General features: G+C 62.9%; 50 protein-coding genes and 1 other RNA gene (2 of these 51 running past the window's edge). 17 read left to right on the forward strand and 34 right to left on the reverse strand.

All coding sequences use genetic code 11. The features are described 5' to 3' along the window. The 17 genes from RVAN_RS10610 to rnpB all read right to left on the reverse strand — a co-directional run. Nucleotides 1-978 carry the 5' portion of a cell division protein FtsA gene (locus RVAN_RS10610; protein ID WP_013419719.1) on the reverse strand. Its footprint begins 297 nt before the window's first position, so 978 of the gene's 1,275 nt are visible here — the first part of the coding sequence; its start codon is at nt 976-978; the stop codon falls past the left edge of the window. Next, entirely contained in the window at nt 975-1,817 is an 843-nt protein-coding gene (locus RVAN_RS10615) for a cell division protein FtsQ/DivIB (RefSeq protein WP_041787480.1), read from the reverse strand. The genes RVAN_RS10610 and RVAN_RS10615 overlap by 4 nt, the downstream gene beginning before the upstream one ends. A gap of 92 nt (nt 1,818-1,909) precedes the next feature. Beyond that, nucleotides 1,910-2,839 (reverse strand): D-alanine--D-alanine ligase, encoded by a 930-nt coding sequence (locus tag RVAN_RS10620; protein ID WP_013419721.1) that lies wholly within the window; start codon nt 2,837-2,839, stop codon nt 1,910-1,912. After that, on the reverse strand, nt 2,836-3,783 hold the full coding sequence (gene murB / locus RVAN_RS10625) for a UDP-N-acetylmuramate dehydrogenase (RefSeq protein WP_013419722.1): 948 nt from the start codon (nt 3,781-3,783) through the stop codon (nt 2,836-2,838). The genes RVAN_RS10620 and murB overlap by 4 nt, the downstream gene beginning before the upstream one ends. A 4-nt stretch (nt 3,784-3,787) precedes the next feature. Further along, nucleotides 3,788-5,221 carry a UDP-N-acetylmuramate--L-alanine ligase gene (murC, locus tag RVAN_RS10630; RefSeq protein ID WP_013419723.1) on the reverse strand — a complete coding sequence of 478 codons (1,434 nt, stop codon included), beginning with the start codon at nt 5,219-5,221 and terminating at the stop codon, nt 3,788-3,790. A 160-nt stretch (nt 5,222-5,381) separates the two neighbouring features. Further along, complete coding sequence (gene murG, locus RVAN_RS10635) at nt 5,382-6,512, reverse strand: undecaprenyldiphospho-muramoylpentapeptide beta-N-acetylglucosaminyltransferase (protein WP_013419724.1); 1,131 nt, start codon at nt 6,510-6,512, stop codon at nt 5,382-5,384. After that, nucleotides 6,509-7,678, reverse strand: a complete 1,170-nt coding sequence (locus RVAN_RS10640; RefSeq protein WP_013419725.1) for an FtsW/RodA/SpoVE family cell cycle protein — start codon at nt 7,676-7,678, stop codon at nt 6,509-6,511. The genes murG and RVAN_RS10640 overlap by 4 nt, the downstream gene beginning before the upstream one ends. Continuing rightward, complete coding sequence (gene murD, locus RVAN_RS10645; RefSeq protein ID WP_013419726.1) at nt 7,675-9,087, reverse strand: UDP-N-acetylmuramoyl-L-alanine--D-glutamate ligase; 1,413 nt, start codon at nt 9,085-9,087, stop codon at nt 7,675-7,677. Before murD ends, RVAN_RS10640 begins: the two co-directional genes overlap by 4 nt. 5 nt (nt 9,088-9,092) lie before the next feature. Continuing rightward, a complete protein-coding gene (mraY, locus tag RVAN_RS10650; RefSeq protein ID WP_013419727.1) occupies nt 9,093-10,178 on the reverse strand; it encodes a phospho-N-acetylmuramoyl-pentapeptide-transferase in 1,086 nt (361 codons plus the stop codon). Between the two features lie 201 nt (nt 10,179-10,379). After that, nucleotides 10,380-11,813 (reverse strand): UDP-N-acetylmuramoylalanyl-D-glutamyl-2,6-diaminopimelate--D-alanyl-D-alanine ligase, encoded by a 1,434-nt coding sequence (locus RVAN_RS10655; protein ID WP_013419728.1) that lies wholly within the window; start codon nt 11,811-11,813, stop codon nt 10,380-10,382. After that, nucleotides 11,806-13,266 (reverse strand): UDP-N-acetylmuramoyl-L-alanyl-D-glutamate--2,6-diaminopimelate ligase, encoded by a 1,461-nt coding sequence (locus RVAN_RS10660; RefSeq protein WP_041787482.1) that lies wholly within the window; start codon nt 13,264-13,266, stop codon nt 11,806-11,808. Before RVAN_RS10660 ends, RVAN_RS10655 begins: the two co-directional genes overlap by 8 nt. Continuing rightward, nucleotides 13,193-15,076, reverse strand: coding sequence for a peptidoglycan D,D-transpeptidase FtsI family protein (locus RVAN_RS10665; protein ID WP_013419730.1), 1,884 nt, complete (start codon nt 15,074-15,076; stop codon nt 13,193-13,195). Before RVAN_RS10665 ends, RVAN_RS10660 begins: the two co-directional genes overlap by 74 nt. 4 nt (nt 15,077-15,080) lie before the next feature. Then, nucleotides 15,081-15,470: a cell division protein FtsL gene (ftsL, locus tag RVAN_RS10670; RefSeq protein WP_013419731.1), complete on the reverse strand. Its 390-nt coding sequence runs from the start codon at nt 15,468-15,470 to the stop codon at nt 15,081-15,083. Between the two features lie 125 nt (nt 15,471-15,595). Beyond that, entirely contained in the window at nt 15,596-16,273 is a 678-nt protein-coding gene (locus RVAN_RS10675) for a cobalamin B12-binding domain-containing protein (protein WP_169309538.1), read from the reverse strand. Nucleotides 16,274-16,601: 328 nt separating this feature from the next. After that, nucleotides 16,602-17,855: a Coenzyme F420 hydrogenase/dehydrogenase, beta subunit C-terminal domain gene (locus RVAN_RS10680; protein WP_013419733.1), complete on the reverse strand. Its 1,254-nt coding sequence runs from the start codon at nt 17,853-17,855 to the stop codon at nt 16,602-16,604. A 144-nt stretch (nt 17,856-17,999) separates the two neighbouring features. Continuing rightward, nucleotides 18,000-18,749 carry a DUF4339 domain-containing protein gene (locus RVAN_RS20225; RefSeq protein ID WP_155942422.1) on the reverse strand — a complete coding sequence of 250 codons (750 nt, stop codon included), beginning with the start codon at nt 18,747-18,749 and terminating at the stop codon, nt 18,000-18,002. A gap of 194 nt (nt 18,750-18,943) precedes the next feature. Continuing rightward, nucleotides 18,944-19,416, reverse strand: an RNA gene (gene rnpB / locus RVAN_RS19395) — RNase P RNA component class A. Between the two features lie 214 nt (nt 19,417-19,630). Here rnpB and RVAN_RS10690 point away from each other — a divergent pair. Then, nucleotides 19,631-21,415, forward strand: a complete 1,785-nt coding sequence (locus tag RVAN_RS10690; protein ID WP_013419735.1) for a B12-binding domain-containing radical SAM protein — start codon at nt 19,631-19,633, stop codon at nt 21,413-21,415. 192 nt (nt 21,416-21,607) lie between these two features. After that, a complete protein-coding gene (locus tag RVAN_RS10695; protein ID WP_013419736.1) occupies nt 21,608-22,252 on the forward strand; it encodes a MarC family protein in 645 nt (214 codons plus the stop codon). A gap of 57 nt (nt 22,253-22,309) precedes the next feature. Here RVAN_RS10695 and RVAN_RS10700 read toward each other — a convergent pair whose 3' ends face one another. The 10 genes from RVAN_RS10700 to RVAN_RS10745 all read right to left on the reverse strand — a co-directional run bounded on the left by RVAN_RS10700 (nt 22,310) and on the right by RVAN_RS10745 (nt 31,535). Further along, nucleotides 22,310-23,194: a hypothetical protein gene (locus RVAN_RS10700; protein WP_013419737.1), complete on the reverse strand. Its 885-nt coding sequence runs from the start codon at nt 23,192-23,194 to the stop codon at nt 22,310-22,312. A 148-nt stretch (nt 23,195-23,342) separates the two neighbouring features. Beyond that, nucleotides 23,343-23,774, reverse strand: a complete 432-nt coding sequence (locus RVAN_RS19025) for a hypothetical protein (protein ID WP_155942423.1) — start codon at nt 23,772-23,774, stop codon at nt 23,343-23,345. A gap of 84 nt (nt 23,775-23,858) precedes the next feature. Then, the gene (rlmN, locus tag RVAN_RS10710) at nt 23,859-25,064 is read right to left on the reverse strand and encodes a 23S rRNA (adenine(2503)-C(2))-methyltransferase RlmN (protein WP_041788978.1); all 1,206 of its coding nucleotides are present in this window, start codon (nt 25,062-25,064) and stop codon (nt 23,859-23,861) included. Nucleotides 25,065-25,145: 81 nt separating this feature from the next. Further along, the gene (locus RVAN_RS10715; protein WP_013419740.1) at nt 25,146-25,649 is read right to left on the reverse strand and encodes a hypothetical protein; all 504 of its coding nucleotides are present in this window, start codon (nt 25,647-25,649) and stop codon (nt 25,146-25,148) included. Nucleotides 25,650-25,801: 152 nt separating this feature from the next. Then, nucleotides 25,802-26,653 carry a bifunctional hydroxymethylpyrimidine kinase/phosphomethylpyrimidine kinase gene (gene thiD, locus RVAN_RS10720; RefSeq protein WP_013419741.1) on the reverse strand — a complete coding sequence of 284 codons (852 nt, stop codon included), beginning with the start codon at nt 26,651-26,653 and terminating at the stop codon, nt 25,802-25,804. Then, nucleotides 26,650-27,477, reverse strand: coding sequence for a sulfur oxidation c-type cytochrome SoxA (gene soxA, locus RVAN_RS10725; RefSeq protein ID WP_013419742.1), 828 nt, complete (start codon nt 27,475-27,477; stop codon nt 26,650-26,652). Before soxA ends, thiD begins: the two co-directional genes overlap by 4 nt. Before the next feature lie 39 nt (nt 27,478-27,516). Further along, the gene (gene soxX / locus RVAN_RS10730) at nt 27,517-28,017 is read right to left on the reverse strand and encodes a sulfur oxidation c-type cytochrome SoxX (RefSeq protein WP_049779362.1); all 501 of its coding nucleotides are present in this window, start codon (nt 28,015-28,017) and stop codon (nt 27,517-27,519) included. Between the two features lie 227 nt (nt 28,018-28,244). Further along, nucleotides 28,245-28,928 carry a phosphoglycolate phosphatase gene (gene gph, locus RVAN_RS10735; protein WP_013419744.1) on the reverse strand — a complete coding sequence of 228 codons (684 nt, stop codon included), beginning with the start codon at nt 28,926-28,928 and terminating at the stop codon, nt 28,245-28,247. A gap of 195 nt (nt 28,929-29,123) precedes the next feature. Further along, nucleotides 29,124-30,188 carry a class II fructose-bisphosphate aldolase gene (gene fba / locus RVAN_RS10740; RefSeq protein ID WP_013419745.1) on the reverse strand — a complete coding sequence of 355 codons (1,065 nt, stop codon included), beginning with the start codon at nt 30,186-30,188 and terminating at the stop codon, nt 29,124-29,126. Between the two features lie 138 nt (nt 30,189-30,326). Further along, the gene (locus RVAN_RS10745; protein ID WP_013419746.1) at nt 30,327-31,535 is read right to left on the reverse strand and encodes a phosphoglycerate kinase; all 1,209 of its coding nucleotides are present in this window, start codon (nt 31,533-31,535) and stop codon (nt 30,327-30,329) included. A gap of 388 nt (nt 31,536-31,923) precedes the next feature. Here RVAN_RS10745 and RVAN_RS10750 point away from each other — a divergent pair, with 388 nt between their 5' ends. From RVAN_RS10750 to RVAN_RS10790, 9 genes are all read left to right on the forward strand, one after another. Beyond that, complete coding sequence (locus tag RVAN_RS10750) at nt 31,924-32,547, forward strand: class I SAM-dependent methyltransferase (RefSeq protein ID WP_013419747.1); 624 nt, start codon at nt 31,924-31,926, stop codon at nt 32,545-32,547. 237 nt (nt 32,548-32,784) lie between these two features. Next, on the forward strand, nt 32,785-34,071 hold the full coding sequence (locus RVAN_RS10755; protein ID WP_049779363.1) for an OmpP1/FadL family transporter: 1,287 nt from the start codon (nt 32,785-32,787) through the stop codon (nt 34,069-34,071). A 353-nt stretch (nt 34,072-34,424) separates the two neighbouring features. Beyond that, entirely contained in the window at nt 34,425-35,807 is a 1,383-nt protein-coding gene (locus tag RVAN_RS10760; RefSeq protein WP_013419749.1) for an OmpP1/FadL family transporter, read from the forward strand. Nucleotides 35,808-36,382: 575 nt separating this feature from the next. After that, nucleotides 36,383-37,165, forward strand: coding sequence for a UDP-2,3-diacylglucosamine diphosphatase (locus RVAN_RS10765; RefSeq protein WP_276324639.1), 783 nt, complete (start codon nt 36,383-36,385; stop codon nt 37,163-37,165). Further along, nucleotides 37,165-38,214, forward strand: coding sequence for a glycosyltransferase family 4 protein (locus RVAN_RS10770; protein WP_013419751.1), 1,050 nt, complete (start codon nt 37,165-37,167; stop codon nt 38,212-38,214). The genes RVAN_RS10765 and RVAN_RS10770 overlap by 1 nt, the downstream gene beginning before the upstream one ends. Nucleotides 38,215-38,251: 37 nt before the next feature. Further along, nucleotides 38,252-39,256: a threonine ammonia-lyase gene (locus RVAN_RS10775; RefSeq protein ID WP_013419752.1), complete on the forward strand. Its 1,005-nt coding sequence runs from the start codon at nt 38,252-38,254 to the stop codon at nt 39,254-39,256. Nucleotides 39,257-39,284: 28 nt separating this feature from the next. Next, entirely contained in the window at nt 39,285-40,202 is a 918-nt protein-coding gene (locus tag RVAN_RS10780) for a metallophosphoesterase (RefSeq protein WP_013419753.1), read from the forward strand. A gap of 145 nt (nt 40,203-40,347) precedes the next feature. Then, on the forward strand, nt 40,348-40,767 hold the full coding sequence (locus tag RVAN_RS10785; protein WP_013419754.1) for a L,D-transpeptidase: 420 nt from the start codon (nt 40,348-40,350) through the stop codon (nt 40,765-40,767). 380 nt (nt 40,768-41,147) lie between these two features. Continuing rightward, entirely contained in the window at nt 41,148-41,591 is a 444-nt protein-coding gene (locus RVAN_RS10790; RefSeq protein ID WP_013419755.1) for a hypothetical protein, read from the forward strand. Nucleotides 41,592-41,676: 85 nt separating this feature from the next. Here RVAN_RS10790 and RVAN_RS10795 read toward each other — a convergent pair whose 3' ends face one another. After that, nucleotides 41,677-45,189 carry a glycosyltransferase gene (locus tag RVAN_RS10795; RefSeq protein WP_013419756.1) on the reverse strand — a complete coding sequence of 1,171 codons (3,513 nt, stop codon included), beginning with the start codon at nt 45,187-45,189 and terminating at the stop codon, nt 41,677-41,679. Nucleotides 45,190-45,536: 347 nt separating this feature from the next. Here RVAN_RS10795 and RVAN_RS10800 point away from each other — a divergent pair, with 347 nt between their 5' ends. The 3 genes from RVAN_RS10800 to RVAN_RS10810 all read left to right on the forward strand — a co-directional run bounded on the left by RVAN_RS10800 (nt 45,537) and on the right by RVAN_RS10810 (nt 47,990). Further along, nucleotides 45,537-46,367, forward strand: a complete 831-nt coding sequence (locus RVAN_RS10800; RefSeq protein WP_013419757.1) for a YdcF family protein — start codon at nt 45,537-45,539, stop codon at nt 46,365-46,367. Continuing rightward, entirely contained in the window at nt 46,364-47,137 is a 774-nt protein-coding gene (locus tag RVAN_RS10805) for a DUF72 domain-containing protein (protein WP_013419758.1), read from the forward strand. Before RVAN_RS10800 ends, RVAN_RS10805 begins: the two co-directional genes overlap by 4 nt. Nucleotides 47,138-47,498: 361 nt before the next feature. Then, entirely contained in the window at nt 47,499-47,990 is a 492-nt protein-coding gene (locus RVAN_RS10810; RefSeq protein ID WP_013419759.1) for a MucR family transcriptional regulator, read from the forward strand. A 187-nt stretch (nt 47,991-48,177) separates the two neighbouring features. Here RVAN_RS10810 and RVAN_RS10815 read toward each other — a convergent pair whose 3' ends face one another. From RVAN_RS10815 to trxB, 4 genes are all read right to left on the reverse strand, one after another. Further along, a complete protein-coding gene (locus RVAN_RS10815) occupies nt 48,178-49,395 on the reverse strand; it encodes a DEAD/DEAH box helicase (protein ID WP_013419760.1) in 1,218 nt (405 codons plus the stop codon). Nucleotides 49,396-49,741: 346 nt separating this feature from the next. Beyond that, on the reverse strand, nt 49,742-50,380 hold the full coding sequence (locus tag RVAN_RS10820; protein ID WP_013419761.1) for a DUF937 domain-containing protein: 639 nt from the start codon (nt 50,378-50,380) through the stop codon (nt 49,742-49,744). A 304-nt stretch (nt 50,381-50,684) separates the two neighbouring features. Further along, nucleotides 50,685-51,575 carry a LysR family transcriptional regulator gene (locus tag RVAN_RS10825; protein WP_013419762.1) on the reverse strand — a complete coding sequence of 297 codons (891 nt, stop codon included), beginning with the start codon at nt 51,573-51,575 and terminating at the stop codon, nt 50,685-50,687. 36 nt (nt 51,576-51,611) lie between these two features. Then, nucleotides 51,612-52,574, reverse strand: coding sequence for a thioredoxin-disulfide reductase (trxB, locus tag RVAN_RS10830; protein ID WP_013419763.1), 963 nt, complete (start codon nt 52,572-52,574; stop codon nt 51,612-51,614). Between the two features lie 229 nt (nt 52,575-52,803). On the opposite strand from trxB, the gene RVAN_RS10835 reads away from it, so the two are divergent. The 3 genes from RVAN_RS10835 (at nt 52,804) to RVAN_RS10845 (ending at nt 55,541) form a co-directional block, all read left to right on the forward strand. Beyond that, the gene (locus RVAN_RS10835; RefSeq protein WP_013419764.1) at nt 52,804-53,304 is read left to right on the forward strand and encodes an Lrp/AsnC family transcriptional regulator; all 501 of its coding nucleotides are present in this window, start codon (nt 52,804-52,806) and stop codon (nt 53,302-53,304) included. Between the two features lie 109 nt (nt 53,305-53,413). Then, the gene (locus RVAN_RS10840) at nt 53,414-54,715 is read left to right on the forward strand and encodes a glutamine synthetase family protein (protein WP_013419765.1); all 1,302 of its coding nucleotides are present in this window, start codon (nt 53,414-53,416) and stop codon (nt 54,713-54,715) included. A 571-nt stretch (nt 54,716-55,286) separates the two neighbouring features. Next, nucleotides 55,287-55,541 carry a YjhX family toxin gene (locus RVAN_RS10845; RefSeq protein WP_013419766.1) on the forward strand — a complete coding sequence of 85 codons (255 nt, stop codon included), beginning with the start codon at nt 55,287-55,289 and terminating at the stop codon, nt 55,539-55,541. Nucleotides 55,542-55,677: 136 nt separating this feature from the next. On the opposite strand, the gene RVAN_RS10850 is transcribed toward RVAN_RS10845, so the two are convergent. Together RVAN_RS10850 and cysD are read right to left on the reverse strand one after the other, a co-directional pair. Further along, a complete protein-coding gene (locus tag RVAN_RS10850; protein WP_169309539.1) occupies nt 55,678-57,117 on the reverse strand; it encodes a sulfate adenylyltransferase subunit 1 in 1,440 nt (479 codons plus the stop codon). A 74-nt stretch (nt 57,118-57,191) separates the two neighbouring features. Beyond that, nucleotides 57,192-57,671, reverse strand: partial view of a sulfate adenylyltransferase subunit CysD gene (gene cysD / locus RVAN_RS10855; RefSeq protein ID WP_013419768.1) — the 3' portion only. It continues 426 nt past the right edge of the window; 480 of the gene's 906 nt are visible here — the last part of the coding sequence; the start codon falls outside the window, past its right edge; it ends in the stop codon at nt 57,192-57,194.

The following is a 57,671-nucleotide window of genomic DNA, read 5'->3' on the forward strand; positions in this document are numbered from 1 at the left end:
TAACCGTTCATTAACGGCCTTGAGGTGCTCCGATGCCCTCGATCGAATGATACGATTAAGGGAAAATTTGGACACCGGCTCTCCGGTGTCGCCATTCTGGACGGGCAGATCGATGTCGGCCTGCAAATTGTCGTAGACGCTGCCGTATCGAACCTTAAGCCGTTCCGCCTCGAATTTGCGCAGCGAGAAGGCCTGCGCGATCTCCTCCGAGACCGTCTGGCCGCCGAAATTCAGGCATTCCAGGACCATCGGCACGCCGTGATGGAACAGCGCGACCCCCGTCGCCTGCGCGCCCATGTCGATGACCAGGACGCCCGACATGCGTTCCAGCGCGTTCGTCACGCTCATCGCCGAGGCGAGCGGCCCGGCCAGAACGCTGCGCACGTTCAAGAGGCTTTTGCCGAACGAAGTCTCAAGCTGGCGCTGCACGCGAATCGGCATCGAGATGGCGATCACGTCGGTTTCGGCCCATGGCGCGTGGCCCGCAAGCGCCGCCTCCGCGCCAGCTTCGCCCGACGACGTGAAAAGATGCAGGAGCTTTCGTTGTGTTCGCGCGCAATGCTCGTCGGCCGCCGCCGAGATAGCCTCGACGTCCTCACGCCCGAGACCCGCATGCCCGAGCTTCGCCTCGAACACCTCCGCGATAAGCCCCGCAAACTGGCCCGTGACGAGCACGTCTTCCACGGTCACGCCGGCTTGCGTTTCCGCCTGACCGACCGCGCGGCGGATGCTTGTCTCGATGGCCGCGAGGTTGGCGATGCGGCCGCCGGTAATGCCGGACGAACGCACGACGGAGCTGCCGATCACGCGGATGTTGCGCGAGCCGACGTCGAAACCGAAGCGCGGCGATGACAGCAGAACGACCGCGCATGCGACCTTCTGCGCGCCAAGGTCAACCACGGTGATGATGTCGTCTCGTCCCTTGAACGGCCATAACCGCGACGGACCGCGCGAGGCCTGCCGCCGTTCGTCCGTCATAAGGCTTTGCCCCTTCTCGGCGGCATGGCCGGTTGCGATGCTGGGGCGGAGGTCAAAAGCGCGATGGCTTTGTCGCGATTGGCCGTGGTTGGCTCCCGCAATTGCAGGATCGTGCGATGCGTCAGTCGCAGATCGATGGTGTCGAGAGCCATTTCCGCAATCTTCGAGTTGGCGAGGACCGATTCAAGTTTGGAGAAAGTTAACTCGCCCACCTTGCGCGGAAGTTTCAGGGTGACGCCGCTGTCAAGCTTGACCTGCCAAAAACGCTCGGCGACGAAGCTCGCCTCGGCCACGCGGGAACGGATGGTTTCGCGGTCTGCGAGCGATTCGATGAACGCCGCCGCTTCGGCTGGCGCGCCCTCGCCCGAGAAAAGCAGGAGCGTTTCAAACTGCCCTTCGGACGGCCCGAGCACGCGGCCTTCGCGGTCGACCACCTGAACGACGCCCGCCGCATCCTTCCAGCGCGCATAGGGCTCGCGTTCCGTCAGCACCACCTCAAGACGCGAGGGCAACACGCGACGCACCTCGGCGGTCTTGATCCAGCCGAGCGCGATCAGGCGGTCGTGCGCCTCGGCCGCGTCGTAGGATAGCGAGGAATGCTCGAAGGGAAGTTGCAGCGCCTTCAGCAGCGTTTCTTTCGGCGTGTTGTCGGAGCCGGAAACGGCGAGGTCTTCGAGCCGAAAACCGGCGTCGTAGGCGGCCTTGTCGGCGAAGGTGGACACCTCGTCGAACAGCGATTTCGTGGCACCCGACAGATAGAGGCCGTAGATCGCGGTCGCGACCAGAAACACCATGCTGACGACGAAGCCCGCGCGCGCGGCGCGATCCGCATGCGCCAACTCGAATCGAAAAAGGGATGGCGCCGCAGCGGCATCCTTACCCGGTTGCGCCGCCCCGATCCCTGGGCCTTTCGCGCTAACCGTACCCGAAACTAACGATTGCAAGAGGCGTTCTCCACAATCCACCGCACAAGTTCACCAAACGACAATCCAGCGTGGGCAGCGAGTTCCGGAACGAGCGATGTCGCGGTCATGCCCGGCTGGGTATTGACCTCAAGACAAACAAGCTCGCCCGTGCCTTCCGGCCGATCGTCCAAACGGAAATCGGCCCGGCTTACGCCCCGGCAGCCCAACGCGTGGTGCGCGTCGACCGCCATTTTCTGAATATTTTCGTAAATTTCCGGTGAAAGTCGTGCAGGCAGAATGTGGTAGGAGCCTCCTTTTGCGTATTTTGCTTCGTAATCGTAGAAAATGAGCCCCTCGGCGGGCTTGATCTCGATGATGCCGAGCGCTCGATCGCCGAGAACGGCGCATGTCAGCTCGCGCCCCGCGACATAACGCTCGACGAGAACGTCGCCATGCGTCCAGTCGGCGCGCGTCAGTTCTTGCGGCGGATGTTCATAATCGTTGCGCACGATGAACACGCCGACGCTCGATCCCTCGCACACGGGCTTGACGACATAGGGCGGCGGCAGCAGATGGCGCTGCGCGGCCTTGGCCGGGGAAGCGACGACGCCCGCCGCCACGGGCACGCCCGCCGCCTTCATCGCGACTTTGGCGCGCGCCTTGTCCATCGCCAGCGCCGACGCCAGCACGCCCGAATGCGTGTACGGAATTTGCAGCGTCTCAAGGATGCCCTGAACGCAGCCGTCCTCGCCCCATTTGCCGTGCAGCGCGTTGAAGGCGGCGTCGGGCTTCAGCGCGGCGAGCCGGTCGGCGATGTCGCGGCCGACATCGATGCGCGTGACGCGATAGCCTTGCGCTTCGAGCGCGCCCGCGCAGGCTTCGCCCGAATTCAGCGAAACCTCTCGCTCCGAGGACCAGCCGCCCATCAGCACGGCGATATGGTGAAAGCTTGTCATTCGGCGGCCGCCAGCGCTGCGCTCGTCGGCGCGGGCACGCCGATGCGCTTGATTTCCCAGTCTAGCATGATGCCCGTCTTCTCGAACACGCGCTTTCGCACGGTCTCGCCCAGCGTCTCGATATCGGTGGCTGTGGCGTTCTGGTCGTTGATGAGGAAGTTGCAGTGCATCTCCGACATATGCGCGCCGCCGACGCGGAAACCGCGGCAACCCGCCTCGTCGATGAGCCGCCACGCGCTCTTGCCGGGCGGGTTCTTGAACGTGGAACCGCCGGTGCGGCTCTTGATCGGCTGGTTCGCCTCGCGATACTCGGCCACGCCCTGCATCTCGCGTTCGATCTCGGCCGGGTCGCCCGGAACGCCCTCGAAGACGGCGCGGGTGAAAATCTGATCGTCCGGCACGCCGCAATGGCGGTAGGTGAAGCCCATGCCCGCGTTGTCGTAGACATGCACCGCGCCGCTGCGGTCCACCGCGCGCGCCTGAACGAGCACGTCTTTCGTTTCGCCGCCATGCGCGCCCGCGTTCATGCGCAGCGCGCCGCCCACGGTGCCCGGAATGCCGCGATAGAAGGCGAGCTTCGCGATGCCCGCCTGCGCCGCCGCCTGGGCGAGCCGCACATCTGGCACCGCCGCGCCCACGCGGATACGCGCGCCGTCGAGCGGTTCGATGTCGTTGAAGCCGCGCCCGAGCCGGATCACCACGCCGGGCACACCGCCATCGCGTACGAGGAGATTGGAGCCGACGCCCACAGCCATCACCGGGATGTCCGCCGGACAGCGCGCGAGGAAATAGGCGAGGTCTTCCTCGTCGGCAGGCTTGAACAGCACCTGAGCGGGGCCGCCGACGCGGAGCCACGTCAATTCGCTCATCGACGCGTTCGGCAGGAGCTTGCCGCGAAGTTCCGGCGCGTCGGCCAGAAGCGCTGCTGCGATGTCTTGGAACACGGCCTTACTCCGCCGCGCCAGCAAAGGCCGGATAATGGTTCAGCTTTTCGGCAAGCGCGCGCGCCCATTCCGAGATCGTGCCGGCGCCAAGCGTCAGCACGAGATCGCCGGGCTGGGCGACTGCCGCCAGCGTCGAAACCAGCGTATCCTCGCCATCGACCGGGTAAATGCGGGCGTGCCCCTGCTGGCGCAGACCGTCGACGAGCGTATCGCGGTCGATGCCGTTGGGCTGCTCGCCCGCCGAATAGACGGGCGTTACGACCACGGTATCCGCGTCCGCGAAGCAGGCGCAGAACTCGCCGAAGAGCGACTGGAGCCGCGAATAACGATGCGGCTGCACAACGGCGATCACGCGCCCCCGTGCGGCCCCGCGCGCGGCGCTGAGCACTGCGGCGATTTCGGCGGGATGGTGCGCGTAGTCGTCGTAGATGGCGACGCCGTTCCATTCGCCGCGCGGCGAGAAACGGCGATCCACGCCCTCGAACGACGCGAGGCCGTCGAAAATCTGGTCGGCGGAGAGGCCCGCATGGAGGCATGCAGCTATCGCGGCGGCCGCGTTCAGCGCGTTATGCGCGCCGGGCACCTGAAGCTTCACGCCCGTATGCCGAAGCGGAGGCTCGCCGGGTTTGCCTGCTATGACAACATCGAACATGACGGAAGCGCCCTGGCTCACGACGTTGTCAATCTTCACACGCGCATCGAGCGCACGGCCGAAGGAGGTGAGCGGCGGCAGTTCGCCCGAAGCCGCCAGTTCCTGCGTCAATTCGCGCACGACGGGGTGATCGATGCCAGCCACGGCGACGCCGGTTTGCGGAATCTGCCGGAGGAAGGTGCGGAACGCCTCATGCAGCGCTTCGACAGAGCCGTAATAGTCGAGGTGCTCGGGATCGATGTTGGTGGCGACGCCGATTTCGGTCGGCAGCTTGATGAAGGTGGCGTCGGATTCGTCCGCCTCGACCACCATCCAGCGGCTCGCGCCAATGCGCGCATTCGTGCCCCACGAGCGCAGAACGCCGCCGACGAGCACAGTTGGATCGAGCCCGGCCTTCTCCATGACCCAGCCGATCATCGATGTCGTCGTGGTCTTGCCATGCGAACCCGTCACGCAGATTGTGCGATAGCCCTTCATCAGCGCGGCGAGCGTCTCGGCGCGGCTGAAAACGGGAAGCCCTCGTTCGCGCGCGGCCTGAAGCTCGGGGTTGCCTTCCTTGACGGCGGATGAAATGCAGACAACGGACGCGCCTTCGAGGTTTGCCGCGTCCTGCCCGATGAGCACCTTGATGCCCTGCGCCGCGATCCGCCGCGTATTGGCGCCCTCTTTCTGATCGCTGCCCTGAACCGGGATGCCGCGCTCTTGCATGATCTCGGCGATGGCGCTCATGCCGATGCCGCCAATGCCGATGATGTGAATCCGGCCGCCGGAAAGCGGATCGATCATCTTATGTCCTTTCTTCCCTCGGGCCGGAGCCTGGCGCGTCGCAAAACGATCCGATGACCCCGGTTTTCATTGGGAGACTGCTCCGCCGCAAGTGCAAACGCCGAAAGCCAGTCGATCCTGTCCCCGATATGTTCAATCCCACGATGATACGGTGCGGATATTAAGCGGTCGCTGCCGCGTCGGCGGCAAATTCGTGCTTCTCCGCCAGTTCTTCGAGCATATCCGCGAGATTCTCCACAGCTCTGTAGTTCGCCAGCGCATGCGCGCCGGTTGCAGCCCGGACGAGCGCCGTCGGATCCTCGAAAAGGCGGCGGACGGTGGCAGCGAGATTTTCGGGCGTAAGCGTCGCCTGCGGGAAACACCAGCCAGCACCCGCCGTTTCCATGCGTGTGGCGTTTTCGAGCTGGTCGTTATCCTTCGCATGCGGCAGCGGCACCATGATCGCGGGTCGCCCAAGCGCGCAAAGCTCGGCCACGGTGGTCGCGCCGCTGCGTGCCACGATGAGATGCGAGTTCGACATCTTGCTAGGAAGATCCTCAAAGAATGTCGCAAGTTCGGCGGCGATGCCGCAACCCTCGTAGGTGTCGAAGACGCGGTCGATGTCTTCCTCGCGGCACTGCTGCATCACGAACAGGCGGTCGCGCATCTGATCCGGCAGCAGCTGCAATGCCTGCGGCAAAATGTCTGAGAGGTAACGCGCGCCCTGACTGCCGCCGACGATCAGAAGATTGAGCTGAGCCTGGCTCGACGGCGGGCGGTAGGGGATGGCCTTCAGCGCCAGCACGGACTGGCGCAGCGGAGAACCGGTCACGCGCGCTTTTTGCTGCATGCGGCCTTCGAGATATTTTGTGTTCTCGAACGAGCAGGCGATGGCCTTGACCATCGGCGCGAGGAAGCGGTTCGCCTGCCCCATCACCGAATTCTGCTCGTGGATCGCGGACGGGATTCCCCGGCCCATCGCCGCGAGCACGGGCGCGAGCGTGGGATAGCCGCCGAAGCCGATGATCGCGCGCGGCTGCGCCTCACCCATGATGCGATACGACGCCTGGAAGCCATGCCCGAGCACGCCGAGCGTCTTCGTCGCCTCGATCGGCGAATGGCCTTTGAACGTGGCAGCCGCGACCTTGTAAACCTTGCGCGCAGGAAATTCTGCGCCGAAGACCGTTCCACGGGTATCGGTGATGAGGTCAACCTCATAGCCCCGGCGGGCGAGTTCCTCGCCGAGCGCCTGCGCAGGAAAGAGGTGGCCACCGGTTCCACCGGCCGCCAACATGATCGAACCGCGGCTCATGAACGCGTCTCCCTTCCGGATGTCACCGTGAGACCCAAGGGCGGCAGCACTTGGGCAGAGTATTTGAACACCGATCTTCTCGTCAGGGCAACGATCATGCCCAATGTGACGGCCGTCGCAAGGAGCGACGAGCGGCCATAGGAAATAAACGGTAGCGTGACGCCCTTCGCAGGGATCAGGTTGAGGTTAACAGCCATGTTCACCAGCGCCTGAAATCCGAAAAGCATCACGAGACCGGCCGCTGCAAGCCGAATGAAGGCATCTCGTTCGCGAAACGCTGCTGTCAGCGCTTTCCAGACGATGAAGGCATAAATCGCGACCAGAAAAAGGCAGGCGGCGATGCCCATCTCCTCGGCGATGGCGGCGAACACGAAATCGTTGTGCGCATCGGGCAGCCGGCCCTTCGCGAAGCCTTCGCCCAGCCCATGCCCGAGCCAGCCCGCATCGCGAAATGCGTTCATCGCGAGCACGGTCTGCATGGACTCGGTGCCGCCGCCCGCGAAGCGATTGATGCGGGTCATGACGTGCGGCATCGTGAAATAGGCTGCGATGAGGCCAGCGGCCGCGAGGGCGAGGAAGATCGGCGCGAACCTGAGCGAATAGCCCGACAGGAAGAACAGCGCGCACCAAACCGTCGCAACGATGATCGTCTGCCCCATGTCGGGCTGAAGCACAAGCAGCGCGACGAAGGCCACGAGTGCCAGCCCGGCGAGTTCCAGCGCGGGCATGTCCTGCCGCTTGATGCTTTCCGAGAAAAGCCAGGCCGAGAGCACCACGAAGCCCGGCTTCACAAACTCCGACGGCTGAAGCAGCACGCCGCCGATGTTCAGCCAGCGCACAGCGCCGTTGCGCTCCATGCCTTGCAGGAGCGCCAGCACCATAAGCGCGAGGCCGACGCCGAACATGATAAGCGCCAGCCGCTTGACCTGCTGCGGAGTGGCCAGCGAGACGATGAACATGATCGCGAGCGCCGCAATCACGCCAATAGTATGCCGCTTCACGAAGTAAAACGGTTCGAGCTTGAGCTTCTGCGCGATGTAGGGGCTCGCCGCGAAGGAGGCCGCAAGCCCCGCGACGGCGAGCACAAGAATCAACGCAAGGAGCGTGCGATCGACCGTGATCCACCAGTCGGTGACGACGGCGCGCTCCGCGCGGCTGAAGCTCATGCCGCCTTTTCCTTGGCAGGCGGAGCGGACAGGGCTTCGACGGCAGCGCGGAAGGCGTCGCCGCGAATTTCAAAGTTCGGGTACTGGTCGTAGGAGGCGCAGGCGGGAGAGAGCAACACCACCGCGTCCTCGCCCGAGCCTTGTGCTGCGGCGTCGGCGGCGGCCTCGGCCACCGCGCGGTCGAGCGTGCGCGCCATCGACACCGGCACGCGCCCGCCGATGGTCTGCGCGAACTCCTCCGCCGCGACGCCGATGAGATACGCCTTCTTGATACGCGGGAAGAAGGGCGCCAGCGGCTCGATGCCGCCCGCCTTCGGTTTGCCGCCTGCGATCCAGTAGATGTTGGTGAAGGAGAGAAGCGCGCGCTCGGCGGCGTCCGCGTTCGTGGCCTTCGAGTCGTTCACGAACAGCACATGGCCGATGCGGCGAATTTCCTGCATGCGGTGGGCGAGGCCGGGGAAGCTTTGCAGTCCTTCGACGAGGGTGGCCCATGGAAGGCCGAGGCTGCGCGTGGCGGCGAGCGCTGCGGCGGCGTTCTGCGCGTTGTGCGCGCCGCGTAACGAGCCGATGCCGGAGAGTGAGGCGCGATTTTGCAGCGCGCCGTCCGCAAGCTCGAACAGGCCGGAGCCTTCTCCGTAGATGCCGGTCGCCACGGGCTTCGTCGACGAAATGCGTAGCGTCCGCACGCCGCGCGCCTCAGCCCGCGCCGCGATGGCGTCGCACAGCGCGTCGTCCGCGCCGATGACCGCCGTGCCTCCGCCCGTCATGTTGGCGAAGAGTTTCTCCTTCACGGCGGCGTAGCCTTCGAGGCTGCCGTGGCGGTCTATATGGTCGGGCGTGATGTTGAGAAGGATGCCCGCATCGGGATCGAGGCTGGGCGTCAGGTCGAGCTGGAAACTCGACAGCTCAAGCACGTAATGCTGGCCGTCGACAAACGGCGGCAGGTCGAGCACCGCTCTGCCGATGTTGCCGCCGCAAACGCTCGCGCGCCCCGCCGCGTTCAGCAGGTGGTTCGACAGCGCCGTGGTGGTGGATTTGCCGTTGGTGCCCGTGATGGCGATGACCGGGCAGTTCGCACCGACGCGCCGCCGCTCGCGGAAAAAGATCTCCGTATCGCCGATGATCTCGACGCCGTTCGCCTCAGCGAGCTTCACGGTCCAATGCGGCTCGGGATGCGTGAGCGGCACGCCCGGCGCGAGCACGAGGCTGTCGAGCGCGCGCCAGTCGATCTCGCGCAGGTCGCGCACCGGAAGCCCCGCCGCGACCGCAGCATCGCGCCCTTTCTCGCCATCGTCCCAGACCATCGTCTCCGCGCCGCCCGCGATCAACGAACGCGCAGCCGCAAGCCCCGACATCCCCATGCCGAAGACGGCAACCTTCCGGCCCTTGAACGAGTGCGCTTCGATCATGTGCGTTACCTCAGCTTCAGCGTGGCCAGCCCGACGAGGGCGAGGATCACGGCGATGATCCAGAAACGCACGACGACTGTGGGTTCGGCCCAGCCCTTCTGCTCGAAATGGTGATGCAGCGGCGCCATTCGGAAGACGCGCTTGCCTGTCAGCTTGTAGGACAACACCTGCACGATCACGGAAACGGTTTCGAGCACGAACAGGCCGCCGACGATGGCGAGCACGATCTCGTGCTTTACGGCGACGGCGATGGAGCCGAGAAGGCCGCCGAGCGCCAGCGACCCGGTGTCGCCCATGAAGATCATGGCGGGCGGCGCGTTGAACCACAGGAAGCCGAGCCCCGCGCCGAGCAGCGCGCCGCAGACGACGGCAAGTTCGCCCGCACCGGGCACGAAATGGATTTGCAGATATTCGGAGAAGATGCGGTTGCCGACGAGATAGGCGATCAGCCCGAAGGTGGCCGCCGCGATCATGACCGGCACAATGGCGAGACCGTCGAGGCCATCCGTAAGGTTCACCGCGTTGCCCGCGCCAGCGATCACGAATACGCCGAGGCACACGAACAGCACCGGGCCGAGCGTAATCACCACGTCCTTCAGGAACGGCACGGTGAGGCTCGTCGAGATCGACGGAGCGGTGGCGACCATGATCGCGTAGGTGGCGATGCCCGCGATCAAGAGTTCGAGCAACAGGCGAAAGCGCCCGGAAAAGCCGGACGTGTTGCGCTTCGTGACCTTCAGATAATCGTCGTAGAAGCCGATCAGACCGTAGGACAGCGTGACGGCGAGCACGATCCACACGTAAGGGTTATACGGGTTGGCCCACAGGAGCGTCGCCACGCACAGACCGAGCAGGATCATGAGCCCGCCCATCGTCGGCGTGCCCTTCTTCGAGAAGTGCGATTTCGGACCGTCCTCGCGGATCGGCTGGCCCTTGCCCTGCCTCACCCGCAGCGAGTTGATAAGCGACGGCCCAAGCAGAAACACGATGAGCATCGCGGTAACGACCGCCCCAGCCGTCCGGAAGGTGATGTACCGGAACAGATTGAAGAGAGGCGCCTGGTTGCTCAATTCGGCCAACAGATAAAGCATGCAAATGTCCACCTCGGAGCGTGCCCGCCAGTGTGGCAAGCCGTCCCGTTCTTGTTTTCCGCTCGGCTCTGCCGCTCCGGCGCATCCGGGGCGGGGCCGATCCGAAGCGCCGCGCGATCCTGCGATCAGGCGCCCATTGTCGTGTCCAAGTCGCCGGCTCCGCATCGGACGGCGCCAGCAAATTGTGAGCCTGCGCTCCGGCTAGCTCGGCGAGGATGCGAAACGCGCCTTGAGCGCCTCCGCGATCTGTCCCATCCGGCTGCCAAGCGATCCCTTGATCATGACGGCGTCGCCCCCGCAGACGGCATCGAGCACCGGCCCGCGAAGATCCTCCGAGGCGTTGGCCCATCCGCCGCGCTTTTCGGCGGGCAGACTTTCATGCAGGCTCGCCATCAAAGGACCGGCGCAGAAAACGAGATCGATGGCGTTGGAGTCAACGGCGCTCGCAAGGGAGGCGTGAAATTGTGGCGCGTCGTGGCCCAGCTCCAACATATCGCCGAGCACGGCGATGCGCCGCGCGTAGCGCGACGGCGGCACCGCGCCCAGCACGTCGAGAGCGGCGTGCATCGAAGCCGGATTGGCGTTATAGCTTTCGTCTATGACGAGCACAGGGCCGCGCGGCGTTTCGAAGGTAGCGCTTCGGCCGCGTCCCTCGGGTGCCTCAAAGCGCGCCAGGGCTGCGGCGGCGGCCTCGACATTGCCGCCGAGGAGCGACACGCCCGCCAGCGCCGCGACTGCGTTCTGCGCGAGGTGCCGCCCGGGTGCGGCGAGCGCGAACGTAACGCGCTGATCGAAAATGTCGGCCGTGACCACGGACCCTTCCTCTGTGCGCTCGAAGCTCACGAGGCGCGCTTCCGCTTCGGAGCTGAGCCCGAACGGCACGACGCGCGCACTCCTTTCGCGGGCGAACGCCGCCAGACTTTCAAAATGCGGATTGTCGGCGGGCAGGATAGCCGCCCCGCCTTGCTCCAAGCCTTCGAAGATTTCGGCCTTCGCGCGCGCGATCTCCGCTTCGGAGGTGAAGAACTCGATATGCACCGGCGCGACCCAAGTCACGATCGCAACATGCGGCCGCACGAGTTTCGCGAGCGGCACGATCTCGCCCGCGTGGTTCATCCCGATCTCGAACACGCCGAAGCGCGAAGCGGCGGGCATGCGCGCGAGAGACAGCGGCACACCCATGAAATTGTTGTAGGATTTTACCGAGGCATGCGTCGGCCCGCTCTCGCCGAGCATCACGCGCAGCATCTCCTTTGTGGTCGTCTTGCCGACGCTGCCGGTCACGGCGGCGATGCGCGCATCCGTGCGGGCGCGCGCGACGCGGCCAAGCTCCTCAAGCGCCGCGAACGGGTCGTCCACGCGGAAAAGCGGCTCATCGGCCGCCAACGGCACCTGCGGCGCGTAGTCGCGAGAGACAAGCGCCCCCGCCGCGCCGTTGTCGAAGGCGGCGGTGATGAAACGGTGCCCGTCCGAGCGCTCACCCTTGATCGCGACGAACAGATCGCCGCGCTCGACCGTGCGGCTGTCGATGCTGACGCCCGTAACGACGACATCGGCGGCTGGTGGCGCGATGCCGAGCGCGCGCGCGATCTCCGCGCCGGTCCACAGCGGCTTAGCCACGATTTGCTCAGGCATGGCTTGCTCTCCGTTCTCCGATGGCGGCGAGCGCAGCAGCGACCGCCTCATGATCGGAATAGGGAATGACCTTGGTGCCGACGATCTGCCCCGTTTCGTGGCCCTTGCCAGCGACAAGCAACAAATCGCCCCGCTCAAGGTTGCCGATGGCGATGGCGATGGCATCCGCGCGTCCGTCGATCTCGGTCGCGCCCGGTGCTGCCGCCATGATCGCGGCACGGATCGCGGCCGGTTCCTCGCTGCGCGGATTGTCGTCTGTGACATAAACGATATCGGCGTTGGCGGTCGCCGCGCGGCCCATCTCGGGACGCTTGCCCCGGTCGCGATCGCCGCCGCAGCCGAGCACTACGTGCAGCCGACCGGTCACGTAAGGGCGGAGCGCTTCCAGCGCCTTCACCAGCGCGTCGGGCGTGTGGGCATAGTCTACGAATATCGGCGCGCCTGCGCTCGTCTCGCCGACATAGTCGAGCCGACCCTTCGCGCCGCGTAGCGTTTCCAGCGCCTCGAAGACGCCTCCCGCCGAACTGCCGAGCCCGAGCGCGAGCCCCGCCGACACCAGCGCATTCGACACCTGGAACGCGCCCGCAAGCGGCAGCAGCACGGTGAACAGCCGCCCGCGATAGATGATCGAAAGTCGCTGGCGGAAGCCGTCGCGCTCGACGCCCTTCAGGCAAAGCGCGGCACCGCGTTCGCCCACGGTCATCACGTCGAGCTTCTTTGCGCGGGCCGTGCCCACGACATCGTCCGCGTGATCGCCATCCGCGTCGATGATTGCGGGCGCGCCGGAGGGCAGGAGATCGCGGAACAGGCGCATCTTCGCGTTGAAATAATCTTCGAAGGTCGGGTGATAATCAAGGTGGTCGCGCGTGATGTTCGTGAACGCGCCCGCCGAGAAGCGCACGCCGTCGAGCCGGTGCTGGTCGAGGCCGTGGCTCGACGCTTCGAGCGCGAGATGCGTCACGCCCTCGTTCGCGAGATCCGCCAGCGCCTTATGCAGCGCGACCGGATCGGGCGTCGTATGCGACAGGGGCCGCTCGCCCGCATTGGTGATGATGCCGATGGTGCCGAGGCTCGCAGCGTCGTGGCCCGCTGTCGCCCATATCTGGCGCAGGAATGCCGCTACGGACGTCTTGCCGTTCGTGCCCGTGACGGCGGCGATGATGTCGGGCTGCGCGCGATAGAACCGGGCGGCGAGAAGCGCCAGCGCGCGCCTCGGCTCGGCGGCGCGGAGGATGGGCAGGGAAAGCCCCTCGGCGTTTGCCGTTTCGCCCGCAAGCACGGCCACCGCACCGGCAGCTTCCGCCGCCTTTGCGTAAGCCATGCCGTCCGCCTTCGTGCCCGAAAGCGCAGCGAACAGCATGCCCGGCCTGACCTGCCTGCTATCGGCGGTAAGACCAGAAATCTCGGGGATCGCCGCCGTACTGGTATCCGCCGCCGGACCGCGAGCCGCCACGGTCGTCGCGGTATCCGTATGCGGGAGGCTGCCGCGGCTGAGAGTAAGCGGAATATCCTTGATCAGATCCGCCAGTTTCATAGCGATTGTTCCGGTATGGCGCGCGGCGCGCGTCGTAGGGCGCCGGCTGTTCATAGGAGGTCGCGGCCGCTTCGTCAAACCGGGGAGTGGGCAGAATGTCGAGCATGGGAGCGATGCGCTTTATGATGGCTCCAACTGTCGGAGCGGCATTCTGCGACGCCTCGTTGCTCTTGGTTCCCGCTTCCGCGTGAGGCTCGTCGATCGTGACCATGACGAGATATCGCGGCGCGTCGATCGGAACGGCCGCCACGAAACTGTTGATGACGTCCGAGGAATAGCGCCCCTCTTTCACCTTGAGCGCCGTTCCCGTCTTCCCTCCCACACCCAGACCCTGAACGGCGGCCTTGCGCCCCGTACCCCGTTCGACCACAGCGCGCATCAGATCGCGCATCGTGGCGCTCGTTTCCGGCGAAATCACGCGCTGCGGCTCGTCGTTCGCATTTTTCTCCGCGATCAGAAATGTCGGCTTCAGCCGTTCGCCGCCGTTCACGAGCGTAGCCATCGCCGACGCGAACAGCAGCGGCGGCACCGCGATGCCGTGCCCATAGGCCACCGTCGCCACATTCACCGACCGCCACGTTTTCGGGAAAACTGGCGTTGGCGACGATCCCGCCTCCGTCTCCAGCTTCTCGAACAGGCCGAGCGATCTCAGAAACGCCTGCTGCTTCTCTCCGCCCGCTGCCAGCGCGATGCGCGCCGAGCCAGTGTTCGACGAGTGGATGAAAATGTCCTCCACCGAGTACATCCGGCGGCTCGCATGCGGGTCGCGCATGGTGAAACGGCCGAGCTTGAACGGCGTCGCATCGAACATCTCGTAGCGGGTCGCGATGCCCTGATCGAGCGCCATTGCGATGGTGAGCGACTTGAACACCGAGCCGAGTTCGTAAACGTCGGTCACGACGCGGTTCTGTCGGTTCTGTCCGGCGGCCTGCTCACGGCGGTTCGGGTCGAAGTCGGGCAGCGACGCCGACGCGACCACTTCGCCGTTCTTCACGTCGAGCACGATGCCCATCGCCGCCTGCGCGGTGTAACGCTCCATGGCCCTCGACAGTTCGTCGGTCAGCGCGTGCTGTACGCCAAGATCGAGCGAAAGCTTCACGATGGGTCGCTCCGACAGCGATGTCGGCGAGAACTGGCCCGCGAGCTTCTGGTCGATGTACCACTCGACGCCGCTTCGTCCCTCGTTGTCGACATTCGTGATGCCGAGAATGTGCGCCGCGACGCTTCCGGCGGGATAGACGCGCTGCACGGTCGGCAGCAGTGTCAGCGCCGGGATGCCGAGCGCATGCGCGGCTTCGGCCTGTTTCGGCGTCAACCCGCGCTTGACGTATTCGAAGCGGCTGTCCTTGTCGCGAAACCGCCGGGCGAGCGAGCCCTGATCGAGATCGGGGAAAAGGGCGACAATCTTTTCGGCGGCCTCATCCGGGTTCAGGATCTGGCTCGGGTTCGCCACCAACCAGTAAACGCGGATGTCGGTTGCGAGGAGCCTGCCGTTGCGGTCGACGATGTCGGGGCGGCTTTTCGCCAGCGCGACCGGGGCCGACTGCGACGAGAGCGAAGGCATCTCGACAGGCGTCATACCGTAGCGCGTGATCTCCACCGAGAGGGCGAGAAATCCGAAGGCGAAGCACGCGGCCAGCAGCCGTTGCGCGCTCCGCGCGTTCTGCGCGGCTCGCTCGGCACTTTGCGCGCCGCCGATCCTGCGGCACAGCGAGGCCAGCGTCACCATGGGCTTAACGCTCTCCCGTCACCGTCACCGCCGACTGAATCGAGCTTTTCTCGATAAGCGCCGCAATACCGTCTCTGCGAACCGGCGTCGCGAAGGACGAGGACGGCTGCACGCTTGCGCCGGTGCCGGTGACGACCGCGCTCCATGGCACGAGCTGCTGCGACGAAATCGGTTCGAGCTTCAGCGTCTTCTTCGCCATCTCCTCGATCCGTTCCGGGCGCGAGAGATAGCTCACCTCGGCGCGCATGAGGGCGAGGAAGTCGCTTTCGTCCTGAAGCGCGGTAATCAGTTCGCGCGCATCGGTTTCGAGCGCGCGCGTCTTGATCTTCAGGTCGTATGTGTAGGCGAACAATCCTACGAGGCAGCCGAAGGCGAGAAGGCAAAGTGAACGCATAACGGTGATCCCTGCGCGAGCGTCACTCGATACTGCACGGGGGCCGTAAATTTTTCGTACAAGGAGGGTTAACAAGCTGCTGTCGCGGAGAAGAGCCGGCCCGCCTGTGGCCGACGCGACGCAGGTCAGGCGGCCGAGTAGGCGCGCCGCATCAACGACTGATCCAGCAATTTCTGCGCGAGGAGCACGGCCGTTGCCGCGCTATCGGCCACGCCGTCCGCACCCACGATATTTGCGTATTGCGGGCAGTCCTTGAACGCGGCTCCGCCGACCATGATGGTGATCGAAGGATTGCAGGAATGCTGGCGGATCGCCTTGATGGTGTCTTCGATGACGTCGAGACGCGAGTCGCAACTAAGCGAAACGCCAGCGACGGCGAACCATTCCGCGTGAACGGCCTTGATAACGGTTTCAGGCGAAGCGCCCGCCTCGGAGCGAACATGCCACCCCGCCGCGCGCATGAATTTCTCGACGACCGCGAGGCCGAAGCGATGCTGCTCACCCGGAGCCGTCAACGTGACGATGCGCCGCATGTCGCCCATGGCGGGGACGCTGTGCGTATCGTTGAACACCGCGAGCAATTCCTGAAGCCGCGCGACACCGAGCGTCACATCGAGGAAGTCGCAGCGGTCTTCGTCCCACATGCGGCCGAGATGGCGGGCAGCCGGTTCGAGAAGCTCCGTGAAAAGAACGTGGAGGGAGAGGCCACGCCGCTTCACGCGCTGGATATAGCTGTGCGCGGCCTGCATGTCCGGCCCGAGCACGAGAAGCGCCAGCTCCTCGATTTCGGCCCGCGTAGGCACAAAGGGCTCACAGGCGCAGGGCTTCAACACGTCGTGGTGGATCTGAAACAGCCGGGGAATGATTTCCTGAGCAATCACGGACGCCAGACGTTTCTGGCGTTCCTGCGCATCGGAAATGGGGGCTGTGGATTTTGTGGAGCGGGCGACACCTGAGGGATGACCAGACGGAAAAAAAGCAGAACTTGAAAATCGCTCTACGTTCCTCATAACCCGTTCCCCTCCACCTGCCAGTTTTTGGTGACGGTGAAATCACTTTTTAGTGATTACACGACCGTAAAAGCTTTTCGAGCAAGAAACGTCATTTGCGACAATAAGTCTAGCCATCAAATTAAAGGTCGCCAGACAAATGCCGCTTCGACGAGACTCTCTCGCTTAAGCTTGGAACAAGGCCGTAACGCTCGACGAGCGCCCAGACATGCTCCGGTACCATGTTGTGAATGCGTTTCGGGAGTTTCGCGCGAAGATGAAGCACGGTTTCGACCGCTTTCATCTCGACACGGGCGCGTGCGAATTCGAGTCCGCGCGGCCCAACCTTGGGCATGAGCCAGCCGGCAATCGGACGCGCCCAGTTCGGCATGCTGCGCATCGGCAGCCCGCCCGCCGCAAGTTCGGTATTCTTGAGAAAGCCCTTCACTGGGCCGTCACGCTTCCCGGCCGTGCCCGGCTCAGAGAGCGAAACCTCGTCACCGAGAAGCCGCAGCAATTCCTCGCCCGTCTCGTTGCGCACGATCAGCCATTGCTGGCCTTGCCCGGCCATGTATCCGACCGTGATGTCGGAAAGCGAATTTGTGTAATCGACGCAGGTGCGGCAGGTCAGCGGAAAGAAATCGGCGGGCAACTTCGAAATGGGCAGCAAGAGAAACGGTATTTCTTTCACCTTGCCGTTTTCAAAGCGCAGTTCGACATGGTAATCCGCGCGGAATTCCAGATAGGTAATTGTTTCCGGTTTATCCGACAGCAGATTCAGGAATTTGTGAAAGTTCTCGGTCGTGGTGTTGTCCGAACACGGCGTGCCGATGGCATAGACGCGCTCGAAGCCGAGCTCCTGCTCGATCCCGCGCAGCGCAAAGATCTGGCATGGCACGCCGATGACCGCGATGCGCTTGTGGCCCGCCTCGCGCGCCGGTTCGAGCAGCGCTAGCAGCGGCGCGTATCCCATGCGCATGCCGCGCGCCTTGGCCATGTCGGCGGCGCGGGTGATGAGCGCGGGCTTCGGCCGCCAGCGGTCGGCGTCATCCGCGACCATGGTCAGCACCGCGTCGACCGCGCCGGTTTCGAGCAGGCGCTCGCCGATGCGCGTGGTTATGCCGGTCCACTGCGCACCTTCGCGCGGGCGCTTCATCGCGGCACGGGCCATTCGCTTGTACGGGCCGAAAAACCGCTCGTCCTCGCGCTGCGGATTGCGGGTGCGGCCATGCACACGCGCTTCCATTTTCGGGTAATCGGGCTTGATGAATTGGCAGGCGCGCCCGCAGCGACGCGGATCTGAGGAGCGCGACACGCCGCAATCGGTGCAGAGATCGCGCGGCAAGGCTTCGGCCACTTGGGGCGACCAGACGGTTGGCGTTTCGGCCTCTATCATCGATCAAGCCTGCTTATGCTGTGAGGGCGTCACGAATAGTCGCCCTGCCTTGAGATGTCGAGGGAAATCACGCCGCATGGCTTAACGCCGCGCGGCACCGGACCTTGCATAAACCCCAAGCGTGGCGGGCCGTGGGCAAATTGACTAGCGGCGCTGCGGACGCTGCGCCCGCTTCAACCGCTGGCGCTTGAACAGCAGCTGCGAGAACGTCGCCTCACCGAGAGCAGCCGCCAGTTCGCGGTATGCAAAATACGGGACCAGCACGAGGAACATCAGCACGACCGTAGCCAAAACCTCGGGCATTGTACCCCCGGCGAAGCCCTTCAGGACATCCCGCACCGACTGCCCATTCAGATGGCCGACGATCACCTCTTCGGCGACGGTCAGCACCAGCAAAAGCGTGGTGAATAGCAAGGCCTTCACCAGGACATCCGCAAAGAGGACGCCTGTCGATTTCACCCGATTGCCGATGTTGAGGCGCTCCAGAACCAGGACGAATTTCCCAAGTATCAAGGCTTTCGCGAGCGCCAAACCGAAGCGCTGGTACTCGATTCCCTCGCTGCCAAGAACGGCGGCCTTGAAGAAAATCAGCGCTCCGAAACAGACGGCGAGGTACGTGGAAACCGCGAGGTACTGGATCAGCTCATCGCGCGCCCGATGGACGAGCACCGCCCGCTTGCTCTTCGGGCCGACATCGCGTTGCGGCGCGGCGGCCAATTCCTCGGCGAAAAAGGCGGTCGACGTTGGAGTGTTCCCGTTGGCCCTGCCGTTTAAGCCATCCGTCCAGATCAGATAAGGCTGATCCTTGCCGCGTTCGATGCGCCGGATGATCTCCTCGCTTGTCGTCGGGCCGACGCACGCGCCGTTTTCCGCATAATACCACTTCGCTTCCATGCGGTTCGCCCCGGACCCTTGGCTGCTCACTAATATCCTGCGCGCAAGTTCGCCGCGAGAACGCCAGCGCAACCAGAAGATCGCACCGACATGTTCCGGAATCGTATCGATGAAATCGAGGAATGGAGCGAAACCGGCGTCAAAATCGCAGCCGATTGCGTGGGGTCGGCAAACGATTTCGCGCTCTCGGAAAAAGTGCCAGTTGGCCTGTAAGCCGGGTTCTGTGCCGGCGGATTGCTCCGCCGCGATGGCCATTCATCTGGGACGCGTGTTGCCGCGCGCCTCAAGCAACCAACCCGGACGGCGATGCGGAAACGCATTCCGCCGCGAGCCGAAGCCCGCGAGCCGTGCCGTCCCTATTCGGTTTTGCTCCCGGCGGGGTTTACCTTGCCGCGTCTGTTGCCAGCCGCGCGGTGCGCTCTTACCGCACCCTTTCACCCTTACTGTATCGAAGGCCCGAGCCTGAAGCCGAACGGCCTCAAGCTGCGCAGAGCGCGATAGGCCCACGATAAAGCGGTTTGCTTTCTGTGGCACTGTCCCTGGGGTTGCCCCCGCCGGACGTTATCCGGCGCCGTGTTTCCGTGGAGCCCGGACTTTCCTCCATCCGCGCGTTCACGACCTTTCGGCCCACAAGGAACGTGCGAACAGCGGCCATCCGGCCAACTGGCCCCTTACGTATTGGGGCGAATGGCTGCGGCGTCAAGGGCGATGACGGCAGCGCCTGTCGTCACGGCAACCGCGAGGCATGCAATTCTCAACGGCGCCACGCTCGATTGTGTAAAATGCTGTTAACAAGCCATAATTGCATCTTGTATGCCAAACGCCGTGTCTCTAGAAGGGCAGAATATCCGATAACCTTGTTTTCTAGGCATGGGGCGGGCATGGACGGAACAGTTGGCGAAATCTTTCACCTGATCCTGATCAAGCCCTCGCACTATGACGACGACGGCTACCCAATTCAGTGGCTGCGTTCCGCCATCCCGTCGAATACGCTCGCCTGCCTCAACGGCATCGCGGAAGACTGCAAGGCGCGTGCGGTGCTGGGCGAAGATGTCGAGCTTTCCATCGCGACCTACGACGAGACGAACCTGCGCGTGCGCCCCGATGCGATCGTCAGCTCGATAAAGCCCGGCGAGAGGGCTCTTGTCGCCATCGTCGGCGTACAGACGAACCAGTTCCCCCGCGCGGTCGATCTCGCGATGACATTCCGCAAGGCGGGCCTGCCCGTCGCCATCGGCGGGTTTCACGTGTCCGGATGTGTCGCCATGCTGCCGGACCTGCCGTCCGACATCCGCGCGGCCCAACAGCAGGGCATCAGCCTCTTCGCGGGCGAGGCGGAGGATGGGCGCTTCGACATCGTGCTTCGCGACGCCTATCAAGGCACGCTGCAACCGCTGTACAATTTCATGTCCGACCTGCCGGACATGACGCATCAGCCGCATCCCATGCTGCCGCGCGAGCATGTGCGGCGGACGCTCGGCGTCACCTCAAGCTTCGACCTCGGGCGCGGCTGCCCGTATCAATGCTCCTTCTGTACGATCATCAACGTGCAGGGCCGGAAAAGCCGCTTCCGCTCGCCGGACGACCTCGAAGCCATCATCCGCCAGAACCACGCCCAGGGCATCCATCGCTTTTTCATCACCGACGACAATTTTGCGCGCAATCGCAACTGGGAAGCCCTGTTCGACCGCGTCATCGCGCTTCGGGAGCGCGAGCGCATCAAGGTGAAGTTCACGATCCAGGTCGACACGCTTTGCCATCAGATCCCCGGCTTCGTGGAAAAGGCCAGCAAGGCGGGCGTGTCACGCGTCTTCATTGGCCTCGAAAACATCAACCCGGACAGTCTGCTCGGCGCGAAGAAGCGACAGAACAAGATCACCGATTACCGCGCCATGCTTCAGGCGTGGAAGAAACGCGGCGTCGTCACCTATGCGGGCTACATCATCGGCTTTCCGAACGACACGCCCGAAACGGTTGCCCGCGATATCGAAATCATCAAGCGCGAGCTGCCCGTCGATGTGCTCGAATTCTTCATGCTGACGCCGCTCCCCGGCTCGGAAGACCATCAGACGCTCTATCGGAACGGCGTCTGGATGGACCCGGACATGAACAAGTACGACATCAATCACGCAGTGACGCATCATCCGCGCATGACGTTGGCGCAGTGGGAAGAAACCTACCGAGCCGCGTGGCACTCCTTCTACTCGCCAGAGCACATGAAGACCGTGATGCGCCGGGCCGTAGCTTGCGGGATGAAGCCGGGCAAGGTCATGATCATGATGTACTGGTTCTTCTTCTCGATCCAATATGAGGGCGTGCATCCGCTCGAAAGCGGTTATCTCCGCCTGAAATACCGCCGCGACCGCCGCCCCAGCCTACCGCGCGAAAGCTGGTTGAGCTTCTATCCGCGCTATTTCTTTGAAACCGTTCGCAAGCATGTGCTGATGGGCTACTGGATCGCACGCATGGACTTCTGGCGGCAGCAGATCATGCGCGACCCGAACCGGAAGACCTATTTCGACCTTGCGCTTCAGGCCGATGTGCCGGACGAACTCGACAGCCTCGAAATGTTCCAGACGACGCGCGGAGGGACGGAGGCCGTTACCAAGCGGCGCGGCGAGGACGCGGCGCGTGAAGCGATCAAGGCGCGCGCAGCCGCCGAGTAACCTGGCGGGCGCCGCCACAGCTGTTGGATTTTGCCGCCCAGCGGCGAGGATGGCGGTTAGTTGCGTCGTTCATCAGGCCGCCAGGCGCGCCACGCAACAAGGCGCGCGCCCGTTTGCCTCGTGCGCGTACCTCGCCACAATCAAGTGCGGCTCGTTGACGCTTCCCCAAGCCTTGCCTGCTACCACGAGCGAATGTTCGAGGTCGCTCTGTCCGCTTTTGCGATGTTCTTCGCCACGATCGGCCCGGTCGAGGCTGCTGTGCTGTTCGCCTCCTTCTGCCCGAGATGCGACCGTGCGGAGCGGCTTGCCGTCTCGCTGAAAGCCATCGGCATCGCCACCGGCATCATTCTGTTCTTCGCGCTGTTCGGCTCGGAAATCCTTGAGGCGCTCGGCGTCACCATGCCCGCCCTGCAAACGGCGGGGGGCATCATCCTCGGCCTGATCGCGCTCGACATGATCTTCGAGACGACCATCGCGGGCAGCACCATCACCATGCCTGAGAGCGACGAAGCCCGGATCAAAAGCTCGGGCGAGATCGCCGTGTTTCCCCTCGCGACGCCGATCCTCGCGGGGCCGGGCGCGATGTCCGGCGCGATGGTGCTTATGGCGAATGCGAGCGGGCAGCCATGGCATCAGGTGGCCATCGTCGGCGCGCTGTTTGCGGTTATGACGATCACGTTCATCCTGATGCTCGCGGCGCAGGAAATACGCGAATGGATCGGCCTGACGGCGCAGAAAGTCGTGACTCGCCTGCTCGGCATTCTGCTCGCCGCGATCGCGGTGCAGTCCATCTTCAACGGTATTTCCGGGGCGGGTCTCTTCCTGCGGAAGCTCTGATGGCGCGCACGGTGGCGCTACGCCGCTTCACGGAACGGCGTGCAAGGAAGCGCGCGCTTAGACCGCGTGAGAATGCCGCGCCATGCTCGACTGGTTCGTCCGGTCAAGCTCCTTGAGGCGCTGATAGGCGTTGACGCTGCCGAGATCGGCCGCCTTCCGATACCATTCGCGCGCGCGCTCGACATCGGCCGCGAGGCCCCATTCCGGGCGATGCCTGACGTTCGCCGGATCGTAGGTTTCCGCAAGCGCGAGCGCGCCGCGCACGCTCCCGTATCGGGCCAGCACTTCCAGAACCGCGCGCCCGGCCGCGCCGTCGCCCTGCGCGAGTTGGCTCAGCCCGCGCTCCATGAGGACATCCTCGGTGCCCTGATTCAATTCCGGTGCGGCTTCGACATCCGACACTTCAACGCTCGCCTGAATTGCCGCGGGCTCTGCAACGGCGATTTCTGGACGCACTTCGAAGTTGAATGCCCTCTCCACACGCGGCATCTGCGGCAGCGCGATCTCACCGGCTTTGAAATAGCCGACGAGCACATAGCCGGACACGACCACCACAGCGCTGGAGATGGAAACCGCCGCGACATTTCTCCATGCACGGCTCCGTTTCGCCCTGCGCGACTCCGCCTGCGGTGGCTTTACGGCGATGGGCCGTGTCATGGGCGTCGTGCGAACGAGCGCGCCGCTGCCGCTGTGGGGGGCAGCCTCAGCCTGTTGGGCCTGCGTGTGTTGGACGTAGGCCGTCGGAATCGACGCTGACAGTGCAGCGAGCTCACGCTCCAAAGCCGCGCGGCTTTCCTCGAACGACCGATAGGATTGAACCGCCGGTCGCGACAGCGATGAAGACAGATGTGGCTCCGGTTGACGCAACGGCGCGGCGGGATCGAGATCCACCGCGAGATTGGTCGCCGCTCTTTCGAGGATATTACGCCACGAGTCGCCCATGATAAAACGCCCCAACTCAACTTGCCCAGCCTCTCAATTAATGAAGCAATATGGCCACGCTGAGGTTGGAATCGGTCGTTTGTATGCGATTTTAGTCGGATTGGGTCCAATTTGCCTCAGTTGAGGCAAAGGGCAGCGCCTCGGCGCGCTATCGCGTGGGGCCTGAATAGCCCGCGATCAGCCAATAGATCGTGCCCGCGACGCAGCCCGCCATCACCAGCGCAGCCGACACCGGCGAGGTGAGCGAGGACAGGTCTACGCGCCAGAATGCGCCCGCGAGCACCACCGAAAGCGCCCCCGTCGCGCCCGCATAGAACAGCAGCGACCGCGACCGCAGCACTTCGCCGAGCAGCACGCCCGCGATGGCCGCTGCGAGCACCACCGCGCCGCCGCCCTGAAGCGCGAGGATCGCGTTCTCAAAACTTGCGTCGAAAATGAAGGTTTCGTCGGGTGCCGTGGCCTGAAGCCGCTCGACCTCTTTCACAAGCTTCACCGCATGCAGCGCGACGAGCGAAATCCAGCCGATGACGCCGGACAGCACAACGGCGAACAGCACGCGAAAGAAATGTCCAATGCTCATCGCCGTCCCCGTTTGTCTCATGCGCGCCTGAAGCGCCACGTCCCAATCGTTTGCATGCATATCGCAAACCGGCGTTTGCCCGCGTCACACCGCCACGTCGATGGCCGCTTCGCCGCGCCGTGCGCTCGCCCTAAGCTTCTCGCTCGCCGATTTGAGCTGCCCGCATGCCGCCATGATGTCGCGACCGCGCGGCGTGCGGATCGGGCTCGCATACCCCGCGCGGTTCACCACATCGGCAAAGCGCTCGATCTGCGCCCAGTCCGAGCATTCGTAAGCCGTCCCCGGCCACGGATTGAACGGGATAAGGTTGATCTTTGACGGGATGCCCTTGAGCAGCCGCACCAGCTCTTTCGCCTCCGCCACGGAGTCGTTCACGCCCTTCAGCATCACATACTCGAACGTCATGCGCCGCGCGTTCGACAGCCCAGGATAGGCGCGGCAGGCGGCGAGCAATTCCTTCAGTGGATATTTGCGATTGATCGGCACGAGTTCGTCGCGCAGATCGTCGCGGACGGCGTGAAGCGAGATTGCCAGCATCACGCCCATTTCCTCGCCCGCGCGATGCATCATCGGCACCACGCCGGAGGTGGACAGCGTCAGGCGTCGCTTCGAGAATGACAGCGCGTCCGCGTCGGTCGCGAGCCCGACAGCCGCCTTCACGTTTTCGAAATTGTAGAGCGGCTCGCCCATGCCCATGAGCACGATGTTCGTGATCTTGCGCTCCGACTCGGGGATGCCGTGCCGGTCGGCGGGGCCATCGGCGTCCGGCCAATCGCCCACGCGGTCGCGCGCAACGAGGATCTGTCCGACGATCTCAGCCGCCGTGAGGTTGCGCACAAGCCGTTGCGTACCCGTGTGGCAGAAGGAGCAATTCAGCGTGCAGCCGACCTGGCTCGAAATGCACAGCGTGCCGCGATCCGGCTCGGGGATGTAGACCGTTTCGATTTCCGGCGGGCGCTCGGCCGGATGCGATGGCGCGAGGCGCAGCAGCCATTTGCGCGTGCCGTCTTCCGAAATCTGCTCGGCGGCGATTTCTGGCCGCGCCAGCGTGAAGCGCGCGTCGAGTTCGGCGCGGAGCGACTTCGCGATGTTGGTCAGCGCCATGAAATCCGTCGCGCCGCGCGCATAGGTCCAGTTCCAAAGCTGCGCGGCGCGCATCTTCGCCTGGTTCGCGGGCACACCCGCCTCGGCGAGCGCGGCCATGAGTTCAGGGCGCGTCATACCGGCAAGCGAGGGCTTCAGCGCCGAGGCCGCGCCATCGACGGGCGGATTTTCGAAAAGCGTTGTCATGAACGCAAAATAGAAGACGGGCGCGCGCTTCACAAGCGCCGCTCTTCCTCCGCAGCGCTTGTTAACTCGAACGGCGGCCGATCAGCGCGTCAATTGCACCGAGGCGACGGGCACTTGCCGCCCCTTCGCGCTGTCGAATTGCGTGATCGAGACGATGTGGCTCCCCGTCGCCTTGAACGTCACGTGGAAATTGCCCCTGAAATTCGGGCTGTCGGCCTCGAAGACGAGCTGATTACCGTCGATGCTGCCGGTGACGGTGCCCGTGTTATGCGCGACCTTTTCCTCGAACAGCCCTTCGACGCGATTGCCCGTGCAGGTCACGCGGCTCGCCGCCTCGATCTTCCACGCCGCTCCGGCGCAGGTGATGATCTGGTTGATCTTGTCTCCGCCCGCCAGCGAGTAGGAGATGCGGCAGGCGATGCGCTCGGGCGAGCCGCCGATGGGCGTCACCGCGCCCTTGCCCTTCCACGTGCCGTCGAGGCTTTTCATGAGTTCCAGCCCTTGGCTCGAACACAGGGCAAACGCCGGATTGGCCGCCGCGAGCGTAAGAGCGGCGGTGCAGGTTGCGACAACGGCCTTGAACATGAAAATCCCTCTTTCGCGGCAGCGAACATCTTTGCGGTTTCGACGCCGATTGCAGCAAAAGAATGATCCGCCGCTCACGTTTTCGAACCCGCTTGCCATCGAGTTAAGGCGCGGCGAAACCGGCGGCAATGGTGCATGTGCGCCCAGTTTTATTAAATTTTCGGCATCTTCCAGAAATGCGCGACCGGCCCCGCGCCGTCGCCGATGAGGAAGGCATCCGCAGCAAGCAGCGCGCCCTGCAGATAGGCTTTCGCGGCTTCGACGGCGGCGGCGAGCGGCAGTCCTTGCGCGAGATGCGCGGCGATCGCCGAGGAGAGCGTGCAACCCGTGCCATGCGTGTTGCGGGTCGGTACGCGGGGCGCGACGAAGCAGCGGATCTCGGCCCCGTCGAAAAGCACATCCGTGGCTGTCGCGCCGCCAGCGTGGCCGCCCTTGATAAGCACGGCGCGCGGACCGAGCGCGTGGAGGTGTCGCGCCTGCGCCTCAATTTCTTCGTCGGTGCGCGCGATGGAAACGTCGAGAAGCGCGGCCGCTTCGGCGAGGTTCGGCGTAATGAGGTCGGCGAGAGGGAAAAGCCGCTCGATCAGCGCGCGCACCGCCGATGCTTCGAGAAGCCGCGCGCCGGACGTCGAGACCATAACGGGATCGACCACCACGGGCACGCCGCCCGCCCAGTGATGCACCCGGTCCGCCGTTGCTTCGATCTGCTCCGCGCCGCCTAACATGCCGGTTTTCACCGCACGGACGTTCAAATCGGCGAACACCGCGTCGATCTGCGCTGCGACGATGTCGCCCGGCACGAGATGGACGGCGGTCACGCCTTGGGTATTTTGCGCGGTGATGGCCGTGATCGCGGTCGCGCCGTAGACGCCAAGCGCCGCGAATGTCTTGAGGTCGGCCTGGATACCAGCGCCACCCGATGAATCCGATCCGGCGATGGACAGGGCCGCCGGCGTCTTTGCCGTCGCAGCAGTGCCGTCAGCGGGCAGCGCCGCTGAACTCATGGCCGCACGCCCGGCGCCGTGATGGGCAGGTTGCGGCTGCGCCAGTTCAAGAAGAGTTCGAGCGCTATGTAATCATCCGAGCCATCGGGCTGGCCCCTGCCGCGAACCAGAGCGTTGCACATGCGGAACCGCTCATGCAGCGTAATCACCCGCTGCTGGTCGAGCTTGTACGCGGGGTAGGCGACGGGATGGCCCTGGCTGAGGCTGTCTCCGCCGAACTTCTGGCCGAACCGCTCATGGTGGCACTGCGCGCAGGACAATTGCAAAAGCCCCTGTTTCGTCTGGTAGAGAGTGCGCCCGCGCTCGAAGAGTTCCGCCGCCGGGCCGGTTTTATCGACCGTTTCCGGGGTTCCGCGCGCGAGCCAACGAAGATAGGCCGTCATCGCGAGCATGGGCGTGCTGTCTTCCGCCAACACATCCGCGCCCAGATTGCCCTTGCGGCAAAGGTTGATGCGCGAGGTCAGCGTGATCACCTCTTTCAAACCCGCGACATATTTCGGGTAGGTCGCAGCAGCCTGCCTGACGCCGTTTCTGTTGCCCAAGCCGTGGCAAGAGCGACACGATTTGCCGAGCGTCCCCTCCGGTGCGGACCACGCCCTTTCACCCGTCTCGACGAGGGCGTAGGCGGGATTGTCGAAGTCGTCCGCCTGCTGCGCGGCGATGGACGGAGGAAGAAACTCCTCGCCGGGGATGAGATATTTCAGGGGGTTCGACGGGTCTGCGGGCGCGAAGGCACGGCGAGGCTCACCTTCTGCGGTGAAGATTGCAGCGGCAAAAATCCCTATTGCGATCTGAAACAGTGCCGCACCGAGATTCCCTCTCACCGGTACGCCTCCCAATAGCGGGCTTGCCCTCGGCCCGATTTATTTCAACGTCTTCAGATATGCGATCAAATCCTCGACTTCCGCCGCGTTCAGGATCGACGGCTCGCCCGAGTCCGACTTGTAGTAGGACGGCATGATAGCGTCGGGAAAGTAGACCTTCGCATCAACGAGGATCTGACGAAGCTGCCCTTCCGAGTAGCGACCGCCGATTCCGTCGAGCGCGGGGCCGATGCCACCTTGATCCGCGACCGTTGTAACCGCGCTGATCTTGTGGCAGCTGAGGCAGTCGCCGCGCTGGCGGTCGACCAGCACGTCGCGACCGCGCGTGGCATCGCCCGGCTTTCCGGTAAGCGGCGACGGCATGCTCTGGAGCGAAAGCGCCAGCCTTCCCGGCCCATCGGGGTTCATGTATTCGAGGAAGTAACCCGCAGTTTTCCGCTTGCATTCGGCTGCCGACGCATCCGCTGCGCATGAAAACGAGAAGGCAATCAACGATGCCGCCAACAAAAACAGCGAGGCGCGCCCCTGCATCTTAGCCATTTCCTGCCCTCAGCTTGGCCGTTTCCCAACAAAGCGGCTAAATCAGCGAGCGTCGAACAGGATTTATTCCACGCGGAAACGCTGATCTTCTAGTCATATGCATAGCTTGAGGCCGAAATACGGACATCTTCGCCCGATCCGTAACCACCCCGTAGGCGCGCTACAATATTTAGCTTTGCGGGAGCGTCAACCATATAGTTTGACTCAAATTAAGGTTGTCCTGCGGCTCAGGTGTCGCTGCGCATCACACCGAGCGCTTGCGGGAGTTCCCCTAGCGACGAGATGAGGGCGTCGCCGCCGAGAAGCTCAGGCGCGGTGCGACTGTATCCGAAGGTTACGACGACGGAGCGGACACCCGCCGCCTTTGCACATTCGACATCGGCCTCGCTATCGCCGACCATCACCGCACAGCATGCCGAGACGTCGAGCGCGGTGAGCACATCGAGCAGCAGCCCCGGATTGGGCTTTCGCGGCTGTCCTTCGCGCTCGCCAATGACGCAGTTGAAATATTTGGCGAGGTCGAGCTTCTGGAGAATGGCAAGCGTCGCGGCGTGATGCTTGTTGGTGCAAAGGCCGAGCTTGCGGCCCTCGGCCTTGAGCTGCTCCAGCAACTCGCGCGCGCCGGGATAAATCTTCGTGTGCGTCGTCAGGTTCTCGCGATAGGCGACGATGAAATCCTGAACCACGGGCATGATGTCGGGGTGCGCCAGACCGCGCGCGATGAGTGCGCGTTCGACGAGCGTCGGCACGCCACCGCCGACCATCGCCTTGACCTCATCCACGGAGAATGGAGCGAGGCCGCGTTTGCCGGTCGCGGTGTTGAGCGCATGCGTGATGTCGGGCGCGCTGTCGATCAATGTTCCGTCGAGGTCGAAAACCACCGCACGCGGCCAATTCGGTTCACCCGTCACGCCTTGCTCCTCATTTTCGGCCGTTCCCAGCCGTGAAAATATCGATGGCCGGGACAAAGCCCGGCCATGTTGTCATCTTGTGCGAGACAGCGGCGTGACGAAAATCAGACTCGGCACGACGCTGTACGTTTCCGTTGTCGATCGGCTTGCCTGCGTCTGATCGGGTCCGATTTAACGCAGGCTGATCCAAGCGGCTTAGCTGATCTTCGGATCGAGGTCGCCCTTGGCGTAGCGCTTGGCCATCTCCGCCGCCGGGACAATCTTGATCTTCGACGCATTGCCGGCCGTGCCGAACTGCTCATAGCGCGCCTTGCAAAGCTTCTTCTGTTCCTCGATGGCCGGCTTCAGGAACTTGCGCGGGTCGAATTCCTTCGCATTGCTGGCGAGCACCTTACGCACCGCAGCCGTCACCGCGAGGCGAAGGTCGGTGTCGATGTTCACCTTGCGCACGCCGAAGCGGATGCCGCGCTGGATTTCCTCGACCGGAACGCCGTAGGTCTCGGGGATCGCGCCGCCGTACTTGTTGATGATCTCAAGCAGCTCTTCCGGCACCGACGACGAGCCATGCATCACGAGATGCGTGTCCGGGATGCGCTTGTGGATCTTCTCGATGACGTCGATGGCGAGCACTTCGCCCGTGGGCTTCTGCGTGAACTTGTAGGCGCCGTGTGAGGTTCCGATGGCGACGGCGAGCGCGTCCACCTTCGTCGCGGCGACGAACCGCGCGGCTTCGTCGGGATCGGTGAGAAGCTGCTCGCGCGACAGCACGCCTTCCGCGCCGTGGCCGTCTTCCTTCTCGCCCATGCCGGTTTCGAGGCTACCCAGAACGCCGAGTTCGCCTTCGACCGACACGCCGACATAATGCGCCATGCGCGTCACGTCCGAGGTGATGCGGACATTGTAATCGTAGTCGGCGGGCGTCGAGCCGTCGGCCTTCAGCGAGCCGTCCATCATCACGCTGTCATAGCCGAGACGGATGGCGCTGGCGCAGGTCTCTTCGTTGTTGCCGTGGTCCTGATGCATACAGATCGGGATGGTCGGATACTGGACTTCGAGGCCCTCGACGAGCTTGCCGAGCAGAAGGTCGCCCGCGTAGGAGCGCGCGCCGCGACTCGCCTGGATGATCACGGGGCTGTCGGTTTCCTTCGCCGCTTCGAGGATGGCGATACCCTGCTCCATGTTATTGATGTTGAACGCGGGCACGCCGTAACCGTGCTCGGCGGCGTGATCCAGAAGTTGCCTTAGCGTGATACGGGCCATTCAAGCCTCTCCCTATTGGAACGAAATTTTCGTAAGCAAAGCGGAGCGCCCCGCATGCGTCTTTAGAACGCAGTGTGACGCTCCGTGTGAAATCATGTCAATGCGCTGCGACCGGGTTTTCACCTGATCGCTGAGCCGTTAGCGGATGAGCGCGGCCACGCCCGGCAGCGTACGCCCTTCGAGCCATTCGAGGAAAGCGCCGCCCGCCGTCGATACATAGGTGAACTTGTCCGTGACGGAAGCCGCGTTCAGCGCCGCGACCGTATCGCCGCCGCCCGCGATGGTGACGATCTTGCCCGCCTGGGTCAGCGCTGCCGCCTCGCGTGCGAGCGCGAACGTGCCCTCACCGAAAGGCGGAATTTCAAACGCGCCAACGGGGCCGTTCCAGAGAAGCGTCTTGCAGCCCTCGATAAGCCCCGTGAATTCGGCGACGGAGCGCGGCCCGATGTCGAGGATCATGGCATCGGCCGGCACTTCGCCCACCGGCACGACTTCGGTTTCCGCATTCGCCTTGAACTCGCGCGCGACGACGGCATCGACCGGCAGTACGATCTTGCAGCCCGCCGCCTCGGCTTTCGCGCGGATTTCCTTCACGGTGTCGATCGCATTCGGCTCGCAGAGCGATTTACCGACCGCGACGCCGTCCGCATAAAGGAAGGTGTTGGCCATGCCGCCGCCAATGAACAGGTAGTCCATCTTCTGGGCGAGATTTCCGAGCACGGCAATCTTGGTCGAGACCTTCGAGCCGCCGACGATGGCGGCAACGGGCCGTTCCGGCTTTTCGAGCGCGACCTTGAACGCGCCGATCTCGGCGAGCAGCGACGGCCCGGCATAGGCCGGCAGCAGATGAGCGACAGCTTCGGTCGAAGCGTGCGCGCGATGCGACACGGAGAACGCGTCATTCACATAGATGTCGCCAAGCTTTGCGAGTTCGGCGGCGAAGGCCGGATCGTTCTCTTCTTCCTCTTTATGGAAGCGCACGTTTTCGAGCATTGCGATCTGGCCCGGTTCGAGCGCCTTCACGACCGCTTCAGCGGCAGGTCCGACGCAATCATCGGCGAAGGCAACGGTCGCGCCGAGCATAGCGGCAAGTTTGTCCGCGACAGGCTTCAACGAATACTTCGCGACCGGCTTGCCATCGGGGCGGCCGAGATGGGAGAGGATGACGATCTTCGCCCCCCGCGACGCAAGGACGCGGAAGGTCGGCAGGAGCCGTTCGATGCGCGTGGCGTCCGATATCTGCCCGTCGGCCATGGGAACATTAAGGTCCGTGCGTATGAGGACACGCTTTTCCGCGACGTCGGCGGACGCGATATCCTTCAACGAATCGAAAGCTACTGCTGTCATTTCTCTCCCCTGATGCCTTGTTGCTGACCGGTTTTTTTCCGACAACGGGGCGGGCCCCCTGCCGCTGGACAGGCGCGGCCGAGACTTCCTTAAGTGAACTTAAGGGCGCTGCGTTGCGGTTTGTTGACGCTTGCGTGATTACCTGACACTTCTGCGTGCAATAGACAAGTCAGAGATATTTAACGCGCTCTTCACCCAAGCTGACGGCGCCAGATTGCAATTGTGAAGGCAGAGTCGTATGTCTTACGCTTGTCACATTCGAGCAGGTATTCAGATCGCTTATCGTGCCGCTGCGGGGCCGCTTAAAGCGCGAACTTGTCCGATGGCACGGGGTTATCCGATTCATTAAACGATCCCGCTTCGCCGGGGGTTTGAGATAGCGCCCTTCATGAGTAAGCTCATAGAATTATCGGATCTTCCGCAGGCGGCCCAAGGGCCCGTCCTTTTCTGGCAGCGCGCGATCGAAAACCCGCTCCAGGTTTGCAGCCTGTTCCCGTCGAGCCCATTCGTGGGCCGAGCCATGACGGAGGTACTCGGCAAGAGAATCGAGTCTCATGTCATCGAGCTTGGCGCGGGCACGGGCGCGGTTACACGGCAATTGATCCGCAACGGCGTCGAGCCTGGCAAGCTTACGCTGGTCGAGATCGACGCGCGCCTCGGTGGCCATCTGCGCCGCCGCTTCCCCGACACTGACGTGCTGATCGGGTCCGCTGAGGATCTCGCAAAGGTCTGGCAGGAGCGCAATGGCGAAAATGTCGGTGCCATCATATCGACGCTGCCGATGCGGCTCTTCTCGAAGAAGCTCATCTATCTCGTTATGAAGAACAGCCTTCAGGTGCTGGACGAGGGCGGGATGTTCGTTCAATTCACTTACCGCCAGACGAGCCCAGTGCCGCCACGGGTGGTCAACGCGCTTCGGCTCAAGGCGTGGCGCTACACGCGCGTGTGGCTCAACCTTCCGCCCGCCGCGATCTGGGTTTACGAGCGCATGCCGCAACCCCGCGAGATCTGACGAGCGGGGGCCGCACTGTACCATTTCCGCCACTGATCGCGGTGACGTTGATGCAAAGCCGCTCCTTCGCTCGCGCGCCATCTCCTAAGTAACTGATCTGCCGCTGTTTCTGTCGAGCGGTTGACGGCAGGGCCGGCGCCGCGGGCAGCCTCGTGCCAGTTTCATGCAAGCTGAGACAGTTACGGATTCCCTGATGGACGAAGCTCCTTGCCGCGCTCGTCCTGAAAAGCGGGGGAAATGATGACAAGCGGCCACCATTTTAAGCTAGGCCTGACGGCGGGCTTCCTGATTTACGGCATGGCGGGCGGCGGCGCAGCGGAAGCGGCCGATGCTTTCGGCCTGAGGCCGCAATCGACATATTTCCTCGGTGCCTCCAATGCGGGGGCGGCAGCTGGCGGAGACGTCAGCTCGGTGATCTGGAACTCGGCTGCGACCACGGTTGCGCCCGGCCTGACCTCGTCCTCATCTTATACGGCCATAGCGGTCTCGCTCGACGAAACGGCCTATGGCGGTGAATTCGTCGAGGCCGGACTGCGAAGGACTACGGATTCGGGGACCACGCGCGCGGCGGCTGCGTCCGTCTACACCTACCAGATCAACGATCAGCTCTACGCCGGGCTTGCGATGTACGCGCCGTTCGGCCTCGTAACGAAGCCCGACAATTATTGGGCCGGCTCTCCCGCCGCATCGACGCAACGCATCTTCTCGGTCGATGTCAACCCGACGCTTGGCTACAAGATCACGCCCAACCTCTCCATCGGCGTCGGCGTGCAGGCTCTTTATTATCAGACGCGCCTGAACTCCGGCGCGTTCGGCCCTCTCACCGGAACTGCGTTTCGTGGCGAAGACTGGGGCGTCGGCGGAACAGCGGGCCTCCTCTGGGAAGTGGTGCCGGGGACGAGCGTCGGCATCGGCTACCGCTCGGCCGTGAGCCTCGAACTCGACGGGAGCTATCGGGGCCCAGGCGTTTATACGCGCGCGACCCTCGACCAGACCATGCCGGATCAGGTCACATGGAGCTTGCGGCACGCCGTGCTGCCGGGGTTCACACTTCTCGGCACGGCTCAGTGGGAAAACTGGAGCCGCATCGATAACCTGGTCGTCACGTCGAACAGCGGCGCGGGAACGGTGATCAACCTGAACCTGCGCGACTCCTGGTATTTCGCCGTCGGCGCGGAGTATCAGTATAGCCCCGACATCACCATCCGGGCGGGCATCGGTTACGATTCTTCGCCGGTCACGGATTTCAACCGCAACCCGGGACTGCCCGATTCGAACAACGTGCTTCTCTCGCTCGGCGGCTCCTATAACTGGTCCCAGAGCATCCGGCTTGACGCTGCCTACGCCCACGCATTTTTCGACGACGCCCCGTTCTGCATCGGTTCCGGCGCAGGAACGTCCCATTGCGTCAGCAGTGCACAAGCGGTCCTGGTGCGAGGCAGTTCGGACAATTCCGCCGACGTGTTCTCGGTCGGTCTCAAATACAGCTTGGTACCTGCCGTTGAACTTGAACCCTACAAGTAACGATTTTGCGATAATGTCGCGCAGACCTGTCGAAAATTGCGTGACAGCCATGCAACAGTGAGCGGGCAAAACGCTGAACAAGTGCCTCGTCGCGACTGACAAATTCGTCAGTTTCGACGGGGCATCACAATCGCGATCCATCCGTCGCAGGCGCATCAAGAAATTGTTTTAACTAGATTATTTCCTCCGCGCTCGCTCACATCGAAGGGCTTTTCCGGCTTGCGCCCACGCCCGATTCGGCTCCCGCTGCCGCCCTTTCGGCCCATTGCCAGCCCCCGGAATTTGGTGATTAAGTTTCCCTACGAGGAAGAAAAGGCGCTGGGCATGGCGCCAGGCTCGCTTGGGAGGGGACTATGGGCACATCGAAATTCGTGCGGCTGGCGTGTATCAGCGCGGCCGCGTTATTGGCTGGGGCCGCGCTGACGGACGATGCGAACGCCGGTTCGTTCGGTGTGCGCGAGCAGTCCGCCTATTTCCAGGGCATGTCGTTCGCCGGTACGGCGGCGGGCGGTGACATCAGCTCGATGTTCTGGAACTCGGCCGCGACGGCGACGCTCCCCGGCTTCAACACGTCGAGCAACGCGACCATCGCTTTTGGCGATGCTGATCTGACGGCGACGGGCGGCTCACTTTATGGTCTCGTCCCCGACCACGCAGCGAATAATGGAACGGACGCATTGATTCCAGCGTCTTACGCCTCGTACCAACTGAGTGACCGCCTTTGGGCCGGTCTTGCGATGAACGCCCCCTTCGGCTTCATCACAAAGCCGGACAGCTACTGGTCCGGCTCAGGTGTGGCAGAGACATCAAAAATTTTTTCGCTGAATCTTAACCCGACGCTGGCTTACAAAATTACGCCCACGCTCACCGTCGGTGCAGGCGCGCAAGTCGAGTACTTCAAGATTCGGCTGACAAAGGACGCGGTAAGCGCAAACCTTGGACAGCAGTTAGGGGAACAAGCCATTACTCCTTGGAGGAGCTACGAGGCTGACGACTGGGGAATCGGCGCCACAGCCGGCATTCTGTGGCAGCCGACCTCGCGGACATCAATCGGCCTGGGATATCGTTCGGCGGTATCGCTCGAGGTTGAGGGCTCTTACAAGACGTCAGCTTATCGCGAACCGACCCTCGGCTACGCGCCGGTCGACTCCGTTCGAGCCACAGCAACCGGCAAACTCACCCTTCCGGATGAAGTTACGTTCTCGATCCGGCAGGGATTGACAGATCGTCTGACCATGCTCGGTACCGTCGAATGGCAGGGTTGGAGTCGTATCGACAACGTCGCTGCGGTAAGTAGCGGTTGCGCCAATAACGTCTGCGAAACGCTCAATTTAAACTACCAAGACGGCTGGAAATACGCGCTTGGCTTTGAGTATCTCTACAGCCCAACGCTCACGCTTCGCACCGGCGCGAGCTACGAAGTTTCGCCGATCGACGACAAGAATCGCAACATACTGATTCCGGACTCAGACCGCATCGGTGTCAGCGTCGGCGCAACCTACAAATATTCCGACAGAATTACTGTCGACTTTGCCTATTCGCATCTGTTCTTTGACGAGGGAACTTTCTGCATAGCAAATCCGAAACTCAACGGTAACACGTCTCACTGCAGTGATGCGACAATTGCTCAGGCCAAATCCTTGATAGGCACCACCGACGTCGCAGTCGACCTCGTCTCGGTCGGCCTGAAATACAAATGGAGCGATCCGGTCCCCGCTCTCGAACCCTACAAGTAAGCGGAACCGGAACGCGACAAAGGGGGTCAGCGCGAGCTGGCCCTTTTTTTGTTTAGGCCGTGCCCCCTCCATCTTTTGCACGCGATGGCATATAGAGAGAGCTCTCGCGCGCGGAAAGCGAGAGACGCGACGAAACTATCGGCCCTCGTCTCCGAACCTCTCGCCGCGCGCCGGACGAACGATCTGCAGCCGCTCACACAACAGAACGTGCCGAAATGTTGCCTCGCGCGGGAACGAAACCGGTGCAGCGCCGTGAAGCTCGCGCCTTCGACAGCGGAGCAATGCGGCTTGGAAACCGGGCGCAACCGTTGCGCCATCGAACCGCAGCCACCGTCCGTCGCGTTCGCCCTTGCCGCCGACACTTCTGCAACCGCGCTCCCGGCTTCGCCTCCGCTTCCACACGCACCCCGGCACCCACTCGCTGGCACACCAAGAGTGGCCAATATCTCGACAGGATGCATTTTTTTAATCGCGGGCTTCACCGCGGATCGGTTCACCTGCCGTTAACGCGCTTAAAATAATCGTATTTCCTCTCCGGGGTAGATCGATGCGTTTTGACGCGATATAAGACGAGCGTGAGATACCGCGCCATCTTTCTCTCGGACATGCACCTCGCCGCGCGAGCATGCCGCTCCGAGGACTTATTGAGTTTTTTGAAGTCCCACGACGCCGCCGTGATCTTCCTCGTAGGGGATGTGATCGATTTTTGGCGGCTTCGGCGGGGACCGAGTTGGCGTGCCTCGCAGACAGAGGTGATCCAGCAGTTTCTGGCCAAGGCGCAGGCCGGTACGCGCCTCGTCTACATCCCCGGCAATCATGACGAAGAACTGCGCATTCTCGCGGGCACGACGCTTGGCACGCTTGAGGTGCGCCTGCGCGCGATCCACGACACGGCGGACGGCCGTCGCTTCCTCGTCGTCCACGGCGATGAGTTCGACGATGTCGTGAACAAGGCGCGATGGCTCGCCGTGCTGGGCGACATCGCTTATGACGTTGCATCGGCTGTGAATGTCGGGGTCAACGTCGTGCGCCGCGCAATGGGCATGTCCTACTGGTCGCTGTCGGCGTGGCTGAAGTACCGCGCGAAGCGCATTTTCAACGGCAGCAAATTCGAGGGCCTGCTCACGGCCGAAGCCCGCCGCGTCGGCGCAACCGGCGTGATCTGCGGCCACATCCATCATGCCTGCGTGCGCATCATCGATGGCGTACAGTACGTCAACACCGGCGATTGGGTGGACAGCGGAACCGCCGTCGTCGAGCATTTCGACGGGCGGCTCGAAATCGTCCGCTGGACGGATCAACTCCGCGCGATCGAATCGAAGCCGTCCAAAACGCCGGTCGCGCCCGTGACCTCGTAATGCGCATCCTGCTCGCAACAGACGCCTGGAAACCTCAGATCAACGGCGTCGTGAATACCTACCTGAACCTGGAACGGGAATCCGCCGCCGAAGGCTTCGACCTGTCGTTCCTCACGCCAGATGGCTTCCGCACCCTTCCGCTGCCGACCTATGACGAAATCCGCCTCGCGCTGATCCGGCCAAGCGATGTCGCGGAGCGTGTGGAATACACGCGGCCCGACTTCATCCATATTGCGACGGAAGGGCCGATCGGACTTGCCACGCGTGCGTTTTGCCTGAAGGCAGGCCGCCCGTTCACGACGAGCTACCACACGCGCTTCCCCGAATATCTTGCGGCGCGCGCGCCCATACCGTTGTCTTGGGGTTACGGCTTCGAGCGCTGGTTCCACAATGCGGGCGTAGGCGTGATGGCGGCTTCGCTATCGCTGTGTCAGGAACTGGCGGAGCACGGCATCCGGCGCGTAAATCTGTGGTCGCGCGGGGTGGATCTCGACCTGTTCCGGCGGCGCGCGGTGGACCGCTTTCCAAATCTTCCGCGGCCGATCTTCCTCTATGCCGGTCGCGTGGCGGTCGAAAAGAACCTCGACGCCTTTCTCGGTCTCGACCTGCCGGGCACGAAAGTCATTGTTGGCAAAGGCCCGCAGCTCGACGAACTGCGCAACCGCTACCCCGACGCGGTGTTCACCGGCGCCAAGTTCGGCGACGACCTCGCCGAGCATTATGCGAGCGCCGATGCGTTCGTTTTCCCGAGCCTCACCGATACTTTCGGCAATGTGCTCCTCGAAGCGATGGCGTGCGGCGTTCCGGTCGCGGCGTTCAACGTCACCGGCCCGAAAGACGTCGTGGATAACGGCCGCGTCGGCATCATCGGCGACGATCTGCGCGAAGCTGCGCTTGGCGCGCTCAAGCTCGACCGCACCGCCTGTCGTGCCTATGCCGAGCGCTTCAGCTGGGCCGCGTGCGCCCGCCGCTTCCGGGATATCATTATCGAGGCGAACGGCCCGGAACCGGAAGTCTCGCGATTTGGTAACGAAAATAGCACAAATTGAGCTATACTCGGAGACAAACGACACGCGGGACGCTTCCATGCAAACGCCGACGATTGACGACATTGTTGACGCGGACAAGCGCATCCGGCCTTACGCCGTCGAGACGCCGCTTCTCGAATACGGCACGCTGAACGAAAAGCTCGGCGGACGCATCCTCTGCAAAGTGGAAGCGCTTCAGCGCACCGGAAGTTTCAAGTTTCGCGGCGCGTATAACCGCGTGTCGCGCGTCGACCGTCAGGCATACCCCGGCGGCGTCGTGGCCTGCTCGTCGGGTAATCACGCGCAGGGCGTGGCCGAAGCCGCCCGTCTGTGCGAAATCGACGCCGCCATCGTGATGCCGTCCGACGCGCCGCAGATCAAGATCGCGCGCACGAGCGCCAGCGGTGCGGACATCATCTTTTACGATCGCGATACCGAAGACCGCGAGGCCATCGCCCGCGACCTTTGCGAAAAACTCAACGCGGATTTCATCGCGCCGTTCAACGATCCTTACGTGATCGCGGGGCAAGGCACCGTTGGGCTTGAGCTTGCGCGGCAGGCTGAAGCTTTGGGCGCGAAACTCGACGCTGTGCTTGCGCCCGCAAGCGGCGGCGGCCTCATTGCGGGCGTCGCGCTCGCCGTGAAGGATCGCGTGCCCGAAGCAGAGATCTATTCCGTGGAGCCGAAAGGCTTCGACGATTACGCGCGCTCGCTCGCGGTCGGCAAGCGCATGCGGAATGAGCCCGGCGCGAAGTCCATTTGCGACGCGCTGCTCATGCCGGAGCCCGGCGAACTCACATTCGCGCTTAACAAGGATCGGCTCGCAGGTGGCCTCGCCGTCAGCGATGCGGACGTTCGACAGGCCGTGGCCTATGCCTGGCGCGACCTCAAACTCGTGCTGGAGCCGGGCGGCGCGGTGGCCCTCGCCGCGATCCTGTCCGGCGCGCTGGATGTGGAGGATCGGACCGTCGTCATCGTGCTGTCGGGGGGCAACGTGGACCCGCATTTGTTCGCCGAAATTATTTCAGATAATAAAGAATTGGCCACGCCGCGCCACGAATAGGTAAAACTGCGGCTGTATCATTCGCCACATGATTACACGCCGCGGCTTTCTAACCCTTGGTGCAGCGACCGTCGGCTCCGGCCTCATCGGCGCGACGAACGCGTTTGCCATGGAGCCGCGCTATCGGCTCGCCGTGACCGGCTGGGATGTCGAACACTCGTCTTGGCCCGCTTCAGCGGCACCGCTCCGCATCGGTGTCATGACCGACATTCATGCTGTCGAACCGTGGATGCCCGCGCACCGCATCGGCGACATAGCCGCCCGGCTTGCCGCGATGAAGCCGGACATGATCGTGCTGCTGGGCGATTACGTGAACGCGCTGCGCCCGCGCTTCGTGTCGCGGCCGGTTCCCGTCAAGGAATGGGTTGCAGCGCTTGGGGAGCTTTCCGCGCCGCTCGGCGTGCATGCGGTGCTCGGAAATCATGACTGGCTCTCCGGCGAAGCGTCGGCGATCCGGCGTGCGTTCGAAAAGGCAGGGATCGACCTTCTCGAAAACCGCGCGGTGAAGCTGTCGCATCGCAACACATCATTCTGGCTGGCTGGCGTTGCCGATCAAATGGTCTCGCCGACGAACGGCATCCGGGACCTCGAAGCCGCGCTCGATGCCGTCACCGGCGACGACCCGCTCATTCTCCTGACGCATGAACCCGACATTTTCCGCGTTACCCCGAAGCGCGTCGCGCTGACGCTCGCCGGGCACACGCACGGCGGACAGGTCTATATTCCGTTCGTCGGGCGCCCCGGTCTGCCGGCGCAATACAGCGGCAAAAATGCGGATCTGGCCTATGGTCATATCGAGCAAGGCAGCCGCCACATGGTGGTGTCGAGCGGCCTCGGTCTCTCCGGCTTGCCCGTGCGCTTCCTCGTGCCGCCGGAAATAGTGATGGTGACGCTTCGCGGCTTGGGAACTTCTGGCCTCAATCTTCCTTTAACAAGCGAAGCGTAAACTCTGGCATTAAGGCAAGATGCGTGTTCCGGCTGGACGTGCATCGAAGCTTTGAAGCGAGGGCGAAGAATCTGTCAGCTTCAATCTGAGGCGAAGCAGCTTACGCTACTTCGCGGGCACAGTATTCCGGTTGTGGGGCATCTCGATGGGCAAGATTTCCGTCGCCGTTGCGAGCGTCTTCGCTTGCAGCGTATCTTTTTCTGTTGCGCAGGCCGATGTGGAAGTCCGCATCAGCAAGTCGCGGCAGATGATGTATGTCTATCTCGACGGCGAACATTACTACTCATGGCCCGTCTCGACCGCGCGCGGCGGCTATAACACACCTAACGGCGTTTATCGCCCGCAGCGACTCGCCGTCTTCCATCGGTCGAGCAAGTACAACAATTCGCCGATGCCCTACTCGATCTTCTTCCACGGCGGATACGCGATCCACGGCTCATATGACATCGGCAATCTCGGACGCCCCGTCTCGCATGGCTGCATCCGTCTGCACCCGGAGGACGCGCGCGAGCTTTACGGCCTCGTCAGCGACAGCGATTACACGCGCATCGTCGTGACTTATTAGGGGCGCTTCACGTTTTACAGCGTCGCGCCGCAAAGCATACGCGGCGCCACGCTGTAGCGCACGATTCGGCCAATCAAGGCACAGCCACCCTTCGCTCGCAAAATATTTTCCTCGAATTATGCCGCAGACACACGAGGCAGCATTATAATGCAAGCAGCTTATTTGCGTTAAATCGAGTCCTGAATTAATCCGAAATCGCACTTCGTTTTCGCAGCGAAGTTTTTCACAACATCACTCTTTACGAAAACAGCGCCTTGATTTGGCGCGCTCAAGCGGCTCACTTCCGTTAGCACACCGCTGATGTGAATATATTGCGTCTTATTCTAGCCAAAGATTTCAGGTAATCAGACAAACACTCAAGAAATTCAGGGAAATTGAACATGAGACTTTTATCGGTCGCACGCGCCACGGCGATTGCGCTTGCTGCCTTCGTTAGCATGGCCTCAACGAGCTACGCCGACAGCGGAGCTGTAACGCTTACCATCTACAAGGCCGGCTGGATCATCGGTGGCTCCGGCGGCGGCGGCTCTCTCACCTTTCAGGGCAGGCACTATGCGCTCTCAACCGGAGGGCTGGATTACGGCCTCGTTTTCGGCGGATCGAAAACCGTGCTGCACGGACGGGTGAGTAACATCCGGTCGCCGCGGGATATCGAGGGCGTCTATGGTGCAGCGGGCGCGGGACTTGCGGTCGGTCGTGGCGCACGCGCGATCGTGTTGACCAACCAGAAAGGCGCGGTCCTGGAACTCAACGGCAGGCAGGTCGGGTTAATGGCTAACATAGACCTGAGTGGCCTCGCGATTACCATAGACAGACGAAGATAAGGAAAACAGCGTGAAACTCCCAAGCGGCGAGTTTCACGCTCTCTTTGGCGGGTAGCGCGCGGCGCGACCGTCGCGCGCGGCATCATCAAGTAGCGGGCGTATGCTCCGCCAGTCGGTCGGCCGGCGCTGGCACGATGGCGGGGCTCGACACGGGCGCCACATCGCGCGGCGCCGGGCGCACATCCGCCTCGCGCGGCTCCATCGCCCGCACCGTCGCCTTGCGTTCGAGCTTGCCCCAGCCGACGACGCGGCCCTGAAGCGCCTTCACCACAGACTTCGCCACCACGTAATACATCACCTGCCGATAGCCAAAGCGCTGGAGCACAAGCCACCAGAGCAGCGAGCGGTCCTCCCGCTTTTCCAGCAGGAACGCGATCAGCGCGGCCGACAGGTCCACGGTCATGAACACGGCATAATAGGTCAGCGTGATCGTGAAGTTTTCCGAATTGAACTGTGAGCCGTGCTGCAGGTAGTCGATGCCGGTCCGCACGACTTGCACGAGGAGCAGCAGGTCCACCAGCGGCGAAATCAGCGCCAGCGCGATCTGGAACAGCCACACCTGCGGCAGCGCGATCATGCCGAGCGCGCCGTAGCGCGGGTTGAGGTTGGCGCTGCGATGCTTCCAGAGGCATTGCAGCGTGCCGAACGCCCAGCGGAAGCGCTGCTTTGCAAGGCCGCCCAGCGTATCGGGAGCTTCGGTCCACGCAAGCGCGTCGGCATCGAACAGAACCTTGTAGCCCGCGCGCTGCACGGAGATGGTCAAGTCCTGATCCTCAGCCAGTGTGTTCGACGGGAAGCCGCCGAGCCCCATGATGGCCTCGCGACGCCACGCGCCCACAGCGCCCGGCACCACAGTGATGCAGTCGAGCGTCGCGAGCGCGCGGCGTTCGAGGTTCTGCGCCGTGATGTATTCGAGCGCCTGCCAGCGCGTCAGCACGTTGATGCGGTTGCCGACCTTCGCGTTGCCCGCTACCGCGCCGACTTTCGGATCGGCGAACCAGCGCACCAGCCGCGAGATGGTCAGCGGCTCGAACTGCGTATCCGCATCGAGCACGACGACGATGTCGCCCGTGGCCTGCGCCAGCGCGAGATTGATGGCGCGCGCCTTGCCGCCGTTCGGCGTATGCATCAGGCTTACGCGCGGGTCGTCCGCGAACTCGCCGCGCACCACATCCGCCGTGCCATCGGTCGAGCCGTCGTCGATAACGATCACCTCAAGCTTCTGATGCGAGCTGGCGAGGATCTGCCGGATCGAGGCGGTGATGACCTTCGCCTCGTTGAAAGCGGGGATCAGTACCGACACGGACAGGTCATCCGCATAGGGCGGATCGGCGCGCCGCTTCCTGCGCCGGTTGCCGTATGCCGCGAGCCCGCACAGCACGACGAGTCGACCGAGGCCGAGCGCGATGGCGGCGATGAACAGCGTCGTCAGCGTGTTTTGAAACAGGTTCAGCGTGTAGAACATGTAGCGATTGAAGACGGACGCGGCCTCGTCAGCGGGCACGAGCGGCATCGCCCTGTCCCTGGACCAGCCCGCCATTTCCGAGACCGTCGCGAACTCGAAACCCCGCGCGCGAAGCTCGTCTATGATGCGCGGCAAGGCCGCCACTGTGGTTGCGCGGTCGCCGCCCGAATCATGCAGAAGCACGACCTGGCCGCGCTTCTCTGGGTCAGCGTCAGTCGATTGCGCGACGATGCGCTGCACGATCTCGTCGGCCGTGGGTTTCATCCAGTCGTCGGGATCGACCTTCAGGCCGACGGTGATGTAGCCGAGCCGTTCGGCAACTTCCAGCGGGCCGATTTCCTGCGCGGTCGAGGGTTCCGCGTCGCCGAAATAGGGAGGCCGGAACAGGCGCGTCGACCGGCCCGTCAGAGCTTCGATGAGCCGCTGCGTTGCGTTGATTTCGATGGCCGCGACGCTGTCGGAGACCTCGCCGATATTCGGATGCGTAAAGGTGTGGTTGCCAAGGTCATGGCCTTCCGCAAGCACGCGCTGCAAGAGCTTCGGGTTGGCCGCGCCGTTTTCGCCGATAATGAAGAACGTGGCGTGCGCGTTCTTTTCCTTCAGGATATCCAGAATCTTCGGCGTCCATTCGGGGCTTGGCCCGTCATCGAACGTGAGCGCAATCTTGCCGGGAGCGTCCCCCATACGCCGGATCACGAAGGATGCCGGCATGGCGGTGTAGTTTTCCCCGACGATGGTTGCGTTTGCTTCGTCGGTCTTGAAAGTCCGCGCGCCCGCCTTCGGATCGGCGGCAACCTGAAGAAGTTCGCCCTTGCCGATGAAGTTCACGTCCGCCGTGGGGACGATGGTTTCGAGTGAGGCGGGCGGCGGAGCGCCGTAGCTGCGCGGCAGCACCTGCCACAACGATGGGTCTTCAGACCCCAGCCGCCAGATCGCGTAACCGGCCGGGCGGTATTTGTCCGATGCACGCAGATGATTGTAAGCCGTCACCGCATCCATGAACCAGACGCGATGCGTCTGCCCGTCTTCCATATAGGAGAAGCGCGGGTTGAGCGTGGCCGGGTCGAGATCGACCGTTGCCCGCGCGTCGCGAGCGGCGAGCATGATTTCCTGGAACGTGAGATCCTCGGCCGGGCCCTTGCTGCCCACCGTCCAGTCGTAGCCGTAATTGCCGACCGCGACGATGGTATGCGCCGGGTCGAGGTCGCGCATGCGGAGCGCGAGGCGCGTCGAGAACCACGATTGCGACGCGATCGGACCGGGTTCGCCCTCCGCCCAATGCTCGTCATAGCCCATGAGCATCAAGTAATCGGTGAGTTTTGCATAGGCTTTGTAATTCCAGTGAGGATCGTCGAAGGGAGCCGCGACGGATACGATGAGGCCCTTCGGCTGAAACGCGGCACGCACTTCGCCGAGAAACGCGAGATAATCCTTGTGCGCGTTGTCCGGCACCTGCTCCAGGTCGAACACGAGGCCTTGAAGCTTGTGCTCCTCAAGGAACGCAAGCATGGCGTCGATGCGGGCTTTCCGCCTTTCAGGATCGGCGAGCAGCCGACCGAGGCCCACGCCGTCCCACTGCGCGCCCGAAGCGTTCTGGATCATGGCCATGATCGCCATGCTGGGCTTTTCGCGGCGGATCAGATCGAGCGCCTTGTCGTCAACCTGTTCTTTCAGCTCCATGTCGGGGCCTTGAAGAAACAGCCAGCTCGGCGCGACCCAGTCGAGGCTCTGCATGTTGGCGCGGAGCGACGCGAAGCTCGAGTCGTCCCAGTTCACGTAATATCCGATGGTGAGAGGCTTCTCCCGCCCCTCACCCGCAACTTTCGTTGCCTTGGCCTTCGCCGCGGCGGCCGAGAAGGGATGCTGCGGGTGCCTGGTCTTCTTTTTGTCGGCCTGGGCTGCATAGGCGAGGCTGCGCGCCTGTGGCAGAAGATAGGGCGCTTTCGCGACGTCGTTCAGCACGGCGAAGCGCTGCTGCGTCTGCGTGGCCTCTGGAAACGAGCGAAAGACGAAAAGGCTTGAAAGAAAGATCACCCCCGCGATGCTGCTCACGATAGCGAGCGCCCATGCGATGCGAGAGACATGCCCCGCGCGCTTGTTCCGAGGGTCGAAGAAAACGGGATATTGTGCCATGAGCCTTGCGGAAAATTGCCCACCCGAGCGCGAGCTTTGTCGGGCGGAGGGAAAGCCGGACAATAGCTCCCCCTTCCTGAACGTCAGCTGTACAGAACCGGAGTAATTCGCAGAAGACCCGAGATGCCCGTGGCGCGATTTTAGCTTCGCGGTGTGGCACGTTGAGCCTCGGTCCTCGCGGGCGTACCGCAGATGTCGTATTCCACGACAAAGGACGGCCGCGCTCGATCGGCGTTTATCTTGTCGGAATCCGGGGAAATCGGACGGAATGTCATAGCATTTCCGGGAAAGCGCTGCATTTTCATGTACGGAATTATTCCGGCCTCGGATTGAAAGCAGCGAACGCAATGTTTTATGTTTCCAAATTGGCGTGGATGGTGCTTCAGCCCTCCAACTTCATCGCAATCCTTCTCGTGCTGGGCGTCGGGCTACTCGTCCTGCAAAGACGCGCTGTTGCGCTTCGGTTGATCGTTGCAGCGACGCTTCTTTATGTCGTCGCATTCTCGCCGCTCGCGAACTGGCTTCTTCATCCGCTCGAACATGAGGTGAAGGCGGGCACGGAACGCGATGTCGCCGGAGCAGCCGGAATTATCGTCCTCGGCGGCGGCGTTTCGGGAGCGATCCCGACCGAGGGAGGCGCCATCCCGCTGGGACCGTCCGTCGAGCGGGTTACGGAAACCCTGCGGCTCGCATTGCGACACCCCGATCTGCCCGTCATCTTTTCGGGCGGAAGCGGCCTGATCCTGCAACTCAGCGACGCGCCCAATGAGGCGGACGCCGCGCGGCGATTCTTTGAAGGCTTCGGCATCGTAGCCCCGCGCCTCAGGCTCGAAGACCGCTCGCGCAACACGCTGGAAAACGCGACCCTGAGCGCGGCCATGCTTCAGCCGAAGCCCGATCAGCGCTGGATACTCGTGACGTCCGCGTTCCATATGCGGCGCGCGGCCGCGCTGTTCGAAGCGCAGGGATTCCGTGTAGTGCCGTGGCCGGTCGGCTATCTGACGAGTGGCACCGGCGACCTGCGGCAGCCTTTCGGGCGCGCGTCGGAGGGGCTCCATCGCATCGACATCGCTACGAAGGAATGGCTCGGGATTTTCGTGTCGTGGGCGAACGGCGATTTCGCGCCAGCCGGGCGCGCAGGAAACCGTGTCGAGGCTTCGCGCGTTTCAGGCTCATGACCACACGCAAATCCGTCATTCGCGCAGGCATCGGCGGCTGGACTTACGAGCCGTGGCGCGGCCTCTTTTATCCAAACGGGCTGCCGCAGGCGCGCGAGCTTGCGTTCGCGAGCCGCGCCGTCACCTCGATTGAGGTCAATGGCACATTCTACCGCACGCAGACGCCCGCCACTTTCGCGAAGTGGCGCGACGAAACCCCGGACGGCTTCGTGTTCTCGGTGAAGGCCCCGCGCGCCGCTGTGATGAAGCGCGTGCTCGCCGAGGCCGGGCCGTCGGTCGAGCGCTTCGCGGCAAGCGGGCTCGGCGAACTGGGCGAAAAACTCGGGCCGATCCTCTGGCAATTCGCGCCGACGAAGAAATTCGACCCCGACGACATGGCGGCGTTTCTCGCGCTCCTGCCGCGCAAAGCGGGCGGTCGTCCGCTGCGCCACGCGCTGGAGGTTCGCCACGAGAGCTTTCGCACGCCCGCCTTCACCGATCTCGCGGCGAAGGCCGGAGCCGCCATCGTGTTCGCTGATTCGGACGACTATCCGCTGATCGAAGAGTCGACCGCCGATTTCGTTTATATGCGGCTGATGAGGGCGCGCGCCGACGAGGAGACCGGCTACACCCCCGGTGAAATCGAGGCATGGCGCAAGCGCGCCGAAGGATGGGCGGCACGCGGGCTTGACGTGTTCGTGTATTTCATCAATGGCGCGAAGGAGCGCGCGCCCGCTGCGGCGCAGGCATTTCTTGCACCATCCATGCCGCACCAACACCAGCCGGGCTGACCCTCCCGACTATCCTTCCCCGAGTGAAGAACTCAATGGGTTGATAAGTCCCTTGTTCGATATTTCTCACGCTTTGCCCATCTTCGCGTTCTTCGGCGGGCGGCGTTGCTGTTCGATTATCTGGCGGCAAGCGGACGCTAGAAATGCAACCGGGCTTTATCCAGAGCATAACTCCGCCGCATGATCCGAATCAACATGGCCGTCATTTGATGCGCCATCCACAAAAATATGCAGGACAATGCATAATCAGCTACACATCACGCGCGCTTATCTGTAAGAGGCGACAAGATCCTGACGAAAAATAAACTGGTGCGACCTAGATAAATTTACTTTCGCGCCAACAGCAGAAGCCTGGGACACTATGGTAGACAGCAACGAAATCGAACTGACCTCATTCACGGCGGATGTGGTGGCGGCTTATGTCGCGAACAACGTGATCAGCGCCGACAAGCTTCCGGACTTCATTGTTTCGGTCTATGGGGCCCTCAGCAAGGCCGCGACGCAGAGCGTTGAACCGGCGAAGCCGGAATTGACACCCGCGGTCCCCGTCAAGAAATCCGTGACGCAGGACTTCATCATCTGCCTTGAGGATGGCAAGAAGTTCAAATCTCTCAAGCGGCATCTCAAGACCCATTACGATCTCTCGCCCGAAGACTATCGCGAGAAATGGGGCCTGCCGCACGATTATCCGATGGTGGCGCCGGCCTACGCAGCGGCGCGCTCGAACCTCGCCAAGAGCATGGGCCTCGGACAGCGCAACGCCGCCAAGGCCAACGGAAAGGCTGCTGTGCCTGCGCCTGCCGCGAAAGCAACGACGAAGGGGCGTGGCAAGCGTTCTCCGAGCGCAGCCTGATTATCTGGCGCCTGAGGCCCTTCGGTGAAGGGCCTCAGAGCCGATGGCTACGTGGCGATACGTACATTTGCATCCCCTGCAGCACCCCGGGGCAAATGTCGGGATCGCAAAGACTACCGGAGTTTTTGAATTTGGCATTTGAGCGCGCACCCGCAGCGCACGTGGCACAAATGGTCAAACTCGCTCCCTAGCTCGCCGATCTCGACCGAGGCCGCCTCGAACGATGGGCTTGTACCTTTGGCGGTCTCGCGACGGCAGCAACCACCTTGCTCGGAGCAGGATCGTTCACTTGCGTCAGCGAGCGTCCGAGGAAGCGCTCGATATTGCGCAGGCTGGCCCGTTCGCTCAGGTCGCAGAATGAGATAGCGATGCCATCGCTGCCTGCGCGCGCCGTTCGTCCGATCCGATGAACATAGTTTTCCGGATCATTCGGCAGCTCATAATTGATGACGTGACTGATGCTATCCACGTCGATACCGCGCGCCAGAATATCAGTCGCCACGAGCACCCGCGCTTTCCCCTGTCGAAGGTTTTCAAGCGCCTTCTGCCGCGCGGCCTGGCTCTTGTTGCCGTGGATGGCCTCGGTCGGAACTCCACCTTGCAGAAGTCGTTCCGCGACGCGATTGGCTGAGCGCTTGGTGCGGGTGAACACGATGACGCGATCGAACTCCGGCTGATCCAGTAATCCAGCGAGCATCGTAGGCTTGTTTCCAGTCGTGACGAGGTGAACGCGTTGATCGATGCGTTCAACGGCAACCGTTTTCGCCGGAATGGTAATGTGCACGGGATCTTTCAGGATATCTTCGGCAAGCGTCGCGATTTCCTTGGGCATCGTTGCCGAGAACAGGATCGACTGTCTCTTCCTTGGCATGACCTTCATGAGCTTGCGAACATCGCGAATGAAGCCCATGTCGAGCATCCGGTCCGCTTCGTCGATCACGAAATAGCTCGTCTGCCCGAGATCGACGGTGCCTTGCCCCAGGTGGTCCAGGAGGCGCCCCGGCGTTGCGACAAGAAAGTCGACGCCCCGGCTCAGCGCTTTCGCCTGCGGACCAATCGAGACACCGCCCATTATGACGGTGCTCGTCAGCTTGAGGTGATGGCCGTAACTCTTGAAGCTCGCGGCAATCTGAAGCCCGAGCTCGCGCGTCGGAACCAGGATAAGCGCCCGCGCGGTTCGCGGCTTGGGGCTGTCCTGCCGTTCGGAGAGGAGTTGCAGCAGGGGCAGCGCAAATGCGGCGGTCTTGCCTGTGCCGGTTTGGGCAAGGCCGAGCAAGTCACGGCCTTGGAGAAGATGGGGAATAGCCTTTTCCTGAATTGGCGTCGGCTCGACGTAGTTTTCGTCAGCGAGCGCCCGCAACAAGGGCTTTGCAAGCCCCAAAGCTTCGAAGGTCACAGAAGTCACGAGATATCCTTTAAGCCGCGCGCACCCGGTGAGAGGCACAGCGGCAAAGAGCCTATATCCACGCGCAGCTGGACGGGGCCTGATTGTTGGAAAAGGTTGCGGCGGGTGAAGCAATAGAAATTCTATGCATCAAACTGCACGGCCGCGTTGTGACGGCACGCTGTCACCTGCCACTCGACTTGTCAATCCTTTTGGATCTGGACCGTCGGGCTGTCCCGGCCGCCCCATTGCCTCGCGCACGGGACTGCGAAAAAGCTGACCAGTCGCTTCCTTTGCTCGCGTTTGCGTCCTCGCCTCTGCTTGGGGCGATTAAAATATAACAGAGCACCTACACCAGCTCGGATCCTCACGCCGACTCGAACAACCCGCTCGTCGCGCCTGCCGGAGCTTTCGCCGGCTGTTGGGCGGGCTGCGCCACGCCGAAGAACGAGAAAAGTCGGCGCCTGCGGCCGTCGCGCTCCTGCTTCTCCTGTTTGCGAAGATACTGCGCGAGCGCCATGAAAGGATTGGCGACGGCGCGGTCGTCGGTTTCGCCCTTCGCGACGCGATGCAGGATAACGCCGAGCGGCCGCCGCGTGCGAACCTCCACCGCGCCCATCACCATGACGGCGATGAGCGGAAACAGTCGCCGCAGCGTCGCGGCATCGACCGGCAGCACGCGTGCGCGATTTTCGACGATCTTCTGAAGGCGCGCCTCGCGTTCGAAAAGGAAGTCGAGGACGCGCTGGCCTTCCTTCGAAACCTGCGGGTGTCCGAAAATGCGCGGATCGTCAAGGAAGCGGTCGTAGCGGCGCGAGCCGAGCAATTCGAGGATCGAAATCAACCCGTCCGGCGTCTGTGCGCGCTTCTCGATGGCCTTCGAGATCGGCGGAATGAAGTAGCGCACGGTTTGCGCCATGATCTCGTCGCTGAAGCCGAACACCTGCCCCATATTGCTGAACGCCCGCGAATTCTGAGCGCCTGCAATGATATGAAAAAGCTTCATGGCTCGCCTCGTACAGCCTGACCCACCCCGAGGAAACGGTCCTTCGGGCTTTCGGAAATTGCTCTACGCAGGACTGCCATCGCTCGCATCGCGGGAAGCGACGCGAATCAACGCTACTAATAAATTGTAAAGGATCGCGGCCGGTGGAGCGAAGACCGTGCAAGGATCCGTCCGTGGAGGGCGGTCTAATCGACCACATCTGTTGCAGGAAAGCCTCAATTGTGCCGACATGGGCGGGCGAGCGGTTGAGGTTTTCACCTCTCACCTGCGCGCGCCCCGTTTGATGGCGGCGTGTCCTAATCCGCTAGAACGACCACTCGCGAGACTTCTCGACGAGGAAGTCGCGGAAGGCGTTGACGCGCTTCGTGTCCTTGAGGTCGGCGGGATAAACGAAGTAGGTGTCGAAGACCGGCATCTCGGCCTCTTCGAGCACGTTGACGAGCCGAGGATGATCTTTCGCGAGATAGTCCGGCAACACCGCGATGCCGACGCCTTGCAGCACGGCTTCGCGCAGCGCGAGAAGGCTGTTGATGCGCACTGACGGATCGCGCAGGTCGCGGCCGTCACGGCCCGCTGTTTCCAGCCAGTTCATCTCCTTGAAGGGGCTGGGCAACACGCCGCCATAGGTCAGGATGCGGTGGCGATCCAGGTCTTCCAGATTACGCGGCCGTCCGTTCCTTTTCACATATTCGACCGATGCGTAGACGTGAAAATGCACGGTGAACAGCTTGCGCCGCACGAGATCCTGCTGCGACGGCGGGCCGAACCAGATGGCGACATCGGCCTCGCGCATGGTGAGGTTCAGCGTCTCGTCGTCAAGGATGAGCTGAAGCTGGATGTCGGGATAGAGCTTCATGAACTCGTTGAGGCGCGGGGTCAGCCAGCCGGTGCCGAGCGCCATGGTGGTCGTCACCTTCAACTGGCCGTTGGGCTTGCCTCTGCTGTCCGCGAGGAGAATTTGCGTCGTGGCGAGTTTCGAGAAAACTTCCTGCGCCGTTCGATAGAGCAACTCGCCCTGTTCGGTGAGGACCAGCCCGCGCGCATGGCGGTGGAACAGCGGCACGTTGAGATCGCGTTCGAGCGATGCGATATGCCGGCTCACGGCCGACTGGCTGATCGCCAGCGTTTCGCCCGCATGCGTGAAGCTGCCAGCCTGCGCAGCGGCATGAAAAATCCTGAGCTTGTCCCAATCCATGCGGAGTGCCGGGCCTTTTTATGCGCGATGTCGGCGTTACTCGGCCGCTTGCGCCAGTGTTTCCAAACTCGCGAGGTAACGCTCTGCGTCGAGCGCCGCCATGCATCCCATCCCCGCTGCGGTGACGGCCTGACGGTAGATATCGTCCGTCACGTCGCCCGCCGCAAAGACGCCCGCGACATTCGTGGCGGTCGACTTCGCCGCCGTGACGAGATACCCGCCGGACGTCGTATCGAGCTGTCCTTTGAATATTTCTGTCGCAGGAGCATGGCCTATGGCGATGAATATTCCATCCATCGGCAACAGCGTTGCCTCACCCGTCACCGTATCGCGAAGCCGCGCGCCTGTCACCGCCTTGGGGTTGTCATTACCCACAACCTCATTGAGAACGGTGTTCCAGAGCACCTTCACTTTCGGGTTCGAAAACAGGCGGTTCTGGAGAATCTTCTCGGCGCGGAAGGAATCGCGGCGATGGGCCACGGTGACGCTCTTCGCGAATTTCGTAAGGAACAGCGCTTCCTCGACCGCCGTGTTGCCGCCGCCGATCACGAGCACGTCCTTGCCACGATAGAAGAAGCCGTCGCACGTCGCGCAGGCGGACACGCCGTAGCCGCGATAATGCTGCTCGCTCGGGATGCCGAGCCAGCGGGCCTGTGCGCCGGTCGATATGATGACGGATTCGGCGCGATAGGTGGTGCCGCTGTCGCCGTTGAGCACGAGCGGCAGGCGCGAAAAGTCTACCGACGTAATCAGATCCTGGACGATCTCCGCGCCGACATGCAGCGCCTGCGCGCGCATCTGCTCCATGAGCCACGGCCCCTGGATCGGCTCGGCGAAGCCCGGATAATTTTCTACCTCGGTGGTGGTTGTGAGCTGGCCCCCGGGCTGCATGCCCTCGATCAGCAGCGGCTTCAGCATCGCCCGCGCCGCATAGATCGCCGCAGTGTATCCCGCAGGACCCGACCCGACGATGAAAACCCTGTGATGACGTGCCGCCATTGCAAGCTCATCCCTTCTGAATTAGCATTTCGCATCGCAAAATAGGCGCTGGTGCGTCTGCTGCCAAGGCGATTCGGTCAAGCCCGTGGTCGCGGGTGTCAACATCGAAACCGCTGTTGACTTTTTTTGCTGCTGCGCCAACGTCGCGATCAAGAACTGTTGCGTTGCAACAGAGCGGCCACCACATATCTTGCTGGGCGGGATTGGCCAACAGCCCGAGGGAATCCCAATGGCGTCGGTGCGAACACTGGATGACTCGACCATTCCAACGAAACTCGATGCGACCGATTGGAAGATCCTTGCCGAGTTGCAGCGGGACGGTCGCATAACCAATGTCGAACTGGCGGCTCGTGTCGGTCTTTCTGCACCGCCGTGTCTCAGGCGCGTGCGGGAGCTTGAACGCTCGGGCATCATCGCCGGTTATCATGCCGTTTTCAATCTTCCGCGCCTCGGCTTTCACCTGACCGCCTTCGCCTTCGTGCGCCTCGAAAGCCAGTCCGAGGGCGATCTGTCCGCCTTCGAGGCCCGCATTCGCCAATGGGAGATCGTGCGGGAAGCGTTCATGCTTTCGGGCGATACCGACTTCCTGCTGAAATGCGTCGCGCCCGATCTCGTGACCTTCCAGAACTTCATCATACGAGAACTGACCGCAGCGCCGAATGTGAGCTCCGTGAAGACCTCCTTCACGATCAAGACGGCGAAGAGTGAGCCCGGCGCCGCGATCGAATAGGCTTCGCAGCTCTGGAAGCGTCCCGCCGCCCCGCGCCGTGAGAGAGCCGGGTTGCAATATCTATTAAAATTATCGAATATGTCGAATATCCATGAGGAGGGTATTCTGCATGTCCGGTTCTTTACTGCCGCTGCCCGAGGGAACGCACACCATCGTGCTGGGCGTAGGCGATGTGAATGGCGTCATGCGCGGCAAGCGCATTCCCGCGAGCAATTGGGCGACAACCTGCGAAGACGGCAAAGCCATCTGTGCCGCGATCTTCGCCCTGGACATGACGAGCGACATCTGGGACACGCCTTTTTGCTCCTTCGATAACGGATACCCGGACGTCCACCTGTTTCCACTTGCCGCGCCGCCGGTGGCGGTGCCGTGGGAGCCGGGCGTAGCCATCACATTGGGCCGCACCGAAACCCTTGATCACAAACCCGTACCGATCGACCCACGCGTTGCGCTTCTGACCCAAGTCGAGCGCGCTGCGCGCCTCGGGCTGACCATCGAAGTAGGAACCGAACTCGAGTTTTATCTCCTCGATCCCGAGACGAAACGGCCGAAGGACAAGGGCATCTCGGTTTACGGCATCGGCCGCTCGGCGCAGTTCGAGCCGGTGCTCGGGCCGATCCGCAGGCACCTCGAAGCGATCGGCATTCCGATCGAACAATCGAACCCCGAATATGCGCCGGGACGGGTGGAAGTTAACATTCGCCACGCCGGTGCGCTCACCGGGGCGGACCGGGTGGTCCTGTTCCGAACCGCGATCAAGGAAATCGCCGCACTTCATGGCTATCTCGCCACTTTCATGGCCAAGCCTTTCATTGACCAGTCGGGCAGCGGCTTCCACGCGCACTATTCGGTCTGGCGGGAGGGCGTGAACCTATTCGCTGACGGGGGCCGCTTGTCCAGATTCGGCCGCTCGTTTCTCGCCGGTCTGGAGCGCCGCATCGCGGAGTCTGCGCTCGCCGTTTCGACCACGCCCAACGCCTTCCGGCGGCGGCGCCCTTATACCTTCTGCCCGACCAACGTCAGTTGGGGCTTTGACAATCGAACGATCGCGTTCCGGGTCATCGAAGGCAAGGATCATCAGGTCCGCATCGAGAAGCGTGACGGCTCTGCCGACGCCAACCCGTATTATCTGCTCGCCGCCGATATCGCCGCGGGGCTCGACGGCATCGAGGAAGGGCTGGAACTGACAAGCGCTCCGATTTCCAGCAACGCTTATGAGCAGCCCGACCTGCCGCCGCTTCCCCGCGATCTGCCAACGGCCGTGAGACTTGCCAGATCTTCCGAGTTCCTTAGGCGGGTGATTGGGGAGGACCGCCTTTCCATTCTCGTGCGTCAGGCCGAGCGCGAAATCGATTTTCTCGAGGCGCAGGTAACGCCCGTCGAGACAAAGCGATATCTCGTCAATTTCTGAGCAAGAAGAGCAGAGCGACTTTGCGCCGCGCGCGCGTGTCGCAAATTGCCGCGAGCACATATAGCAATGAAAGAAAGTTATAACGGCCGAAATCTCGGGAGGCGCTTATGAGAACCCCGCTCAGCGGCCAATCCCGAGTCAGGCCCGGCGCCGCGATCGAATAGGCGCAACCGGCGCATGCAATTCTGGCGTTCGCCCTGTGCATTCCCAAGAGAATGTCACCTGCGCATGCATGCGGGTTCACTTTGCGTGATGACGATGTCCCACGCAGGGAGCAAATCACCGCACCGAATTGACTTCGACGCATGTCGGAGTAATCATGCGGCCGCTACAGCACCGTGCGGCAAAATCAGACGCGGCACGATGCTTTAGGTTCTATCGTCGATCAGCTTCTCTGCGTCAAATCGAGTGCGATTAACGCTGGCTGATCTAACGGGGGCTGGATGCTGGAGATTGTCATAGGCCGCTGACTGTTCGCGCGGAAGCGAACACCACGCGCTTGCTGAAAAGTCAGGCTGCTTTTGCAGTCGTGGCATAGCAAGCTATTGCGGTCTTTGCATCGAGTCTCCCAATGAATATCTCGAAGTACGAGCAGCGGACGCTGCACGCCTTGGCACAAGGCGGATATATTCGTCATGTCCGAAACGGCAAATCCATAATCTTCGCCGAGTGCATCACCCGCGACGGGTATCGTCTTGTCGATTGCTCACTCGACGTCTTCAATAAACTGCGTCGTCGCGGCCTGATCCGGTCCTCGGCCGGTGGTCCCTATCGGATCTCCCCGTTAGGGCTGTCCGCCGTTCGCTCGCAAGCGGACAATCGTTAGATCAGAGCACTTGATAGACAACAGCAACTTGCAACGTCGCGCCGCGTCGGATTTGCGGTGCGGCGTTGTAGGAAGAAAAACGTCCTTCTCGCTCGGAATACGAACCACGGGCGAGAAGCTAAACGTGCGGCCCCTGCTAAGCCGCAAACTCCACAGGGACACCGGCCGCGCGCAGTATGATCGCCACCTCATTCGCGCGGCGGCGGAACTCGCCGTCTGTATCATCGGCATTGGCAAGGTCGGAGCACAAGCCGCGCCACAACAATTCGCTCGACAGAAGGAACGCGCCCTTGTCGGCCGCAACCCCCGCGCTCACCTCGCGGATGACGCCGCCCGCAACAGCCGCGCCCGTCACCGCATCGACCAGCACGAACGCGCCGGTGCCGCGATGGTCGGTGAAGCGATCGGCCGCGATGGCGCGGGCGAGATCGATGCGCGCCTCCGCAATGCCGTTCGGCTCAAGCGTGGCGGCCGCGTTCAGTTCCAGCGTGTCGAGATCGAGGCGGCCAAGGATCTTCAGCGAGACCACCGGAACCATGTCCGTGGCGGTCCGCAGCAGATAGCCCTGCGTGTTGGAGTACGGCTCGTTCGCAAGCCAGACGATGCGCGCTTCGAGCCTGCGCCCGGTCCGCACCTCGCCCTTTTCGGTCGTCAGCACGCTGCCACGGCTCACATCGATATGATCGGCAAGCTCGATCACCACCGATTGACCGCTGCGCGCCGCTTCGAGGTCTCCGTCCATCGTGCGGATGCTGGCGATGGTGCTCGACCGGCCGGAAAGCGCATCCGAGACAGCATCGCCGACATGGATGGTGCCCGCTGTGATGCGGCCGCCAAAGCCGCGAAAGCCTTTTCCGTCGCGCAGCACGATCTGCACCGGCATGCGGAACGACTCATGCGCGTTGTCCGCACGGGAGCCAACCGTTTCAAGGTGCTCGACGAACGTCGGTCCCTTGTACCAATCCATCGCCTGCGAGCGCGTCGCGACGTTGTCGCCGTTCAGCGCGGAAACCGGGATCGCGATCCACGACAGCCGCGGGAAACGCGCGACCGAACTCACGAAGTCGTCGACGATGGCGTCGAAGCGCTCCTTGTCCCAGCCGATCAGGTCCATCTTGTTGACCGCGAGCACCACCTTGCGAACGCCCGCGAGGTCGAGGATCGCGAGATGGCGGCGCGTCTGCCGCTTGATGCCCGCCTGCGCGTCGACGAGTAGCACCGCAACGTCGGCATGCGACGCACCCGTCGCCATGTTGCGCGTATATTGCTCGTGGCCCGGCGAGTCGATGATGACGACGCGGCGATGCGGTGTGTCGAAATAGTGCCACGCGATGTCGATGGTGATGCCCTGCTCCTGCTCGGCGACGAGGCCGTCGACGAGGCGGCTGAAGTCAGGCCGGCTCGCGCCGTGGAGGCTCGCCGTCTCCTTGAGGAGCTTGTCGCGCTGGTCGTCGTAAAGCGGCGAGGCATCCCACAAAAGGCGGCCTATGAGCGTGGACTTGCCGTCATCCACGGAACCGCAGGTGAGAAGGCGGACGATGCCGTTCAATTCCGGGGCAGTCTTGCGCTCAGTCACGGGAGGCTTCCTGTAGGCTTCGTTTTCTGACGCTGGTTCGGCGCCTGCAAATGCATCGGATGTGTCAAAGCGCATCAGAAGTATCCTTCTTCCTTCTTGCGCTCCATTGCGCCGACTGTGTCGTGGTCGATGAGGCGGCCCTGGCGTTCGGAGTTGCGCGCGGCCAGCGTTTCGGCGAGCACAGCGTCGATGTCCGAGGCGTCGGACTTGTCGGCGGCAGTGACCGGCCAACATCCGAGTGTGCGGAAACGGACCTTGATCGGACGCGGCGTCTCGCCTGGCTTCAGGAACGGACGGTCGTCGCCGATGACGAAAACCTGTCCGTCGCGCTCGATCGCGGGGCGCTCCTTCGCGAAATAAAGCGGCACGACATCGAGCTTCTCGCGGGCGACGTAGCGCCATACGTCTTTTTCGGTCCAGTTCGACAGCGGGAAAATGCGCATCGTCTCGCCCTGCCCGAGGCGGCCGTTGAGAATGTTCCACATCTCGGGACGCTGCTTGCGCGGATCCCAGCGGTAACCGGCCGAACGCAGCGAGAAGACGCGTTCCTTCGC

The sequence above is a fragment of the Rhodomicrobium vannielii ATCC 17100 genome (genome assembly GCF_000166055.1).
Classification (GTDB): Bacteria; Pseudomonadota; Alphaproteobacteria; order Rhizobiales; family Rhodomicrobiaceae; genus Rhodomicrobium; species Rhodomicrobium vannielii.

Coding starts and splice junctions, on each gene's coding strand:
- RVAN_RS10700 (WP_013419737.1), bottom strand. CDS start 23,194: ATGGGCGACTCGTGGCGTAATATCCTCGAAAGAGCGGCGACCAATCTC.
- RVAN_RS10825 (WP_013419762.1), bottom strand. CDS start 51,575: ATGGATTGGGACAAGCTCAGGATTTTTCATGCCGCTGCGCAGGCTGGC.
- RVAN_RS10620 (WP_013419721.1), bottom strand. CDS start 2,839: ATGACAAGCTTTCACCATATCGCCGTGCTGATGGGCGGCTGGTCCTCG.
- RVAN_RS10665 (WP_013419730.1), bottom strand. CDS start 15,076: ATGGTGACGCTGGCCTCGCTGTGCCGCAGGATCGGCGGCGCGCAAAGT.
- RVAN_RS10750 (WP_013419747.1), top strand. CDS start 31,924: ATGAGTAAGCTCATAGAATTATCGGATCTTCCGCAGGCGGCCCAAGGG.
- RVAN_RS10760 (WP_013419749.1), top strand. CDS start 34,425: ATGGGCACATCGAAATTCGTGCGGCTGGCGTGTATCAGCGCGGCCGCG.
- RVAN_RS10770 (WP_013419751.1), top strand. CDS start 37,165: ATGCGCATCCTGCTCGCAACAGACGCCTGGAAACCTCAGATCAACGGC.
- RVAN_RS10640 (WP_013419725.1), bottom strand. CDS start 7,678: ATGAGCTTCAGCCGCGCGGAGCGCGCCGTCGTCACCGACTGGTGGATC.
- RVAN_RS10780 (WP_013419753.1), top strand. CDS start 39,285: ATGATTACACGCCGCGGCTTTCTAACCCTTGGTGCAGCGACCGTCGGC.
- ftsL (WP_013419731.1), bottom strand. CDS start 15,470: ATGCGTTCACTTTGCCTTCTCGCCTTCGGCTGCCTCGTAGGATTGTTC.
- RVAN_RS20225 (WP_155942422.1), bottom strand. CDS start 18,749: ATGGAAGCGAAGTGGTATTATGCGGAAAACGGCGCGTGCGTCGGCCCG.
- murC (WP_013419723.1), bottom strand. CDS start 5,221: ATGATCGATCCGCTTTCCGGCGGCCGGATTCACATCATCGGCATTGGC.
- RVAN_RS10695 (WP_013419736.1), top strand. CDS start 21,608: ATGTTCGAGGTCGCTCTGTCCGCTTTTGCGATGTTCTTCGCCACGATC.
- RVAN_RS10790 (WP_013419755.1), top strand. CDS start 41,148: ATGAGACTTTTATCGGTCGCACGCGCCACGGCGATTGCGCTTGCTGCC.
- RVAN_RS10835 (WP_013419764.1), top strand. CDS start 52,804: ATGGCGTCGGTGCGAACACTGGATGACTCGACCATTCCAACGAAACTC.
- RVAN_RS10795 (WP_013419756.1), bottom strand. CDS start 45,189: ATGGCACAATATCCCGTTTTCTTCGACCCTCGGAACAAGCGCGCGGGG.
- soxX (WP_049779362.1), bottom strand. CDS start 28,017: ATGGCTAAGATGCAGGGGCGCGCCTCGCTGTTTTTGTTGGCGGCATCG.
- RVAN_RS10690 (WP_013419735.1), top strand. CDS start 19,631: ATGGACGGAACAGTTGGCGAAATCTTTCACCTGATCCTGATCAAGCCC.
- RVAN_RS10655 (WP_013419728.1), bottom strand. CDS start 11,813: ATGCCTGAGCAAATCGTGGCTAAGCCGCTGTGGACCGGCGCGGAGATC.
- fba (WP_013419745.1), bottom strand. CDS start 30,188: ATGGCCCGTATCACGCTAAGGCAACTTCTGGATCACGCCGCCGAGCAC.
- RVAN_RS10845 (WP_013419766.1), top strand. CDS start 55,287: ATGAATATCTCGAAGTACGAGCAGCGGACGCTGCACGCCTTGGCACAA.
- RVAN_RS10715 (WP_013419740.1), bottom strand. CDS start 25,649: ATGTTCAAGGCCGTTGTCGCAACCTGCACCGCCGCTCTTACGCTCGCG.
- trxB (WP_013419763.1), bottom strand. CDS start 52,574: ATGGCGGCACGTCATCACAGGGTTTTCATCGTCGGGTCGGGTCCTGCG.
- rlmN (WP_041788978.1), bottom strand. CDS start 25,064: ATGACAACGCTTTTCGAAAATCCGCCCGTCGATGGCGCGGCCTCGGCG.
- RVAN_RS10755 (WP_049779363.1), top strand. CDS start 32,785: ATGATGACAAGCGGCCACCATTTTAAGCTAGGCCTGACGGCGGGCTTC.
- thiD (WP_013419741.1), bottom strand. CDS start 26,653: ATGAGTTCAGCGGCGCTGCCCGCTGACGGCACTGCTGCGACGGCAAAG.
- RVAN_RS10800 (WP_013419757.1), top strand. CDS start 45,537: ATGTTTTATGTTTCCAAATTGGCGTGGATGGTGCTTCAGCCCTCCAAC.
- RVAN_RS10680 (WP_013419733.1), bottom strand. CDS start 17,855: ATGATAGAGGCCGAAACGCCAACCGTCTGGTCGCCCCAAGTGGCCGAA.
- murG (WP_013419724.1), bottom strand. CDS start 6,512: ATGAGCCGCGGTTCGATCATGTTGGCGGCCGGTGGAACCGGTGGCCAC.
- RVAN_RS10785 (WP_013419754.1), top strand. CDS start 40,348: ATGGGCAAGATTTCCGTCGCCGTTGCGAGCGTCTTCGCTTGCAGCGTA.
- mraY (WP_013419727.1), bottom strand. CDS start 10,178: ATGCTTTATCTGTTGGCCGAATTGAGCAACCAGGCGCCTCTCTTCAAT.
- RVAN_RS10805 (WP_013419758.1), top strand. CDS start 46,364: ATGACCACACGCAAATCCGTCATTCGCGCAGGCATCGGCGGCTGGACT.
- RVAN_RS10745 (WP_013419746.1), bottom strand. CDS start 31,535: ATGACAGCAGTAGCTTTCGATTCGTTGAAGGATATCGCGTCCGCCGAC.
- RVAN_RS10810 (WP_013419759.1), top strand. CDS start 47,499: ATGGTAGACAGCAACGAAATCGAACTGACCTCATTCACGGCGGATGTG.
- RVAN_RS10775 (WP_013419752.1), top strand. CDS start 38,252: ATGCAAACGCCGACGATTGACGACATTGTTGACGCGGACAAGCGCATC.
- RVAN_RS10840 (WP_013419765.1), top strand. CDS start 53,414: ATGTCCGGTTCTTTACTGCCGCTGCCCGAGGGAACGCACACCATCGTG.
- murD (WP_013419726.1), bottom strand. CDS start 9,087: ATGATCGAAGCGCACTCGTTCAAGGGCCGGAAGGTTGCCGTCTTCGGC.
- RVAN_RS10820 (WP_013419761.1), bottom strand. CDS start 50,380: ATGAAGCTTTTTCATATCATTGCAGGCGCTCAGAATTCGCGGGCGTTC.
- RVAN_RS19025 (WP_155942423.1), bottom strand. CDS start 23,774: ATGAGCATTGGACATTTCTTTCGCGTGCTGTTCGCCGTTGTGCTGTCC.